This is a genomic window from Ruegeria sp. YTSC230 (assembly GCF_059609665.1).
Genome location: NZ_JBXWMC010000010.1, coordinates 1 through 57,194, shown reverse-complemented (window position 1 = coordinate 57,194; position 57,194 = coordinate 1). Strand labels below are relative to the sequence as shown.

Sequence of the window (57,194 nt, the reverse complement as noted above, 5' to 3'; positions counted from 1 at the left end):
GCGGTCAGTGAAAAACACGGTCGCGCCGGGCACATCGCGTTGATTGAAGCCGATGGCAGTGGCATCATAGCTTTTGCCGTCCAGATCGAACCGGATCGGATAACTCTCACCCTGTTTGATGTCGCCCCACGCCTTGTTGTAGACGGCGAAATACCCGCGATTGTCCAGCGCGTCATAGCCCAGCCGCACGACTGAGAGGTCCTGATAGATCGTCTGGATCAGGCATCCATTCCCCAGCGCGGGGTCCATCATGATGTTCCAACCTTCGACAAATCCCTTGTCGATGAGTTGTTGTGACCATGCGGCGGTCGCGGTGAAGGCGGCGAAGGTGAGGGCGAGAAGGCGGGTCATTTTGGTCTCCAAAAGCATGTGTCTTGTCCCGTAGTATTTATCAAAAAAGTGATGAGCCGGATAAACCCCGGACGCTGACTACAGACCATCTTGGAACCCTGTGCAGCCCTTCTCATATTTGAGGCCTGAGGCCATATTTGGGCCATAGTCTGGAGTTCCTATTTGTGCATTCGATTTGGAGTAATACACAGAATGCGCTCAAAAAACCAATTTGTGGCCGCCCTTTTCACTTTTCTGATTTGTACAAGCTATGGGGTTTCTGCAAGCAGTGACGGATCGGGGCTGAAAACAACGCCAACCGGGATACCATGGTACGTTTCCGACCGCACTTCGAACTATCCCGGCGCGGAAGCCGCAATGCGTATTGCTTCCTCAAAATGGAGAGAACCCTGGGCGATGAAAATCAAATCTGGCAAAGCCAGCGGTAAGTTCCGCTTGGTTTCAGTGAATGGGTCTACCTATGTGGTACTAGCAAAGATGAAAGGGCCATTTTCGCTAAGCGCAGAAACCGTCAAAACTGCAAGGGCTGAATTGCTGCGCGCTGCGGCTGGCAAAGCTAACTGTACAACACAAGGCGGAATTCTCGCTAAATACACACAGTATAATGATATCGAAAAGATGGCGGCAAAGGTTCAGTGCAGTTTTCTATAGGATGCATGCATTACCGTAAAATCCGGTTTGTTTTGCCAGTTTGATGAAAGGGTTTGGCAGTTTGAAGACGACCTTTACAGTTCTTTCCTTGACCGCAGCGCAGCGGTAATCGTCCCATCATCCAGATAGTCCAACTCGCCCCCAATCGGCACACCCTGCGCCAGTGAAGTCAGACGGACCTGTCCCTCCAATTGATCCGCGATGTAGTGGGCGGTGGTTTGCCCATCGACCGTGGCGTTCAGGGCCAGAATGACCTCAGAAATCCCTTCGGCCATTACCCGGTCCTTGAGGCGCGGAATGCGCAGCTCGTCCGGGCCGACGCCGTCCAAGGCGGACAGCGTGCCGCCCAGAACGTGATAGCGACCCTTGAAAACTGCAGCGCGTTCCATCGCCCAGAGGTCGGCGACGTCTTCGACCACGCACAATTCTCCGGTCGCGCGATCCTCGCTATCGCAGATGTCGCAGATATCGGTGGTGCCCACGTTGCCGCAATTCAGGCATTCGCGGGCGGTGGCGGCCACCTGCTGCATTACGTCCGACAGGGGCGTCAGCAGCAGGGTGCGTTTTCGGATCAGGTGCAGCACCGCGCGGCGAGCCGAACGGGGGCCGAGGCCCGGCAGTTTGGCCATCAGGTCGATCAGATTGTCGATATCGCTGTTCGAACTCACGGCGTGCGCTCCTGCAAAAGGGCCGGGCAGTTGTGCCCGGCCTTTGGGTCGTCAGGAGTGTCTATCAGAACGGCAGCTTGATGTCTGCGGGCAGACCCATGCTTTCGGTCAGCCTTGCCATCTCTGCCTGAGAGCGCTCGGCCGCTTTGGTTTGCGCGTCCTTGATAGCGGCCAGAATCAGATCTTCGACAACTTCCTTATCGTCGCCATTGAAAATCGACGGATCGATGTCCAGACCCTTCAGCTCGCCTTTTGCTGTGGCGGTGGCCTTCACTAGCCCTGCACCGGATTCGCCTACAACCATCAGGTTGTTCAGCTCTTCCTGCATGTCCGTCATCTTGGTCTGCAAATCCTGTGCGGATTTCATCATCTTGGCCATATCGCCCAGACCGCCGAGTCCTTTGAGCATTTCTTTTCTCCTGCAAATCGGTTTGCCGCCTAAATACGGATGCTGCCGGTAGGGTACAAGGGGAGAGCTTTTCCCGCCCGTCGTCAAGGTCTTTGGCAAGACCTTTCCTCCCGTTGGGCCCGGCAGCGCGGGAGTGTTTCCGCTTTGGTCGCTCGGATCAATCCTCCTCGAACGGATCCCATTCGTCTTCGACCTCCGGCAGGGCTTCGGTTTCGACCTTGGCGGCGCGTTCTTCCGGGGTTTCGATCCGCTTGATGCGCGCTTTTGGAAACTGCATCAGAACGGCTTGAACCAGTGGGTGTTGTTCGGCCTGTGCTTTCAACGCCAGATCAGCCGCGTCTCGTACCTCGGCGATTGTTGCTGCGTCCCCGTCGGCCACAATTGAGACGGCCCATCGGTTTCCGGTCCAGCGTTGCAAGGCCGAACCAAGCCTTTGCGCCAGATCGGTCGGCGCTTTGTCCGTCGGCGTGAACTCGATTCGTCCCGGGGAATACGAGACGAGACGCACGCCGTTTTCGACCTCAACCAACAGTTTTACATCCCGGTTCGTGCGGATCAGTTCGACCACGTATTCGAAGGTTGGATAGTGTGCCAGCGCGGTCTGGACGTCCTGGGCAAGCGCTGCAGTGGGCGCCCCTGCAGGCCCGCGTTGCGCCGAGAGATGCGCAGAGGACGTCGCCTGTGCAGGTGCATGAGTTGGCACAGCCACACCACCGCCAGGTCCCCCGCTTGGTGGGGGGGGAGGTGCATCCTGTAGTCGTTTGATAAGCTCTTCGGGGCTTGGCAAATCGGCCACATGGGTCAGACGAATGATTGCCATTTCGGCGGCCATCATCGCGTTGGGTGCTGCAGAGACCTCTTCCAGCGCCTTCAGCAACATTTGCCACATCCGCGTCAACACCCGCATCTGCAGCGCCTCGGCCATCTGTTGACCCCGCGCGCGTTCATCCGGTGAGACGGTGGGGTCATCGGCGGCATCGGGCGTGATTTTGACCACGGAAACCCAATGGGTGATCTCGGCCAGATCGCGCAGAACGGCCAGCGGATCGGCCCCTTCGGCATACTGGCCGCTCAACTCAGTCAATGCCCCAGCCGCATCACCGCGGAGTATCATGTCCATCAGATCCAGCACGCGCCCGCGATCTGCAAGGCCAAGCATTGCCCGAACCTGATCGGCGCTGGTTTCCCCTGCACCATGTGAAATCGCTTGATCCAACAGCGATGTTGCATCGCGGGCAGACCCTTCGGCCGCTCGTGTGATCAAAGCCAGCGCGTCTTCTGCGATCTGTGCGTTTTCCGCTGCGGCGATTTTGTTGAGCAGACCGATCATGTCCTCAGGTTCGATCCGGCGCAGGTCGAACCGCTGACAGCGGGACAGCACAGTCACCGGCACCTTGCGAATTTCGGTCGTCGCAAAGATGAACTTCACATGCTCAGGCGGTTCCTCGAGCGTTTTGAGCAGCGCATTGAAGGCGCTGGTCGACAGCATGTGAACTTCGTCGATGATGTAAATCTTATAACGCGCACTGGCGGCACGATATCGGACACTGTCGATAATCTCGCGAATGTCGTTCACACCGGTCCGGCTGGCGGCGTCCATCTCCATCACGTCGACATGGCGTCCTTCCATGATGGCCACACAATGTTCGCACTGGCCGCAAGGTTCGGTCGTTGGCTTGCCTTCGCCATCGGGGCCGATGCAGTTCATACCTTTGGCGATAATCCGGGCAGTGGTGGTTTTGCCGGTGCCGCGAATACCGGTCATGATAAAGGCCTGCGCGATCCGATCCGCTTCGAACGCGTTTTTCAGCGTGCGTACCATTGCGTCCTGTCCAACCAGATCAGCAAAGGTTTCGGGGCGGTACTTGCGGGCAAGAACCTGATAGGCGGGGCTGGGCGTTTCGGTCATGTCTGCTCTGTCAGATTCGTGTCAGAAATGCAGCGTAGAGACCCGGGCCGCCCACGTCCACAGCAGGCTTTGTGGAATTTCGGTTTGGACAGCGTCTGTAAGCGGGATAAACCAGCTGTCAAAATTTGGTGGGCCGGTGGCAGTAGGAGCATTAGCTTTGGCAAAATTTGCGATCTACGCGCTGCCTGTTGGCTCAGGCATCTTGGCGCTGTCCCCCTTGCCGGGCGGCGGCGGTGGGTATGTGGACGATCTGAGGGTGATACAGGACTGGAACCCTGATCTGGTGATTTCAATGACCACCGAGGCCGAGATGCGGCAGGTCGGCGCAGGCGGTTTTGGTCGAGACGTTCAAAGCAGGTCCGCGACATGGGTGCATCTTCCGGTCGAGGATTTTGGCACACCGCCCCTGCCAATCGAAACTCTTTGGCCCCAAGCCAGCGCAGCCGCCCGGCAGGTTCTGTCCGACGGTGGACGCGTGCTGGTGCATTGCCGGGGCGGTTGTGGGCGGTCGGGGATGGTCGCGCTGAGGCTCATGGTGGAAAGCGGCGAAGATCCAAACCACGCGCTAAACCGGCTGCGCTTGGCCCGACCATGCGCGGTGGAAACGGATGAGCAGATGGCTTGGGCCATGAAACCGGCCCAGAGCGATCAGTGAACTAGGATCAGGCCGTGGCTTGTTGAACAACCTGATGCGATGGACGCGGTGCAAGGGCCGATGCCTGAAGCATGGCGCAAGGCAAGGCCGCCAAAACACCAGCAGGCAGAGTGGAAAAGTCAGGGCCGAACATCATATCGGCGTATTCGTCCAACGTGTCGGCTGAGTCGCCTGTGTTTGCCCCGCAATAGACCCTGATCCGGGCCGGGCTGGCGCGAAACCGTGCGGTGCAACCCTCATCGCAATGGGTCAGTTCGCTGGAGCCGTCCACCTCAAATTCGCTGGTCGTCATTGGTTGTGCTGTTGCCATCGCCTCGGCCAATGCCCGAGCCATTTGGGCCAATGCGGGGCAGGTTTTCCCCGTTTTCTGGCACAGGGTGGCGGTGAATTCGTGGGTCGTTGTCTTCCAGATCATAATGCGCCCTCCGCGCGGTGAGCGGGGGACGTGGAACAGGGAACTCAGCGTACTGAAGACCTGCCCGGACACCCCGCCCGAGTTTCGGTTTTTACTTTGATGGCAGGTCTCCTGACTTGCGGGTCATTGCTTTGCCGACCTTCCCAGCCTTTCGGCCAGTGGTATTTCGGCATTGCTTACCGCTTACAGTTGCGGGGGCAGTCGCGGCCTTGGTCCGTTCCGGCATTGCCGGGCTGGACCGCACCGAGTTCCCTTTTCATCCCGCCCCAATATAAGGACGAGAACCATCACCTCATCGCTAGCGGTTGTAGGTGGCTTGAGTCAAGCGGGCTGTTTTCCATCGTTCAAGTGGACGCTTGGTCACTTTGAAAATCTGTTGACTCTAGTCGCGCAAAAGCGCCGATATGCCATTATGTGAACCGAATAGTTCAGATGCTTGCGAGGGCACCATGTTGGACAACACTCCGGTCGTTTTGACCGAAGATTTCACGTTTTCTGCCGGAGAGGCCGAACTGTCGGCACGGCTGTATATGCCTGCCTCGGCACCTGATGTGGCGGTTGTAGTCCATGCAGCCACAGGCGTACCGCGCGACTATTACCAGCATTTTGCGCGGTGGTTGGTGGAAGAACAGGGTATGGCCTGTCTGACCTATGACTATCGCGATTTTGGCCACTCTCTACGCGGGCGCCTGCGCGATTCGCAGGCCACGATGGCTGACTGGGCGTTGATCGACATGCCCGCTGCTCGCGCTGAAATGCGGCGCAGATTTCCCGCGGCCCAGCAGTGGAGCATTGGCCATTCGGTGGGTGGAATGCTGGGGCCAATTCAGCCCGATATTGAGCAGATCGACCGGATGATCTGTGTCTGTTCAGGTTTGGTGACGGTATCCGACCACCCCTGGCCGTATCGCGCACTGGCGACAATGTTCTGGTATGCCCACCCGCCATTGCTGGTTAAGGCATTGGGATACCTGCCGGGCAAGGCACTTGGGTTCGGCTCGGACCTTCCGGCACGTGTCTACTGGCAGTGGCGTAAATGGTGCACCGCTGCGCTGAGCTACGTGCCGGATATCGGCAAAAGCCTTCCAGACGCCCGTTGGTCCGCGTCGGAAACACCTGTTGATCTGTTCACAATGGACGATGATCAGGTGGTGCCCCCGAACGCGGTTTGGCGCCTGGCCGATCTTTACGGTCCCAAAGCCCGCCGGCATCAGTTGTCGCCGAAAGACTTTGGATTGGCCGAGGTCGGTCACATCGGCGCATTTGCGCGCCGAAATGCAAACATATGGCCCCGGTTGATCGCCTGAGTCGGTATTTACAGATTTTTGCGGGATTTCTTGTCCTGCATCACCGATCGTACCATCTTACCAAAGGCCTTGTCGCGCGCACGAGACTGCGCCACGGTTTCCGAGTTCCTTTCATCCTCGCGCCGCAGTTTTCGCCAACGCTCTAGCCGCTCTGTGTCAAGGGATCCGGTGGAAATCGCATCCTGCACAGCGCATCCCGGCTCGGCCTGATGCTGACAATCGGAAAAGCGGCAGGTTTGGGCCAATTCCAGAATGTCGGAAAAGACCTCATCGACGCCATCTTGTGCATCCAGCAACCGCAAAGCCCGCATGCCGGGTGTATCGACCAACCAGCCTCCGTTCTGCATCGGATGCAACGCGCGGGCAGTTGTCGTGTGCCGCCCGCGCGCGTCGTCCTCGCGAATGCTGGAGGTTGCCTCATCCAGACCAGTCATGGCATTGACCAATGTCGTTTTGCCGACACCGGATGAGCCAACCAATGCAGCGGTCTGCCCACTGGGACACCAAGACAGAACTTGCTGCACGTCCAGGGCATCCAATGCATTGATTGCCAGCACGGTCAGAAACGGTGCCAGCGACTCGGCTGCTTTGGAGAAATTACCAGGATCGGTACAGGTATCGGCCTTGGTTAGAACGATCACCGGATAGCACCCGGCCTGATGTGCCAAAGCCAAATACCGTTCCAGTCGGGCCAGATTGAAGTCGGCATTGCAGGAACTGACGATGAACAGCACATCCACATTGGCGGCGATCAACTGGGTTTCGGCCCCGGTTCCAGCGGCGCGGCGTTTCAAAAGGCTGCGGCGTTCCAGCAGGTGTTGAACCCGGTTTTGATCATCCGCCAATACCCAATCTCCGACGGCAAAGTCGCCCGTCGGCTGGTTCAGGGTGAGCAGAGGTGTTTCACCGTTGATGCTTGCGCCGATCAGGCGATCACGGTGAACGGCTGTGATGCGAAAGGGAACGCATTTTGGATTGGCCGCATGTTGTGCGGCAAAGTGTGAGGACCATCCCAGGTCCGAAAGTGTAAAGGACATTATTCTGCCTGTGTTCAGGTACAGCTATCCGTCTGGATGGCGGTCGCGCATCCAGCGGTAATTTGTTCAGGCAGGTGTGAGGGTCGGCCTCAGAAACGCTCTGCCCAAAGGGTTTTTGCTACAATCATAAAAGCCCTCCTGCGGCTAACGATTCAAGTAAGTGAGAGGTTGGACATCGACCCAAGCGGGGCTCGTTGTGGCTGCTTCCTTCCGGACCTGACCAGGTTGGCGAGGCGCTCGCCCGCGCCAACCTCTCGAAAATCGATATAGGGAAGACACGCAGAAATGACAACCCGTCACAGTGAGAGTTGAATGCGCAAAAACCCTTCGGCATCCGTTCCAGCCAGCGTTGGGCTGAACTCTGCGATGTCTGCGAGGTGACGTTGTGCCTGTTGGCCGGTCTTCAACAGGACAGAGGATCCCGGCATGGGCGCAAAACGGAATGGGCAGGGGCCCTGTTCCAGCGATTCAGCGGGCATTGCACCGGTCAGGTAATCCTTTAGCGCGTGTTGGATCGGCAAAGCCGGAACGTTGATGATTTCGGCGTCCCGTATGATCGGAAAATGCCCGCCGCCGCTGGCCCGATAATTGTTCAGTGCAACGACAAAGCGTTGTTCGGCCGTCACCGCGTGGCCTTGGAAACGAAGATCTGAGATGCGCTGGTATGCCGGATTTACCAGTCGCCCTTCCGCATCGAACCGAGGCGGAACGCTCAGGTCGATCACGTAGCTTAGCCCGAACAGAACATCGAAATTGTGTCCGGCTCGATCAGGATTGACCAATTCAGTTTGCACGCCGGGTTTCACCTGATTGAATACGCCCGCAGACATTTCAAGCCAATCTCTGATGTGCTCTCCTGTCACCGCGACCGAACGAAGTTCGTTTGGAAAGATGTTCAGATCAGCCACGTGCCGCATACGCATGACGCCCGCAGGAATGTCCGAGTAAAAGCGAGGCCCGGCGCGACCACCGAACTTCGAAGGTGCCACGGCAGACAGCAATGGTGTCGCTTTATGGGGTGTGCCCTTCAGGATCTGGCGCACGGCCGAAGCCTGTGCTGCGGCCACCATCGCAAGCCCGCGATCCTTGGCGCAAAAGCTGAAATAGCTGTGCAGGCTCTGATCCGTATGCCCAATCGGTTCCGCGGCCCGTTTTCGTGTTGCGGAATGCACATCTGAAAACATCGCTACCAACAGCGGGTCTTCGGCCGCCGGGTCAGCACCTGAGACCGGGCGCAGTTCAGTGCGATGAGCCGCGACCGACCAGCCCTTTTCCGTCGTGGCAGTCAGCGTCAGATCAATCACGCCAAGATGAGATCCGGCAGATCCCGGCATGACAACAGGTGTGCCATGCACCATACCGCCAGTGGCATCGACGTGTTCCAGCCCAGCGTGTGACTTCCCCGGCAGGGTCAGATGCGTGTGCCCGGCGATGATGGCGTCAATGCCCTCAATCGCGGCAAGGGGGATTATCGCGTTTTCAAGATCGGGCGCGGGGTCGACGGACCCCAGCCCCGTATGGGCAAGCGCGATGATCACGTCGCAGCCGTGGGATCGAAGCTCTGACACTTTAGTGCGCGCGCAGGTCAAAATGTCGTCTATTCGGACGTCATTACCCAGCCGATGAGATTCCCAATTCCGGGTCTGCGGCGGAACGACCGAGAAGACGCCGACGGTTAGCGAGGCTTGGTGCCCCGCGACCTCAACCCGGCGGGTTAGAACTGCCTGATCCTGCCAGACCTCGTTGGCACCCGGGCTATGAACATTGCTGCAAACCACTGGACAGGGGGCCTGCGAAAGGATGCTGTCCAGTATATCTTGACCGAACCCGAAATCATGATTTCCCAACCCGATCGCATCATACTCTAACGCGCCAAACGCCTGCATCAGCGTATGAGGCTTATCGGCCTGCTCGGCGGCCAGCTCCCCAACCGGAGTTCCCTGCAGCGAATCGCCGTTGTCAAAAAGCAGCACGGTTGAGCCATCCGCCTGCGCCTCAGTTCGGGCTTCACGGATCAGGCTGGCGGTTCGGGTCAGGCCGATTGTGGGTTCAGGGGTGTCAGAATAGTAATCAAAACTCCTCAAGTTCATATGAAGATCCGTGGTGGCCAGTATTCGGACCCGCACGGTCTGCGAATGCAGAGAAGGGGAAGGTTTCAAATTTCTACTTTTGGCAGTTTTGTCTTAGTCATTTTCAACAAAAAGATTAATCACAGTGAATTGCAAGGCTTAGCTGTGTTCATTCGATGGCGACCTGTGGTTTTGGGGGTGAAATACCGTTGCAACTGATTGGCCGACATGGCAGCCCTGTGCGGACAAGCCTAAGGATAACTTATGAAAAATGCGGAATATGTGACGTTTGGTAGCTCGGGGCTGGATCGTGCGGCGCATATTCGCGGGGATGCTGATGCGGTCGCGGGGGCGCGGGGGCATCCCAATGCAAAATGCCTGCTCTTGTGGCGCGGTAAGGTTTTGGTTCAGGGCGAGGCGCTGGATCAGTTGGGACTGATCGCCATGTCACATAAGCTGGTCGAAACCGGGCCGGGAGGTTCTGTCGAGCAGCCTGTGTTCTTGGGGCTGTCGGACGATGCGCCGGTGTTTGCCTTTGATATTTCGGACTGGACGGCTGATGGGTTGGACGTGTCCGGTGTCGGAGGCTTTATCGACAAGTCAGAGCAACAGCACCCGGACTTGCCCCACGGCCATGTCTTTGCCGAACTGCGCCGGATCATGACCCGTTTGTCGACGCGTGACGCCGAACTGGCGGCTTCGGCCAAGGCGGTGACCGCATGGCACGAAACGCATCGATTTTGCGCCCGGTGTGGCGCAGCCAGCGAACTTGCGCAGGCGGGGTGGCAGCGCAGTTGCCCGTCCTGCGGTGGGCAGCACTTTCCGCGTACTGATCCGGTCGTCATCATGTTGATTACGCAAGGTGATTCAGTGTTGATGGGACGTTCACCCGGCTGGCCAGAAGGGATGTATTCGCTGTTGGCAGGGTTTGTTGAACCGGGTGAAACGCTTGAGGCAGCGGTCCGGCGGGAAGTGATGGAAGAGGCCGGGGTGCCCGTAGGTGAGGTCCGTTACCTGTCCAGCCAACCCTGGCCGTTTCCGGCCTCGTTGATGTTCGGCTGCGCGGGTGAGGCGTTGTCGCGCGGCATCACCATCGACCCGGTCGAAATCGAAGATGCGATGTGGGTTACCAAATCCGAGATGATGCAAGCCTTTGCCGGCGAACACCCTGTTTTGCTGCCAGCCCGCAAGGGAGCGATTGCGCATTTTCTTTTGCAAAACTGGCTTGCGGATACATTGGACTGACAAAATACTGTTCTGAAAAGCGAGAGAACCCCGAACCACAATGCAGTTTACAGTGCGCGAAGATATCGAAGCTCCCATCAACTCGGTGTTTGAAATGGTGGCCGACTTCGACCGATTCGAACGGATCGCAATGCGGCGCGGGATCGACGTCCGGCGGATTTCGGGCGAATTGGGCGTTGTTCCGGGCACCAGTTGGGAGACAGAATTCAGGTTGCGCGGAAAGCCACGTCAGATTTCCGTGCAGATGGCCGAATGCGACCCGCCTTTGCTGATGCGGTTCGAAGCGGCAAGCAAGGGGATGAACGGGGTCACGACGGTGGAGCTTTTGGCCCTGTCGCAGCGCCGCACGCGTCTAAGCGTTGATATGTCCCTGTTAGCCAAATCCCTGCCTGCGCGGCTGCTGTTACAATCACTAAGGCTTGGGCAATCCCGGTTTCGCCGACAGTTTCAGTTGCGCCTGACCGAGTTCGCACGGGAAATGGAACAACGTCACATTCATGGCGGCTGATTTCCAAAGCTTTGGTGAGAACGAGATGGATAGTTTTATTGTTCGTGAGGCGGTTTTGACGGACGCCCAAGGTATCTCAGAGGTACTGTGGGACATCGCAGCGGCCGGAAAGCGTAACAAGCGCTGCGACGTTGATTTTGCCCGCGAGCATTACGTGGCCGATCCCGACCGGATCAGATGCTCTGTTGCTTTTCAGGAGGAGCAGGTCCTGGGATTTCAATCGTTGAAATGGGCGGTCGAAAACAACCCATATGGCGCTCCGGTCGGGTGGGGCGTCATTGGAACGCATATTCGCCCGTTTGCCGCAGGGCGCGGTGTCGGGCGTGCCTTGTTTCGTGCGACGCTCTTGGCGGCACGGGAAAGTGGCCTACCGGCCATTGATGCGACCATTTCGGCCACAAACGCCGAAGGATTGGCCTATTATTCGGCGATGGGCTTTGTGGATTATCGGGAGCACGAGAGTGCCCAGTGCAAAAGCTTTTCCGTGATTTGAGCCGAGGTGGCTTCAGCCGCGCGGTTGAGCCGCTGGGTAGACGCCCAAAATCTCGACATTCGTGGTGAAGTGTTCCAGTTCTTCCATCGCCAACTGTACGTTCCGGTCGTCCGGGTGGCCCACGATATCGGCATAAAACTGGGTCGCAGTGAACGACCCATCGACCATGTAGCTTTCCAGCTTGGTCATGTTGATGCCGTTGGTCGCAAACCCACCCATCGCCTTGTAAAGCGCAGCCGGAATGTTGCGCACCTGAAAAACAAAACTGGTGATCATGCCGTGTTCTCCGCGGCGTGACATGTCGGCCTGCTGTGACATCACCAGAAAGCGTGTGGTGTTGTTGTCGCGGTCTTCAATGTGCCGGGCAAGTACGTTCAACCCGTAGATTTCGCCGGCCAACTCGCTGGCCAATGCTGCTGAATGCACCTCGCCTTGTTCCGAGACCTCGCGGGCCGCACGCGCGTTGTCGGGACTGACGCGTCCTTTGATGTTGTGCTCTTTCAAAAAGCCGGCGCATTGCGGTAGCAGAACCAGGTGCGAGTGTGCCTCGGTGACATCCTCGATTTTGGCCCCTGGTACGGCAAGAAGGTTGATGTGAACGCGTACGAACGCTTCTTCGATGATGTGCAACCCGCTGTGGGGAAGCAAACGGTGGATATCGGCGACCCGGCCGTACGTGGTGTTTTCGACCGGCAGCATTGCCAATTCAGCCTCACCTGCGCGCACCGATTCGATCACATCTTCGAAAGTCCGGCAGGGCAGGGCCTCCATATCGGGGCGGGCATTACGGCAGGCCTCGTGGCTGTAGGCGCCGGGTTCTCCCTGAAATGCAATACGTTTGGTCATTTGGTCGATTCCGTGCAACAAGTTCGAAAATTGGGCGTTTAGTCGCGGTGTCTATACCTTGCCTCTTGTAAGGGGAAGCCTTAGACACCCCGCAGACAGCTGAAATGGACTCGCGATCAATGTTCGACACGATGACAGTTACCAAGGCCGCAGCAGGCCTGTTTGGCACCTTCCTGGTGCTGCTTTTGGCCAAATGGGGTGCCGAAGTGCTTTACCATGCGGATGGGCATGGTGAGACGGCCTCGTATATTATCGAAACCGAAAGCTCCGGTGAAAGCGCTGACGGCGAAGAAGTGGTGTTCGAAGACATGCTGGCCGCCGCAGACCCCGACAAGGGCGCGCGGGTTTTCCGCAAGTGTACTGCCTGCCACAAGCTGGAAGACGGCGCCAACGGCACTGGCCCCTACCTGTTTGCAATCGTGGATCGCCCGGTTGCTTCAGCCAAAGGTTTCACTGGCTACTCAGCTTCGATGCAAGCCCATGGCGGCAATTGGACACCCGAAGCGCTGGATGCGTTCCTGACCCGCCCCAGTGCCTATATCTCAGGTACATCGATGAGCTTTGCAGGTTTGAAAAAACCGCAGGAACGGGCCGACCTGATTGCCTATCTGCAGACCATCAACTGATCTTTCGCTCAGTTTTGACGCATTCAAAAGCCGCTGCCCCGTGCAGCGGCTTTATTTTTTATCTAAGTAAATCTTCACAAAGTGTTCACGCACTCTAAACTTGAAACTGGCAGTGCTGGTCTTTTAGCTGGCGCAAACAATATTAAAGACGTCAACGAGCAGGGGATGAGCCACATGAAATCCAATCGAGTTACCGCTTTAGCGCGAACAAAGGATTTCGGACGCTTAGTTCACATTCTGGCTTTGGGGGCATTGCTCTGTGCAGCCGCTGCAACTCAGCTTTTTGCTGAGGAAAAGATCATCAAATCACACGGGTTCTCGGAATTCGGTGATTTGAAGTATCCGGACGGCTTTGCGCATTTCGACTATGTGAACCCGGATGCGCCACGTGGTGGAGAACTCTCCTATGCGGCGCAAGGCACGTTCGACAGCTTTAATCCCTATACCAGGCAGGGCCGGGCTGGTGCGAGGTCGGCAGATCACTACGAAAGCCTGCTGGTTCCATCCTATGACGAACCGGCGGCCTATTATGGCCTGCTAGCCGAAAGCCTGGAGTACCCCGAAAGCTATGATTGGGTGATCTTCAACATCCGCCCCGAGGCGCGGTTTTCCGACGGCACACCGGTGACGGCCGAAGATGTGGTGTTTTCCCATAATCTGCTGCTGGACCAAGGGCTGAAATCTTATGCCGACGCAATTCGCCAGCGGATCCCCAAGGCCGAGGCGCTGGATACCCATCGTGTAAAGTTCTACTTCTCGCCAGATTTCCCCCGCCGAGGCCGGATTTCTCAAGTTGGGGCCACGTCGATTTTCTCTAAGAAATGGTTCGAGGAAGACCCTGAAAACCGCCGATTGGACAAGTCGCGGCTCGATCCGGGTATCGGCTCGGGGCCATATGTTCTGGATGATTATGATATCAACCGGCGCATCGTCTATAAGCGCAACCCCGATTATTGGGGCAACGATGTCAACGTCAACGTGGGCCGCAACAACTTTGACACCATCCGCGTCGAGTATTTCGCCGATTCCATTGCTGCGATGGAGGGGTTCAAGGCGGGCACGTTTACCCTTCGGCAGGAAAACAACTCGAAAAGCTGGGCAACGGCCTATGATTTCCCGGCAATTGCGAATGGTTCTGTCGTGCGGGCTGAACTGGCAGACGGAAATGTGCCGTCGGCGTCGGGCTTCATCATGAACCTTGATCGGCCAAAGTTTCAGGACCCCCGCGTTCGCGAAGCTATCCAGCTGGCATATAATTTCGAATGGACAAATGAGAGTCTGCAATATGGATTATTCCAGCAGCGCAGCTCTTTCTGGGAAGGAACGCATCTTGAGGCGACCGGCCTGCCCGAAGGGCGCGAGCTTGAGGTGTTGCAGGAATTGGGTGACGCGCTGGACCCGGCCATCCTGACCGAAGAACCGGTCTCGGCGCATGAATCCCGGGCCGCCCGCCAAAATGACCGTGGCAACTTGCGCAAGGCGATGAAACTGCTGGACGAAGCTGGCTGGCTTGTTGGGGATGACGGCATTCGTCGCAACGACAAGGGCGAAGTGCTGTCTGTTGCATTTCTGTCCGACCAGCCAACGCTGGACAGGCTTATTCAACCCTTCGTCGCCAATTTGCGGGCAATGGGGATTGATGCGAGCTACAACCGCGTGGACAACGCCCAGTTCACCTTGCGCCGCCGGGACCGTGATTTCGACATGATTGTTGGCGGGTACCCGAGGTCGTTGCAGCCGTCGACAGGGTTGTATCAGCAGTTCGGAACCGAAGCGGCCTCTTACTCGGTCTTCAACCCGTCGGGTGTGCATGGCCCGGATATCGAACCGCTGATCGATAACATTGCCTCTGCCGAAGACAGCGAAGAGCTGTTTGCAAATGTCCGCGCATTGGACCGCGTCCTGCGCGCCAAGCGGATCATGGTTCCCACGTGGTATCTGGGCAAGCACTGGGTTGCCTACTGGGACATGTACGAATACCCGGAAAATCTGCCGCCTTACGCATTGGGTGTTGAAGACCTCTGGTGGATCAACGAAGAGAAAGAAGCCGAGTTGAAATCCTCCGGCGCCTTGAGGTAATCCGCCCCCATGGGAGCATATATTCTTAGACGACTGTTGCTGGTCATCCCAACCCTGCTTGGGATCATGATCGTCAACTTCACGCTGGTTCAGTTCGTTCCTGGCGGTCCGATTGAACAGATCATCGCCCAGTTGGAAGGTGGCGGTGATGTGTTCGAAGGAATCGCCGGCGGCGGCAGTGACATCGAGCAACAGACCGGCGGCACGAATGACCGCTACATTGGTGCGCGTGGCCTTCCGCCCGAGTTTATCGAAGAGCTGGAAAAGGAATTCGGGTTCGACAAACCGCCGGTTGAGCGGTTCCTGAACATGATGGGCAATTACCTGACGCTGGATTTTGGCGAAAGCTATTTTCGGTCGATCAGCGTAACCGATCTGGTGCTGGAGAAGATGCCGGTGTCGATCTCGCTGGGTCTGTGGTCCACGTTGATCGCGTATCTGGTGTCGATCCCGCTTGGCATTCGCAAGGCGATTAAGGACGGGTCACAATTCGACACCTGGACCAGCGGCGCGATCATCGTAGCCTATGCCATTCCCGGGTTCCTGTTTGCGATCCTGCTGTTGGTTCTGTTTGCCGGGGGATCTTATTGGCAGATATTCCCGCTTCGGGGGCTGACCTCGGATAACTGGGACAGCCTCAGCCTGTTTGGCAAGATCGCCGACTACTTCTGGCACATTGCCCTGCCGATTATCGCGCTGACGATTTCGGCCTTTGCGACGCTGACTCTGCTGACCAAGAACTCATTCCTGGACGAGATCAAAAAACAATATGTCATGACCGCCCGCGCCAAGGGTCTGAGCGAAAGTCAGGTTCTGTACGGCCATGTTTTCCGCAACGCGATGCTGATCGTAATCGCCGGATTTCCTGCGGTTTTCATCGGTGTGTTCTTCGGGGGGTCGATCATCATCGAAACGATCTTCTCGCTCGACGGTCTTGGCCGTCTGGGGTTCGAGGCAGCCGTTGCGCGGGACTATCCGGTGATTTTCGGCACTCTGTTCATCTTTGGTCTGATGGGGTTGGTTGTCGGCATCATCAGTGACCTGATGTATGTGCTGGTCGACCCGCGCATCGATTTCGAAAAGCGGGAGGGGTAAATGGCGCTTTCTCCTCTCAACCAGCGCCGCTGGCGCAATTTTCGTCGTAACGGGCGTGCATTCTGGTCGCTGATGGTCTTTTCGGTGCTTTTTGGCCTGTCGCTGTTCGCCGAATTCATCGCTAACGATAAACCGATCCTCGTTAAGTACCGGGGCGAGTTCTACACGCCGATCTTCAACTTCTACCCCGAGACCGAGTTTGGCGGCGATTTTCAGACCGAAGCCATCTATCGCGACCCCGAGGTGCAGTGCCTGATCGACAGCGGTGGCATTGAAGACTGTTTCGACGATCCCGAGGGGATCATTGATGAGATCAAGGCCGGTACATTCCAGGCAGAAGGGTACGAGCGTGGCTGGGCCGTCTGGCCGTTGATCCCGTATTCCTTCAACACCAGTGTTGATCGCCCAGGTGCAGCGCCGCTGCCACCCAACGGGCAAAACCTGCTGGGCACGGATGACACCAAGCGCGACGTGTTGGCCCGTGTAATTTATGGCTTCCGACTGTCGATTTTGTTCACGCTTATGGTCACGGGTGTGGCCAGTCTTGTGGGAATTTTTGCCGGGGCTATTCAAGGCTTTTTTGGCGGCTGGCTGGACCTGATCTTCCAACGGATCATCGAAATCTGGTCAGCGACGCCTTCGCTTTACGTCATCATCATCATGTTCGCCATTCTGGGTCGAAGTTTCTGGCTGCTTGTCGCGCTGATGATCCTGTTCAGCTGGACCGGACTTGTGGGTGTTGTCCGGGCTGAGTTCCTGCGGGCGCGAAATCTGGAATATGTGCGCGCCGCACGGGCGCTGGGTGTGGGCAACATGACGATCATGTTCCGCCATATGCTGCCCAATGCGATGGTCGCCACGCTGACCTTCATGCCCTTTATCGTGACAGGCACCATCGGCGGCCTGGCCTCACTGGATTTTCTGGGCTTCGGCCTGCCGTCTTCCGCCCCGTCTTTGGGTGAGTTGACCTTGCAGGCTAAGCAGAACCTGCAGGCACCGTGGCTGGCCTTCACCGCCTTTTTCACCTTTGCCATTATGCTGTCGCTACTGGTCTTCATCTTCGAAGGCGTGCGCGATGCATTTGATCCCAGAAAGACCTTTTCATGAGCCTGCTGGATGTGAACAACCTTAAGGTCTCGTTCCGTCAGGACGGGCAGGTGAGCGCCGCAGTCAAGGGCGTGTCCTTTACTGTGGATCGGGGTGAAACGGTTGCGCTGGTGGGTGAATCCGGATCCGGCAAATCAGTCACTGCGCTGTCGACAGTGTCTTTGCTGGGTGACAGTGCGATTGTCGAAGGTTCGGTCACCTATGAAGGGCAGGAGATGATCGGCGCGTCTGACCAGCGCCTGATGGATGTGCGCGGCAACGATATCAGCTTCATCTTTCAGGAGCCGATGACCTCGCTCAACCCGCTGCACACGATCCAGAAACAAATGGCCGAGTCACTGGCCCTGCACCAGGGTCTGACAGGTGATGCAGCACGGGCCCGGATCGTCGAACTGCTGACCAAGGTTGGCATTCGCGATCCCGAGGAGCGCCTGGACAGCTATCCGCATCAATTGTCAGGTGGCCAACGCCAGCGCGTCATGATCGCCCTGGCACTTGCCAACAAGCCCGATATCCTGATCGCGGATGAGCCGACAACGGCCCTGGATGTGACCATTCAGGCGCAGATCCTCGAATTGCTGGCCGAGCTTCAGAAATCTGAGAATATGGGGATGCTTTTCATCACCCATGACCTTGGGATCGTGCGCCGTATCGCCGACCGGGTCTGTGTGATGAAGGATGGCGAGATTGTCGAAACTGGCGCGACCCAGGAGATCTTTGACAACCCCCAACACCCCTACACCCGCAAGCTGCTGGCGGCCGAACCATCTGGTCACCCCGATCCTGTGGCACCCGACGCCGAAGAAGTGGCGCGCACCGATCACCTTAAGGTCTGGTTCCCGATCCAGCGCGGGTTCCTGAAACGCACAGTTGGCCATGTGAAGGCGGTGAACGATGCAACGCTCAGCGTACGCGCCGGTGAAACCTTAGGGATTGTGGGCGAAAGCGGCTCGGGTAAGACAACGCTGGCGCTGGCGATCATGCGGTTGATTGCGTCCGAAGGGGCGATAACCTTCCGCGATCAGGATGTACGCCGCTGGTCGACGCGAGAGTTGCGGCGCTTGCGCAAGGATATGCAGATTGTGTTTCAGGACCCATTCGGAAGCCTCAGTCCCCGGATGACCTGCCAGCAGATCATTGCCGAGGGGCTGGCGATCCACAAGGTCGACCCGCACCGCTCGCCACGGGAGCTGGTGACCGAAGTGATGACCGAAGTGGGCTTGGACCCGGCTGCGATGGACCGCTATCCGCACGAATTCTCGGGCGGGCAGCGTCAGCGTATTGCCATTGCACGAGCCATGGTCCTCAGGCCCAAATTGCTGGTTCTGGATGAACCGACCAGCGCCCTGGATATGACTGTGCAGGTTCAGATCGTCGACCTGTTGCGCGATTTGCAGCGTAAGTACGGACTGGCCTACCTATTTATCAGCCACGATCTGAAAGTCGTGCGTGCGATGTCCCACAATGTGATTGTCATGCGAAACGGTGACGTGATCGAAATGGGGTCAGCCGAAGATCTGTTCGAAAACGCCCAGACAGACTATACCCGCGAACTGATTGCGGCGGCGGGCTGAAACCAGCCCGCCCGGGGCTTTCAGGCATTCGCTGTTTCGCGTGCCGCGGATTTTGGAACCGGGCCGCGAAGCTCTTCGTAATGGTCGAATTGCAGTTTTACCCACCCCGTGCCGCGTGTCGCGCTGGCGAGGGTGCGGTGTAACTCGTCTTCGGCCACAGCAGGCAGTTGGGCATTGAAAATCTCCCATCCAGACGCGTTGGGATTGCCTTCAAAGCCCAGAACCTGACCCTGCAGCGAACTGATCGTAGGCACCAGGTCGCCCACGAAATCCGAGGGCAAGTGGATTTCGGCGTTCAGGATGGGTTGCAGGACCACCGGTTTCGCCTGCGGCAAAGCCTCTCGCACCGCGTTCTTGCCCGCAGTGCGGAACGCATAGTCGGAACTGTCGACGTTGTGATGCTTGCCATCGCTGAGCGTGACTTTGACATCCACAACCGGGAACCCTTCAGGCCCTTGAACCAGCGCATCCTTGGCACCGTGTTCGACCGATGGGATATAGTTTCTGGGCACAGCGCCCCCTTTGACGATCTCTTCGAATTCGAACCCGGCCCCACGTGGGGTCGGTGCGATCGAGATCACCACATCGGCAAATTGTCCTGCGCCGCCGGATTGTTTGCGGTGGCGATGACGATGTTCGATCGGTGCGCGGATGGTCTCGCGATAGGCCGTCTCAACCGTCTGGGTCTCAATCTCGATACCGAAGTCTTCAGCCAGCTTGGCGCTGACCCGGCGCATATGCTGAGGCCCTTGCGATCCCAGAACGGCATGACCGCTCAGTTCATCGTGCTGCAGGTGCAGTCCGGGGTCAATCTCGACCAGTCGGGATAACGCGTTGGACAGGCGTACATCGTCACGCTCATGTGCCGGCGACACAATTTGCCGGTGGGCGGCCGGATGGGCCTCGGCCCACTCCGGTAACGGTGTGGTTCCGGTGCTGTCGTACAGGTTGCCGGGGTTGAGGTGGTCGGATTTCACGGCCAGCCCGATCTGACCAGCTTCCAATTCCGAAATTTGGGTTTTGGCATCCAGTGTCGTCAGGTTGCCAACCGTTTCGCCGCCCAGAGCTTCATGCGCTTTGACGCCCTTGCCCAGACCGCGCAGCACGATGATTTTTCCGATGTGCTTTTTGACATCCGCGAACCCGGCAATTGCGCGCGCGTCTTCGGCTGCTTCGTCCCGCCCGGCGGCGATATTGAATTCAGGGGCTTCGTGACGAAGCGCTTTCATCAAACGGGTCAACCCGTTGCCGTGGCTGGCAGACCCCAGGCAGGCCGGGATCAACTGATGGCTTTGCAGAACCTGCGCGGCCAGATCATAGATTTCTGCGCTGGGCGGCTGTTTGTCCTCGATCAGTTGTTCCAGCAGATGATCATCGAAATCTGAAAGCGTCTCCAACAATTCGGTTCGGGCTTCCTGTTCCCGGTCTTCGACGGACTGCGGAAGTTCGATCAGGGCCGAGGGTTGCCCTTCCTGATATTTCCATGCCCGTTCCGAGATCAGGTCGACCGCGCCGATGATCGCCTCGCCATCGCGGATTGGAACCTGCCGCAATGCGATGTGGTGTGTGCAGTAGGTTTGCAGAGCGGCGATGATATCGCGGATACGTCCGTTTGGGGTGTCCATGCGATTGATGAACAGAAAGCAAGGAATACCCGCCTCTTCGACCAGCCGCAGATAAGGGGCGCAAAGCACGGCGGCGTCCGGGTCGGGCGGTACGACGACGACAGCAGCATCCGAGATCGCCATGGCAGGGCCGACATAAGCCATGGTATCGCTGCCGCCATTCACGTCAATGGCACACCAGGGTTCGTCCAAGTAAGAAAAACCGTGCAAATGCACGGTTCCGGAAACGTCGAATGTGGTTGGCCGGCCATCAAGGCGGCTGATGGCCTCGACCAGTGTTGTTTTGCCCGAGTGGCTGGGGCCGAGGACAGAAAAAACGCGCATGAATGCAGTCCCTCTTTCAAGTTGCAGAACGGCTGCACGAAAAAGGCGGTCGAGCGCGAACGCGTCGGCACATACTGTCTGGTACTCTGCCTGCCTCAGGCACGGGGCGGATTTCCACCCGCCCTACAAGTGTGGGGAAAACCCACCCTCCGCGTCAAGTCCTGTCCTGCGTTGGTATCAGATCGCCGAGCTGTGTCCCGCCTTGCTCAGATCATAGGCATCAAAGGTGCGGGCGACCATTCGGGTCAGCGCGCGCGCCTCGGGCGGGATGAACAGGCCGTCTTCAGAGATGCTTAGCAACCCGTCGAAGGTTGCGTTTGCAGTCTGATACATCTCCTGCAATTCCGCGACGGTGATTTTGTGGTCGCGCAGTATCTCGGCGTTATCTATCCGGAAATCGCACATCAACGCTTCAATCAATCGGGCGCGCAAGATGTCTTGGCCTTTGAACAAATGCCCACGGGATATTGAGAACCCGCCCTCGCGGATCGCTTTGGTATGTGCTGACGTCGCGGGTGCGTTCTGGGCGTATCCTTGCGGGAATCGTGAGATTGAGCTTGCACCAATCCCGATCAAAATGTCGGACTGATCGTCGGTGTAGCCCTGAAAGTTGCGCTTTAGCCTTCCCGTGTTCAGTGCGTGCGTCAGCCCGTCATCCTGCGTGGCAAAGTGGTCAATGCCGATTTCGGCATACTTGTCCCACAGGAACAGGCGCCGGGCCGTATCGAACAGATCCAGGCGGTCTTCGGGCGTTGGCAGGGCATCCGTTGGGATCAGCTGCTGCCGCTTTGCCATCCACGGCACATGCGCATACCCGTACAACGCCACCCGGTCCGGGCTGAGCGACAGCAATTTCTGCACGCTTTCAGTCATCCGCGCCTTGGTCTGGTGCGGCAGACCATACAGAATATCGGCATTCAGGCTGGCGATGCCGCGCGCGCGGATCATTTCTATGGCCTTGCGGGTGGTGTCGTAACTCTGGATGCGCCCGATGGTTTTCTGGATTTCGTCGTCGAAATCCTGCACTCCGATAGACGCACGGTTCATGCCGGCTTCGGCCAATGCATCGAGCCGACCCTCGTCAATCTCGTTCGGGTCGATTTCGACCGAGAACTCTGCATCCGGCCCCAACGGGACAATCTCAAGAATCCGGGCGGCCAGATCGCGCATCAGATCGGGGTTCAGCAGGGTGGGTGTACCACCGCCCCAATGCAGGCGCGAAAGGGTTACCCCCGCAGGAAGGTGGGCGGCCAGTAGGTCCAGCTCGGCCTTGAGGACATCCACATAGGCGATCACCGGGTTGTCGGTCTGAGTGCCTTGCGTCCGGCAGGCGCAGAACCAGCACAGCCTGCGGCAGAACGGGACGTGGACGTATAGCGACACAGAACTGCCGGGCTTGATCCCGGAAATCCAGTCGCCAAAAAGACTTGGCCCGACATCGTTGCTGAAATGTGGGGCGGTGGGATAGCTTGTGTAACGCGGGACTTTCGCGTCAAATAGTCCAAGCTGTGCCAATTGCGGTTTCACTATCATACCGATACCGTTAAGCCACGGCCGTCTATGAAACCTTGACTGAGATCAAGTGGAACCGCGAACGATGTTAAAAGCGCAATTTGACCATACCAACTGTTCGGACTGCCCCATTCGGCACCGAGCCGTCTGTGCACATTGTGATGTCGATGAATTGGAAGAGCTTGAAGGCATCAAGTATTACCGGACCTTTGAGGCGGGCCAAACGGTTATCTGGTCGGGAGATCAGATGAATTTTGTGGGCTCTGTCGTGTCGGGCATCGCCTCGTTGACCCAGACGATGGAAGATGGTCGGACGCAAATGGTCGGCCTGCTATTGCCCAGCGATTTTGTTGGACGACCCGGTCGGGAAACAGCGCCCTACGACGTGTTGGCCACAACTGATTTGGTCATGTGCTGTTTTCGCAAGAAACCGTTCGAAGTCTTGATGAGCAGCACGCCACATATCGCGCATCGTCTTCTGCAGATGACACTGGACGAGCTGGACGCGGCGCGTGAATGGATGTTGGTTCTGGGGCGCAAGACCGCGCGCGAAAAGATTGCAAGCCTGTTGTCAATCATTGCCCGGCGGGATGCTTCAATTGCGCCCAAGCAGAAACCTGGCCCGATTGTCTTTGACCTGCCGCTGACGCGTGAAGCTATGGCAGATTATCTGGGATTGACCCTTGAAACCGTAAGCCGCCAGATATCGGCCCTGAAGAAAGAGGGGGTTATCGAGTTGGAAGGCAAACGCCACGTGACAATCCCCGACATGCGGCGCCTGATGGACGAGGCCGGCGACGACTCAGATGGCGGTTTTCTGGTTTAAGCCTGTTCTGCTGCATGCAGTCGTGATTTACTGAACCTGTGAATGAACCACGCAGGAGCAAGGCATGGAATTCAGTAGCATTTTGGCAATGCTTGTCATCGGCGCGATCGCCGGATGGCTGTCGGGCAAAATCATGGAAGGTCGTGGATTCGGCCTAATCGGAAATATCATAGTCGGAATCGTGGGTGCCTTTCTTGCAGGCTTGATTTTCCCGGCGCTGGGTTTTTCGGTCGGTGGTGGTGTGTTTTCGGCGATACTCTTCGCAACCATCGGCGCGGTCATTCTGTTGTTTGTGATTGGCCTCATAAAACGCGTTTAGGCCATCCGTTCGAACGGATGGCCCCCCCGAATCGGAAACACTTACAGTCAGTGTGCCAGAAACACTGGTACCAAAGCTTGTTCCAACATGTTTCGGGTTGCACCACCCAGAATGGCTTCGCGGAACCTTGAATGGCCATATGCACCCATAACGATCATGTCCGCCTCACTATCTTCGGCGTGCCTGTTCAGGATGTCTGACACACGGGTCATGGTCTTGCTGAGCACATCAATCTCACATTTGACCCCGTGACGGGCCAGCATCTGAGACAGCAGTCCACCGGGGTCAGAACGGTCGGGGCCGTGTCGCGGCGGGTCGATGACGACAATCCGGACCAGATCGGCTTGCGTCAGGAAAGGCAGGGCGCATCGGATGGCGCGCATGGCTTCGACGCTTTCATTCCACCCTATCAGCACAGTACCGGGGCGCTCAAAGGGCGCTGCATTGTCTGGTGTGACCAGAATTGGCGCGTGACCCTCGAACATGGCGGCTTCGACAATTGGTTCGGCCTCGGCGCTGCGGTCTTTGCCATAAGGTTTAGGCAGGACAACCAGATCCGAGAACCGAGCACGATGCGCCACGTGGCGACCAATATCGGCGATCTGAGCGACCCCGCTTTCTGCAGACCAGCGAATACCGGATTTGCCCATGTAATCCTGAGTTTGCGTCAGAAGTTCGTCGGCGTCTGCGTTGGCCCGGCTCAGCGTTTCTTGCAGGACCAGAGCATTTGCACCTGCGTAATAATAGCCCGCTTGGCTGCGATCGACGCCAAGGCATAGCGCTTCAGCATGCGCATCCTGTGCATTTGCCAGCGCAACCATTTGCGCCAACGCCGATTGTGATTGTTCCGAGTCGGTTACGACTGTGAGAAGAGATTTGTACGCCATTTTGACCTCTTGTCTTCAGGGCTAAGTGGCATGCGGCCATGCAACTCAGTCTAAGGCTTAGGATTGTCACAGATTTCGGGCTATTGTCTTGATACAGATCAAAGCGAGATTGGCCGCTGTCCGACAAAACAACGGCCAGTCAAAAGGGTTCCGCGACAAATAAGAATCGCGCGGAGCATGGCAAAGGGACGCAATATGTCAAATTACATCAAGCTGATCGTGCTTGGTCTGATCGCGATATTCGCGGCGATCGGAACCAATTACGCACGCGATTTGGCGTATCAGGTGCATGCAATTCTGGTGATGCTGATCGCCGGTGGTTTGTTCATCTGGACGCTGAGAAATACGGATGAGCCAGATATCCTCGTCGACCGTTCGGCCGAGTACATGGATGACGTGATCCGCTATGGCGTGATCGCAACTGCCTTCTGGGGGGTGGTCGGGTTCCTTGCGGGGACCTTTATCGCCTTTCAGCTCGCCTTTCCGGTGCTGAACTTCGAGTGGGCGCAAGGTTATTTGAACTTTGGCCGTTTGCGCCCGCTGCACACCTCGGCGGTGATTTTTGCCTTTGGCGGCAACGCGCTAATCGCGACATCGTTTTATGTCGTACAGCGCACAAGCGCCGCGCGCCTATGGGGCGGAAATCTGGCATGGTTTGTATTTTGGGGCTATCAGCTGTTCATCGTGCTCGCCGCCACCGGCTATGTGCTGGGTGGGACCCAATCTAAGGAATACGCTGAACCCGAATGGTACGTCGACCTGTGGCTGACTATCGTCTGGGTGGCCTATCTGGCCGTCTATCTGGGGACGATCGTCAAACGGAAAGAACCTCACATCTACGTGGCAAACTGGTTCTATCTGGCTTTCATCGTCACAGTCGCCATGCTGCACCTGGTAAATAACATGACCGTCCCCGTCAGTATCTGGGGTTCTAAATCGGTCATCGTCTGGTCGGGCGTACAGGACGCCATGATCCAGTGGTGGTATGGCCACAACGCAGTGGGCTTCTTCCTGACCGCTGGTTTCCTGGGCATGATGTATTACTTCATCCCAAAACAGGCCGAGCGTCCGGTATTCTCATACAAGCTGTCGATCATCCACTTCTGGGCTCTGATTTTCCTGTATATTTGGGCCGGTCCGCACCACCTGCATTATACCGCGCTGCCGGATTGGGCGTCGACGCTGGGCATGGTGTTCTCGATCATCCTGTGGATGCCGTCCTGGGGTGGCATGATCAACGGCCTGATGACCCTGTCGGGCGCATGGGACAAGCTGCGTACCGACCCGGTGATCCGCATGATGGTGATCTCGGTCGGCTTCTACGGCATGTCCACGTTCGAAGGGCCGATGATGTCGATCCGTGCCGTGAACTCGCTGTCGCACTATACCGACTGGACCATTGGTCACGTACACTCGGGCGCGCTGGGCTGGAATGGCATGATCACCTTTGGTGCGCTGTACTTCCTGGTGCCTGTGCTGTGGAAGCGTGAGCGTCTGTATTCGCTGCAGATGGTCAGCTGGCACTTCTGGCTCGCCACCATCGGTATCGTTCTGTACGCCGCGTCGATGTGGGTCACCGGTATCATGGAAGGCCTGATGTGGCGTGAAGTGGATGCAAACGGCTTCCTGGTAAACTCGTTCGCTGACACCGTGGCTGCTAAGTTCCCGATGTATGTGGTGCGTGCTTTGGGTGGCGTGATGTTCGTCGCTGGTGCGTTGATCATGTGCTACAACCTGTGGATGACTGTGCGGAAAGCGCCGGCCAAAGAGGCCAGCCTGACCGTCGCGGTCCCGGCTGAATAGGAGGGCCGGAGCAATGGCAATTCTCGACAAACATAAGATCCTCGAGACCAACGCGACCCTCCTGCTGATCTTCAGCTTTTTGGTCGTGACCATCGGTGGCATCGTGCAGATCACCCCGCTGTTCTATCTTGAGAACACCATCGAGAAGGTGGAGGGCATGCGCCCTTACACCCCTCTCGAAATGGCGGGGCGTGACATCTACATCCGCGAAGGCTGCTATACCTGCCACAGCCAGATGATCCGCCCGATGCGGGACGAGGTCGAACGCTATGGCCACTACTCGCTGGCGGCCGAGTCGATGTACGACCACCCGTTCCAATGGGGGTCCAAGCGTACTGGACCTGATCTGGCCCGCGTTGGTGGCCGCTATTCTGACCAGTGGCACGTGGATCACTTGCGTGATCCGCAGTCTGTGGTGCCGGAATCGGTGATGCCAAAATATGGCTTCCTCGAGCATCGCAAGATCGACGGCAAGTATATCGGTGACGTCATGGCGGCGAATGCTGTTGTGGGCACGCCCTATACCGAAGAGATGCTGGCAAACGCGCAGGCGGACTTCCGTGCGCAGGCCGACCCGGACAGCGACTATGACGGTCTGCTGGAACGGTACGGTGACAAGGTCAGCATTCGTAACTTCGACGGTCAGCCGGAACTGACCGAGGCCGATGCGTTGGTTGCTTATCTGCAGATGCTGGGAACGTTGGTCGATTTCTCGACCTTCACCCCAGACCCGAACCGCTAAAGGAGGGTGTGATGGAAGAATACACAATCCTGAGGCAATTCGCGGATAGCTGGATGCTGTTGGTACTGTTTGTCTTCTTTGTTGGCATCGTGATCTGGGTTTTCCGTCCCGGAGCCAGCAAAGAATACAAGGACACCGCCAACATCCCGTTCCGGCACGAAGATGCCCCTGCGCCCCTCAAGGGTGACGAAACAGCTGCGCCCCGTGGGGGCGACAAACCCGCCACATCCAAGGAGGCGCGGCAATGAGCAAGATACCTGAAAAACAGCCGGGCGATCCGAATACCACAGGCCACAGCTGGGACGGCATCGAGGAATTCGACAATCCGATGCCACGTTGGTGGCTGTGGACCTTCTACGTCACGATCATCTGGGGTGTGATCTACACGATCATGTATCCGGCCTGGCCGCTTGTTCAATCCGCAACTGCTGGTGTCCTTGGCTGGTCTTCACGAGAATTGGTGCAGGAAGAGATCGTTTCTTTCGAAGAGGCCAATGCGCCGTGGAACGCCAAACTGGTTGAAACCTCGCTTGAGGATGTCTCGAAAGATCCCGAGCTGCAGCAATATGCGGTCAACGCGGGCGGCGCGGTATTCCGGACATGGTGCGCACAGTGCCACGGCTCAGGAGCGCAGGGCGCGCCGGGTTTCCCGAACCTGCTGGATGACGCATGGCTCTGGGGTGGTTCGCTGAAAGATATCGAGACCACCATTGCCTATGGTATTCGGAATGAAGAAAGCGACGACGCGCGCTATTCCGAGATGCCAGCCTTCGGTGAAATCCTCGAAAAAGAAGAAGTCACCCAAGTCGTGCAATACGTCATGTCGCTGACCAATGCGCAGACCGACGACGCGGCAGCGCAGGCAGGCAAGGTTGTCTTTGAGGACAACTGCTCGGTATGCCATGGCGAAGACGGCAAGGGTGACGTCACTCAAGGTGCACCGAACCTTACGGATGCGATCTGGCTTTATGGTGGCAGCGAGGAGGCTCTGACCGAAACGGTACAGTATAGCCGCTTTGGCGTGATGCCCCCGTGGGAAAATCGCCTGAGCGACGCGCAAATCCGCGCTGTCACCGCCTATGTTCACCAGTTGGGTGGCGGTCAGTAACCGCAAAAGAATACCTTCGGACGGTTCGCCGTCCGAAGGTTTAGGCACCGGCTGTTCCATCTGTTCGCGCGTTTCCTGAACAGCCGGTGCTGCCTCTCTACCTTACAAATCAACACCGAGGCGGTCCAGACGCGGGCTTCGGTTTGCTAGTCGCATTGCGAAAAACTGGCGCGTTTGTGCTGCCTCCACCAATGACTTTCCGGCAACCAGCGTTGCTTTTGTCTGTCAGATCGATCCGATGATTTTGGTTCATCCAACTCATGTGTCTGGGTGGCGATCATGAATGACTTTGCAAGAATTGAGAGCATCTGACATCTCCTGAGTTTTGTTTCTTCTGTCATCAGGATTGATTTTCGGAATGCAAAATGCGACTCAATTAGCATTTCTATATGTAATCAGGGCTTACATATGAACTGGATGGAAATGCCGCCGCTCGCATCGCTCAGAGCTTTTTCCGCTTTTGCCGCGACACGGAATGTGGTGGAAGCGGGCAACTCACTGAATGTCAGCCACGCTGCCATCAGCCAGCAATTGCGAGCGCTTGAGAAGCACCTCGAAATTGCGCTGTTGGACCGCACCGGCAAATCCATGACCTTGACGCCAGAAGGTGAAAGGTTGGCGCGCGCACTGCATCTTGGGTTCGGTGCGATTGGCGATGCCTTGGTCGAACTGACCCAATCCAAACAGGATCGCCCGGTCCACGTATCTTTGACGTCGTCTTTTGCCGCGTCATGGCTGATGCCCCGCCTGCCTGCATTTCAGGCCGAACACCCGGATATCCAATTGGCGCTTGATCCGTCACCTGCACTGGTCAGCCTGGATCCCGGCGGTGTCGATGTGGCCATCCGCTATGGCGCAGGCACATGGCCCGGTGTCCGTACGGAAATGTTGCTGCAAAGCCCTATGGTGATCGTCGCGGCCCGCAATCTGGTGGGGGAAAAAACGTCGTGGACGCCCGACGAGCTCAGCGAACTGCCCTGGCTTGAAGAGTTCGGCACCACCGAGGCAACCAACTGGCTGGCCCGACGTGGTGTCGGGCACGGGCCAAATGCAGGGCGAATCTCATTGCCCGGAAATCTGCTTTTGGAAGGGTTGCGCGCGGGGCAGGGCGTAACCGTCACGGCGCGGCATTTTGTCGAAGCAGAAATCACGTCGGGCCAAATCATCGAACTGTTTCGCGAGCCCGAAAACAGCGGATATCACCTTGTTACTGGCGATTTCCCTCTGCGTCCGGCGGCAAAAACTTTTATTGCATGGCTCAGGCGGCAAGCTGGTAAGATGTGACAAAAGGTGTCTGCACGATGCGCTTTTGACCCATGTCAAAGTGGCTACCTTTGTGTTCTGGAACAAGACACCGTGATATAGCCACATCTGGAGCCAGCCCGTGAGCGATTCCGACCCCGCACCCAGCCTTTACGCCGCACGAGAACCCATATTTCCGCGTCGCGTGTCCGGGCCGTTTCGCAATCTGAAATGGATCATTCTCGCGGTCACATTGGGGATCTATTACATCACCCCGTGGATCAGATGGGACCGGGGGCCCAGCCTACCGGATCAGGCGGTGTTGCTGGATTTGGCCAACCGCAGGTTCTATTTCTTCTGGATCGAGATCTGGCCGCATGAGTTCTACTTTGTTGCCGGTCTGTTGATCATGGCCGGGTTGGGATTGTTTCTTTTCACCTCGGCGCTGGGGCGCGTGTGGTGCGGATATGCCTGTCCGCAGACGGTTTGGACTGACTTGTTCATCCTTGTCGAACGCTGGATTGAAGGGGATCGCAACGCGCGGTTGCGTCTGCATCGTCAGGAAAAGTTAGACTTTCGTAAAGCGCGGTTGCGGCTGACGAAATGGGGTGCCTGGCTTTTGATCGGTCTGGCGACCGGTGGTGCCTGGGTGTTCTATTTCGCCGATGCGCCGACGCTTCTGCGGGACCTTGTGACCGGGAACGCCCATCCGGTTGCCTATACGACAATACTGATTTTGACGGGCACGACCTTCCTGTTCGGTGGCTTCGCGCGTGAACAGATTTGTATCTATGCCTGCCCATGGCCGCGGATCCAAGCGGCGATGATGGACGAGGATACGCTCGTCGTCGGGTACCGCGAATGGCGTGGTGAGCCGCGCGGCAAGGGCAAACGAACTGCGGATTCCGAGCTGGGGGACTGCATCGACTGTATGGCCTGCGTCAATGTCTGCCCGGTTGGGATCGACATTCGCGACGGACAGCAATTGGAGTGCATCACCTGTGCGTTGTGTATCGACGCCTGTGACGACATGATGGCCAAGATCGGCAAACCGCGTGGTCTGATCGACTATATGGCTCTGAGCGACGAAGCCAACGAGCGGGCAGGTAAGCCTCCCAAAAATGTCTGGAAACATATCCTGCGGCCCCGGACCATCCTGTACACGGCCCTTTGGTCACTTGTCGGCATTGGGCTGCTGTTTGCGCTGTTCATCCGGTCCGACATCGAAGTTACCGTGGCCCCGGTTCGCAACCCGACCTTTGTCACCCTGTCCGACGGCACGATCCGCAATACCTATGACGTGCGGGTGCGGAACAAACATGGCGAGGAACGGCTGTTCAAGCTGTCTCTGTCCGGTGATCCGGCGATGCGGATCGTGATCGAAGGCACGCCACTTGATACCGTGAATGTCACGGCGGATACTGCGCAATTGCAGCGGGTCTATATTATCGCCTCGAAAGACACGGATCCGGCAGCGGCGGACGCGACACCGGTTCGGATCTGGATCGAGGATATTGAAAGCGGTGAGCGCGCTTACAAGGACACGACGTTCAATGGACGAGGAAACTGAGATGGCCGAGCGTCAATTTACTGGAAAGCACTTTCTAGCGATCTTTGTCGCTGCTTTCGGGGTGATCATTTCCGTGAATCTCGTGCTGGCCTACAAAGCTGTCAAAACCTTTCCCGGGCTCGAGGTCAAAAACTCTTACGTCGCCAGTCAGGAGTTCAACGAGCGCCTAAAGGTGCAACAGGCCTTGGGTTGGGAAATCCGAGCTGAGACCAATGGCGGTCTTTTGATCCTGCACATCACCGACCAAACCGGCGCGCCGGTTCAGGTGGCAGAGTTGCAGGCAGTTGTTGGCCGGGCGACACATGTGAAAGAAGATTTCACCCCGGATTTCACTTTTGACGGGACCGCCTATTCCACGCCCGCAGCGCTGGGCAAGGGAAACTGGAACATCCGTCTGGTGGCCATAGACAACAGCGGTGCCGAATTTGCGCAGCGGGTTCCGTTGTATGTGAAAGGGTAGGGGATGACCGCTCAGCTCAGCTCAGGTACGGCGGCATGCCCCGGTTGCATCGCAGCACCGGCGGAACCAGCGCGCCCCGTTCCTGAAGATGTGCAGATTGCCCTATCCCTGCCCGGCATTCACTGCTCGGCCTGTATTGCGAACGTTGAACGCGCGCTGAACGCCCATCCGGGTGTCGAGGACGCGCGGGTCAATCTGACGCTCAAGCGTGCAATGGTCAAAGCAGCCGCTGAGACACACGCTGCTGACCTGATCCCCGTTTTGGAGCGCGCCGGGTACGAGGCGCATGAGCTGGACCCGGGCGCTTTGTCGGCAACCCAATCCGACAAGGCCGGGCGTGATCTGCTGATGCGATTGGCGGTGGCTGGTTTCGCGTCGATGAACGTGATGCTGTTGTCTGTGTCGGTCTGGTCAGGGGCTACGGATGCGACGCGGGACCTGTTTCACTGGATTTCAGCGGCCATTGCTCTGCCAGCGATTGCCTTTTCCGCGCAGCCCTTCTTTGCCAACGCCTGGAGTGCGCTGCGCGTCAAACGATTGAACATGGATGTGCCGATTGTGCTGGCCATTCTGTTGGCGCTCATGACGTCGCTGTGGGAAACCGCGCTCAGCGGAGAGCATGCGTATTTCGACGCCGCACTGACGCTGACTTTCTTCCTGCTCGCGGGCCGATATCTGGACTACCGCACCCGCGCCGCAGCGCGATCAGCAGCCGAAGAACTGACGGCCCTGGAAGTGCCGCGTGCCATTCGCTTAGTTTATGGGGCCGAAGAAGAGGTGTCCGTCGCAAGCCTCGCGGTTGGTGATCTGATTCTAGTTCGGCCCGGCGGGCGTATGCCTGTCGATGGTGAGATTGTATCGGGCAAGTCGGAGCTCGACCGGTCATTGTTGACGGGCGAGACCCTCCCGGTCTTTGCCGAAGCTGGTCTTGCCGTCAGCGCGGGTGAGGTTAACCTGACCGGCCCGCTGACGATCCGGACCACAGCGGTCGGTGAGGATACTTCACTGCACCGTATGGCGGATCTGGTGGCAATCGCAGAATCCGGTCGATCGCGCTATACGTCGCTGGCTGACAAGGCGGCCAAGCTATACGCGCCGGGGGTGCATATTCTGTCCGCGCTTAGTTTTTTGGGTTGGTACATCTATTCCGGCGATATCCGAACCGCGCTGAACATCGCTGCGGCGGTTCTGATCATCACCTGCCCCTGTGCGCTGGGGCTTGCCGTGCCTGCGGTGACGACGGCGGCCTCGGGGCGACTGTTCCGCAAGGGGATGCTGATCAAACACTCTACTGCGCTGGAACGTCTGGCCGAGGTTGATACGGTCGTTTTTGATAAAACCGGCACACTTACATCCGGCACTCCGGAATTGACCAATCTTGAGGATCATTCCCGCGCGGATCTTGAGATTGCACTGGCACTGGCCGAGGCCTCTTCGCATCCGTTGTCGGTGTCGCTTGCCAAGTCCGCCAGAGATGCCGGGATCAAGCCTGCCAGACTTGAGGATGTGGTCGAGGTTCCGGGGTATGGCACCGAAGGAACCTACCGCGGTCAGCCCGTGCGCCTTGGACGCGCCGTTTGGACCGGCGCAGCTGAGGGTGATCAGACGGCTGCCTGGTTGGCGGTCGCGGGTCAGTCACCGGTTGCGTTCCTGTTCACGGATTCACTGCGTCCGGGCGCGGCTGAGGCCGTGCAGGCGTTCCGTGACGGCGGAAAGAGCGTCGTTCTCATCTCGGGTGATACACGAGGCGCGGTTCAAACGCTGGCAGACAAGCTTGGGATTGAAACATGGATTGCCGAGGCGCTGCCTCAGGATAAGGCTGCCCATGTGCAGGACCTGAGCGATCGGGGCCACCATGTGCTGATGGTTGGTGACGGGCTGAACGATACCGCGGCGCTTGCAGCGGCGCGTGTATCGATCTCGCCCGCCTCAGCGCTGGACGCGGCGCGGGTGGCGTCGGATATCGTATTGCTGGGCAACGATTTGTCCCCGATTGCAGATGCCTGTGACACGGCAGTCAAAGCGACGAAAAGGATTCGCGAGAACTTTCGGATTGCCACGGTTTACAATATCATCGCGGTACCCTTGGCCGTGGCCGGGTTCGCCACGCCACTGATCGCGGCATTGGCGATGTCGACCTCGTCCATTACCGTGTCCCTGAATGCCCTGCGCCTGAGGTAGTTGATATGGAAGTTCTGGCCTATCTCATACCGATTTCCCTGTTTTTGGGCGGGGTTGGCCTTGTGGCGTTTATCTACACGGTCCGGTCGAACCAATATGATGATCCTGAAGGTGACGCGCGGCGTATCCTCAGCGATGAATGGGATGACAAGCCCAAGTCCTGACCACTCTTGAAATTGCCGCAATGCCCGGTTATGTCCGGCCCATCCGCTAGCAGAGAGAACCAAGCCAAATGGCAACAATGAATCCGATCCAGTTCATTCAGCAAGTCCGCGCCGAAGTCGCAAAGGTCGTCTGGCCCACGCGTCGTGAGGTTCTGCTGACCACGGTCATGGTGTTCATCATGGCGGCACTGACCGCAGTGTTCTTTGCGCTGGTCGATCTGGGTATTCGCGGCGGTCTGCAACTGATCCTGGGCGCATTCGGTTAAACCGGATTGGGCCGGGTGGAAACGCCACAGCCCCCTTGCACAGCGCGGGATGTCAGAGTAGTTGACACAGTACTATTCGGAATGGGCGTGCGGCGATTCGGGCTGTGCGCCGCTTTTTATTCCGGGTGACGTGACAGAATTTCAATGACGGTGCTTGCGGCATTCCGAACGCACCGAAGGCAAACAAGGACGACAGGTTCATGGCGAAACGGTGGTACTCGGTCAGCGTTCTTTCGAACTTCGAAAAGAAGATCGCAGAGCAGATCCGCACGTCCGTGGCTGAGCAAGGCCTTGAGGACGATATCGACGAAGTACTGGTGCCCACCGAAGAGGTGATCGAAGTGCGCCGGGGAAAGAAGGTCACGACCGAACGCCGCTTTATGCCCGGCTACGTGTTGGTGCATATGGAAATGTCGGATCAGGGCTATCACTTGGTCAACTCGATCAACCGGGTCACCGGCTTCCTGGGGCCGCAGGGCCGCCCGATGCCGATGCGCGACGCCGAGGTGAACCAGATCCTCAACCGTGTTCAGGAGGGTGAAGACGCGCCGAAACTGATGATCTCGTTCGAAGTGGGCGAGAAGGTCAAGGTCAACGACGGTCCGTTCGAAGATTTCGACGGTATGGTCGAAGGTGTGGACGACGAAGCCCAGAAACTGAAAGTCTCGGTTTCGATCTTTGGTCGCGAAACCCCGGTCGAGCTGGACTTTACGCAGGTTACGAAGCAGGGTTAAAACCCACTTCAGCGAATTTTGGAGCGCCGCGATGCTTGGAGCAACGCGGCGTTTTTGCTTTTGTGGCATCAGCTATTTAGGTTCGCGGACGAAAGGCAGAAGATACCGACCGGAATGAAAGAGCTTTGCAGCTAGGGCGGACCGGGAATTAGTTCTTGTTGTTGTAGAACTGTTAGGATGTCCAGAATTGTCGACGGGCTGACATCCACCGAGCCGTCCAAGAATACACCAAGTCCCCCCTCTCCGATCTCTCGCGGGCCGCCAGTGTCATAAACCGGATCAAGAGACGCGAGCTCTGCCGGCAGGACCGGACACAAAGGGGTTTCGTTCAAAACAAGGTCTACGGCGGCCAGCATCAGCTTCTTGACGGACTCGAGAGTATCGTCCTCAAGGAGTTTTTCGCGCTGCGCTTCGGGAGCCGTGAGTACGAGGTCGATAAGTTCAAAATAGGCACAGTTGTCCCGCAATTTTACGGTCGCTTCAGTGGACATGTTTGCGTGGACAGCATTTTTTTGTTCACCCCGCTGAAAGTCGCGCTCACTGGTTCGGCTGCATTCAAAGATCGTGATGGTCACTTGCCCATCCAGATCTATCGCGTCGTCTTGGGCTTTAAAGCTGAATTCATCCAGTCGGACTTGCAGGCCGCAATTGTCGACTATCGCGTTTTCAGCCAGTCGATCAGGTACAGTTTTCTGTACTTCGCGCAGATCAAGAAGAGCACCCACCCCGATCCGGGTAGGGGCAACAGCGGAGAGGTTCAGGTCAAGCGTATATGGCAATTCCGTATCACGAACTGGCAGCGTTGCGTCGATGACAAAATCTACCTGTTGCGCGTTGGGTGCTCGGGCTCCCAGAACAACTGCCATTAAGACTGGAAAAATTAACCAAAGTCTCATTCAGCAAACTCCAATACGCCAAGCTCCTTAAGTCCTCCAAGGACTTCGACAATTGTCTCAGCGCTGACATCGGCAGATCCGACAATGGCAGCACCCATCCCGCCAGGCGCAATTTCCCGAGTGCCTCCGGACTCGTAAATCGGGTCGAGTAGTGTGAACTCAGGGGGCAATGGCGGGCAGACCGGGTGCGCAGCCAAAAATTCCCCGCCTTTTTCGAGGACGGCTTCGTTGATGCGGTTGGTCAGTCCGAAAAGATTGGAGACAGCGCCAATAAAACCGCGCGGGTTTAGATCGACGCCTTCGATACTGAAAGCCAGGCATTGGCCCTTCACCTCGGCCTTGGCGACCGCGACCGCGTCTACCGTGGCCCCAAAATACCGAAAGCCCGGTTCTTCATGGCGGTTACATCTCGTAAACTGTGCACGGGCTGAACCCTCGATCTTTATGGTGTCGTCTATGGCGGTGACGTCGCGAACCTCAAGATAGATCTGGCGTTTGCAGCTTTCTTCCAAAGGACCGGTCAGTATTTGAGGCGCTTTTTCCTGCAATCCGCGCAAATCCATGAATGCGCGCAGTTGCAAACGGGTTGGGCTGGCTTCTTCGAGGCCACCATAGACAGTGAACGGAACCGGAATTTCACGCAGCGGGACTTCTTTAGTCAATTTGATCTGAAACTGACCGGCATAGGTGGCGGGATCAATTCCCGCCGAAGAGTATGAAGAAGAACTGTTGGACCCGTCGGTTTGGGTGACCGCCTTCGGCTCTGTACCCTGATCCTGCGCTTTGCTACCGCAGCCCGGCAGCATAGCAGAAAGAATGCAGACCAATAGCCCCTTGTTCAGTCGAGATGATGCCATCCCTGACCACCTCTTCTGTGTCCAAGCCGTACCAAGATACCCGCCTGCGTTTCTTAAGCAACTTATGTATTCAATTTATTTATTTTGTTTTGCTGTTTTCAACTGTCATAGGGGCTCGTCCAGGACACAAACGCGCCTTTTGGAAATAAGGCGCGAGCTACTTGCCAACCCCACCATTCCCCTATAAATGCCGCCTCTATCGTCTTCGGGCGAGATTCTCTCGTGGGAGGTTGCTGGGATCGCGATCCCGGATCGGACCACGCAACATAAACCGGGTGGGACGCGTCTTGCCTACGTTGAAAGGAAAACCAAATGGCCAAGAAGCTTGCTGGTACAATGAAACTGCAGGTTCCTGCAGGTCAGGCGAACCCGTCGCCGCCAGTTGGTCCGGCGCTGGGTCAGCGCGGCATCAACATCATGGAATTCTGCAAGGCGTTCAACGCCAAGACCGCAGACATGGAGCAAGGCGCTCCTTGCCCGACCGTGATTACCTATTATCAGGACAAGTCCTTCACCATGGACATCAAGACGCCGCCCGCGTCTTACTACCTGAAAAAAGCGGCTGGTCTGAAGCCGGTTGGCAAGCGTAACCGTCCCCGTGGCGCGGAAAACCCAGGTCGTGAGACCGTGGCAACCGTGACCTCGAAGCAGGTTCGCGAAATCGCCGAAGCCAAAATGAAAGATCTGAACGCCAACGACGTCGAAGGCGCAATGCAGATCATCCTGGGCTCGGCCCGCTCTATGGGCATCGAGGTGAAGTAAGATGGCAAAACTCGGTAAACGTACGCGCGCCGCGCGCGAAGCTGTCGCTGGCAAGGAAAACCTGTCGGTTGACGAAGCAGTTGCCCTGGTCAAAGCCAATGCAACCTCGAAATTCGACGAAACCATCGAGATCGCGCTGAACCTGGGTGTTGACACCCGTCACGCGGACCAGATGGTTCGTGGTGTTGTCGGCCTGCCAAATGGCACCGGTAAAACCATGCGCGTTGCTGTGTTCGCTCGTGGCCCCAAGGCTGACGAAGCGAAAGAAGCAGGTGCGGATATCATTGGCGCAGAGGACCTGATGGAAACCATTCAGGGCGGCACCATCGAATTCGATCGCTGCATTGCCACCCCGGACATGATGCCGATCGTCGGTCGTCTGGGCAAAGTTCTGGGCCCCCGCAACCTGATGCCGAACCCCAAAGTTGGCACCGTGACCATGGACGTGAAAGCGGCCGTGGAAGCAGCCAAGGGTGGTGAAGTTCAGTTCAAGGCAGAAAAAGGCGGCGTTGTGCACGCCGGTGTTGGCAAAGCGTCCTTCGACGAAGCCAAGCTGGTCGAAAACGTCCGCGCCTTTATCTCGGCCGTGGCCAAGGCCAAACCGACAGGTGCCAAAGGCACCTACATGAAGAAAATCGCGCTGAGCTCGACAATGGGCCCTGGCGTGACTTTGGATGTGGCCGCCGCTTCGGGCGAATAAGCCTAAACGTTCTGCGAGAAGATTTGGTCCCGGGCGGTGCGAACCTCCCGGGATTTTTTTGTCAATGGTCTTGATATGAGAAGCCATGTGCTCCAAATATGTGCGCACAATGTGCGCACATATTTGGAGCAAAATACGATGAAATTCGATTACCGGTATTTCAATGCCCAAGCTACACACTGCGAAACAGGTGTGGTTATAGGCATTAATTATGAGGCGCAAGGCACTGGTGTATCATTTGAGATTGCGGACGGAGCCGAGAAAAATCTTGATGAGCAGCGGATTAACGGGATTTTTGATGACCTCCGGCAGACGATTGACGAAGAAAGAAACCGTTCGGAGATGCAGCGGCTTGTAAATGGTACATTCGCCGGAAACTGTTCGTTTGTGGAGCTTGTTTTGGAGGGCGAAACTTCTCGCAAGGTGACGAACAGGACGTTGCAATCGTGGTTGGCAGACCCACAGCGCGCCAGCAGCAGGAAATGCCCATCATGGGCCGTCAACGCGCTGAAGGACTACATCGAGAAGGAAGGGGGGCAGGAGGCCGTTCGTTCGAGACAGCAGAATGTCATGGAGCTAATGCGTGAACGCCCAGGAGGGCATCTTCGCGTCATGGCGCGACAAGACGGTAATCGGCGAGCTGAAGAGAAAATTGCGCGCGAGGATTGGCAACGCGGCAAACTGGTGAATGCATCTTTGATTGAACTTCCGGAAATCGTGCACAAGCGTTTTGCCGATGTGGAGCGTGCGAGCGAACATGACGGTGGAGTGGTCAGTATTTTTTTACAAGCCCTGCGGCAACTCGATGACGACAGCACGATTCAGGATTTCAAAAAATATGTGCTGGAGCACTTGGATGCCAAGTTTGAATTGGATCACACAGTAAGAACAACTGCGGAAGAGTTGAGAGGAGAGGAATCGTAGATCGATAGAGGTACACCCCCCCTATTCCAGTTGTTTCGTTTGTTATGTGGGGTAATCTAGATTGCATCTGACCCGGCGAGGTCGGGTCAGATGTATGCACGCAATACACCCGCCTCACGAGCGCTAATTGTTGGGACTGCGGTGTGTCGAAACGCATCGCTAACATCCTCGGCCGAAGGGAACAGCGCCAGAATTTCCGACCGTTGCGGGGACGACAGCGCGTATTTTGCATTTTCGCCGAAATAGTAGCTTTCTGTCAGCGCGCCGTTGGACCGGACAATGTGGTGTCGGTCGAACATGAAGTGGGTGTAGGTAATGCGATCCGTCGGGCGGATCGAAACCCCCGGCAGGCCACACAGGTGCTTGGCGGCCACGAACACTTCGGATGATCCAAAAAGCATGTCAGTGGCAGGTGAGCCGATCAGAATTCGATGCTGTTGCGAAACCACCAGCTCTTTCGTGTTCCCGATAGCGCCGGCCTCGATCACCACCGGAGCAAATGACCCATGACCATGAACCCCGGTCGTTCCGATCCAGAGGATCGGTTGAAATCCGCTGTCCCGTGTCCAGACGCGTTGACCTTTTGTGAGGTCTTGAACGTCAACGATACCGTCGGCAGTTTCGATAAGGGTTCCCGGCCCAAAGCAGGTAACATAGTCAGCATAAGCCGACGACCCGGCATTTGAACCACCGGTTTTGACATACGACGTTCCGGTATCTAGCGGGGCAGATGTAGCATAGCCCCAAACGTCCTGCGTCACGCCGCCTTGGGAAAACACATAGATGGTGATTTCTGGCCCGGTCGGGTTGAGATCGTCATCCAGGGCTCGCACCGTGATAATTGACTCAGATTCTACCTGCATGCCGTTTGTCACTATGCCGCCACCATTCGTGATGACGTGGCCAGCTGGCAGGTCATCGTCGAAAACGTCAGGGCTGCCAGCAGTGTCATCCAGTGTCATGGTGGTGCCGGTGCCGCCCGAGTAGGTAAAGATGGTGCCATCCGGTGTGTCCGAATTGTTGATGATCGAGCCTCCGACCACGATATCGTTCGCGTCAGCTGTATCCGGGACAAAAGTAGCGACCAGGCTGGAGCTGTCCTGAGCAAAAAAACTGCGGAGAACCATGTAAGCGACTTACCTTCTGTGTGGCGGATTTTGTCGGCCTAAACTGACAAACGCCGCGTGGGTTATGGTTTGGGATAACGTTTCTTGGGATAGTTCGGTCAACTAAGATTTGCGCGATGTCGCTCACAATCTCGTCATTTACGCTGACCATCCATCCAGCTCAACGGTGCTGGAACGCGACCTGTAGGCGATCGCCCAGTCTTTGCCGCTTGTCTCTTTCGAATTCGCTGCATTCGTGGTCGTTTCGCCACAAGGCCAACCAGTCTTTCAATAGCCGTCCGCGGAGACAATAATCCAGGATTTCAACATTGACAGGATGTCGGTAAAGGCGAAAGAACATGTCTTTGTTTCTTTTAAGGATACCGCTTCGGTCGACACCGAATGCGCCGCCATTCCGAAAAATATCCGCTTTTAGAAAATCGACGATATCGTAGACCGCTAGCTTGTCTCGGGCTTCGGTGAAATCCAGACCAATCGTTTTCCCCTGTCCCACTATCAGGTTCTGCCCGTGATAATCGCCATGTGAAAACACGCGCAGGTCCTCGGTGCCCTTCAGGCGGGTCCCTTCGGACAGCATCAGGTTCACCATCGTCCGGCTTTGGTTCGCAATTTTGTTGGGAACGGCCGTCATCAGCTCTTTCAGGCTGTCTGTCATCCACCTGGGGCGAAAGGCGTAACGAACAGGCGGGTTGCGACTGTGAAGATCGTTCAGCCACGACCCGGCGCGGCGGTACACCTGGGCGACCTGATCATCGTCTTTGCTGTTATAGATCAGATCAACGGCAGTTGGCCGATTGATGTATTCGGTGACCAGAAAAGCACCACCTGGCGAGAGGTAAACGGGCCGGACAACGCGCGACGTCTCATTGCCCTCAAAAAATCGGTACAGTTCGACGAGCAGGTCATATTCGTTCCGCAATCGCCCGGTGTCTGGCGATTGCGTATCGATCTTAAGGGCGAAAGCCTGCGCTGCGGTATGCAGTATCACGACGGATCGCGTGTCGTCGAACGCATGCGATCGGTAGATGCATTCATAGCGGCGGATGGGTTCTTTCAGGAACTGGTTTGAAAACTCGTCGATATACCAGGCGACGCGGGCATCTTCTTCGTCTGAAAGGGGCAGCGTTCCAGCCAACGAGCCAAGTCCTGAGTGTTATTGTCCAGTCCCCGGACAGGATAACAGTGCGATGTCCGTGTCAACGGAAAGTCGATGCTTGGACCTGCTTGATTTGGCGTTTGCGCGTTGAATTCCGCAAATCCGCGCCCATGTGTAGGCTAGGCCCCGAGCGGGGTGGAGATCGTTTTCGACAGATGCTGTTGCGAACCTGCGGAAACCGCAATTTACCCCTTGGAAACCGGCCCCATCTGCCCTAAGTAGGGCTACGAAGTAAAGCGTGCGATTCGTCGTGCGCTTTATTTTGTTTCGTCCAAGACGGTGGGTGGTGCCATATGGCCCCTTAATTCCCTGCCTGAGACGGGTAAGACCAAAGAATTCTGGGGGGTCCAACCCTCGGGCGCATTTTGGCCAATCCCGTAACAACGGACCTGAACGCCGAAGCGAAAGCTGCGGCTAATATGAGCCGGGGTGAGATATCGCCCCAAACTTGGAGAGAACTGTGGATAGAGCCCAGAAAGAGAAAGTGGTCGAGGAACTCGGCCAAATCTTCGAAAGCTCTGGCGTCGTAGTGGTTTCGCACTACGCCGGTCTGACAGTTGCCGAGATGCAGGACCTTCGCGCACGTGCTCGTGACGCGGGTGGCTCCGTGCGTGTTGCCAAGAACAGGCTCGCCAAAATCGCCCTCGACGGAAAGCCATGTGAAAGCATTGCCGACCTGCTGACGGGTATGACCGTTCTGACCTATTCCGAGGACCCTGTGGCAGCAGCCAAAGTGGCCCAGGACTACGCCAAAGAGAACCAAAAGTTCGAAATTCTTGGCGGTGCAATGGGTGAGAACGCTCTGGATCGTGCCGGCGTCGAAGCCGTGTCGAAAATGCCTTCGCGCGAGGAGCTTATTGCTACTATCGCGGGCATGCTTGGCGCACCTGCTTCGAACATCGCTGGCGCAATTGGCGCACCTGCAAGCAACATCGCAAGCATCCTTTCCACCATCGAAGAGAAGGCGGAAGCTGCGTAAGCGGTTGGCACTGAATGATCTGCGTAGGGTAACTACCCTGACGTTGGAACACACACTGTAAACGGAAAGAGCTGATAAAATGGCTGATCTGAAAGCACTCGCAGAAAGCATCGTGGGTCTGACCCTGCTGGAAGCACAAGAACTGAAAACCATCCTCAAAGACGAATATGGCATCGAGCCCGCAGCAGGCGGCGCAGTTGTCATGGCAGCCGGTGGCGACGCCGGTGGCGCAGCTGAGGAAGAAAAAACCGAATTCGACGTCGTTCTGAAAAACGCCGGCGCTTCGAAAATCAACGTGATCAAAGAAGTTCGCGGCATCACCGGTCTGGGCCTGAAAGAAGCCAAAGAACTGGTCGAAGCTGGCGGCAAGATCAAAGAAGGCGTGTCGAAAGACGAAGCCGAAGAAGTCAAAGGCAAGCTGGAAGCAGCTGGCGCCGAAGTCGAGCTGGCCTAAGCCATTCGACAGGTGCATCGCTGATGCACCGGAAAATTTGGCTGGATCCGGAAAATTCCGGGTCCAGCCGAACCTGTCTTAGAAAGGGCCTCTGATAAATGGGGCGTTTTCTAAGACGCGGTTCGCGGATCGGGAGGCTGCCATTCGGGACGGTGGCCACGAATTGATCCGGACGTGTCGTCTCTAATGTGCAAGGCACCGGGGCCCGACGGTGTCTTTGTCCGCTGAGAACATCGAAAGGTGACATCTGACATGGCTCAAACGTTCCTTGGCCAGAAACGTCTTCGTAAATATTACGGCAAAATCCGCGAAGTGCTGGAGATGCCGAACCTCATTGAGGTCCAGAAATCCTCTTATGATCTATTCCTGCGCTCCGGCGATGCAGATGTGCCCACAGACGGCGAAGGCATCAAAGGCGTGTTCCAATCGGTCTTCCCGATCAAGGATTTCAACGAAACCTCCGTTCTGGAGTTCGTGAAATACGATCTGGAAAAACCTAAATATGACGTCGAAGAGTGCATGCAGCGCGACATGACCTACAGCGCGCCGCTGAAGGTCACTCTGCGTCTGATCGTGTTCGATGTCGATGAGGACACCGGCGCCAAATCCGTCAAAGACATTAAAGAACAGGACGTATTCATGGGCGACATGCCCCTGATGACGCCCAATGGTACGTTCATCGTGAACGGCACCGAGCGTGTGATCGTGTCCCAGATGCACCGTTCGCCCGGCGTGTTCTTTGACCACGACAAGGGCAAGACCCACTCTTCGGGTAAACTGCTCTTTGCTTGCCGCATCATCCCGTATCGCGGCAGCTGGCTGGACTTTGAGTTCGACGCCAAGGACATCGTGTTCGCCCGTATCGACCGTCGCCGCAAACTGCCTGTGACGACCCTGCTTTATGCGCTGGGTCTGGATCAGGAAGCGATCATGGACGCGTACTACAACACCGTGTCCTACAAGCTGGACAAGAAGAAGGGTTGGATCGCTCCGTTCTTCCCGGAACGTGTGCGCGGTACCCGTCCGACTTATGATCTGATTGATGCGAAATCGGGTGAAGTGATTGCTGAAGCAGGCAAAAAGGTCACACCGCGCGCTGTCAAGAAACTGATCGACGAAGGCACTGTCACCAACCTGCTTGTTCCATTCGATCATATCGTTGGCAAATTCGTCGCCAAAGACGTCATCAATGAAGAAACCGGTGCGATCTACGTCGAAGCCGGTGATGAGCTGACGCTTGAATATGACAAGGACGGCGATCTGATCGGCGGCACTGTCAAAGAGCTGATCGATGCCGGCGTCACCGAGATTCCGGTTCTGGACATCGACAACATCAACGTCGGTCCGTACATGCGCAACACCATGGCAGCAGATAAAAACATGGGCCGGGACACCGCGCTGATGGATATCTACCGTGTTATGCGTCCAGGTGAACCGCCCACCGTCGAAGCGGCCTCGGCACTGTTCGACACGCTGTTCTTCGACAGCGAACGTTATGACCTGTCCGCCGTTGGCCGCGTGAAGATGAACATGCGTCTGGCTCTGGATGCGCCGGATACACTGCGCACCCTGCGCCGCGAAGACATCGTGGCCTGCATCAAGGCGTTGGTGGAGCTGCGCGACGGCAAAGGTGACATCGACGATATCGACCACCTTGGTAACCGTCGTGTCCGTTCGGTCGGCGAACTGATGGAAAACCAGTACCGCGTTGGCCTGCTGCGCATGGAGCGCGCGATCAAAGAGCGTATGTCGTCGGTCGAGATCGACACCGTCATGCCGCAGGACCTGATCAATGCGAAACCGGCAGCTGCTGCTGTTCGTGAATTCTTCGGCTCGTCGCAGCTGTCGCAGTTCATGGACCAGACCAACCCGCTGTCGGAAGTCACTCACAAACGCCGTCTCTCGGCGCTTGGCCCCGGTGGTCTGACACGTGAGCGTGCGGGCTTTGAGGTGCGCGACGTTCACCCGACCCACTATGGCCGGATGTGCCCGATTGAGACGCCGGAAGGTCCGAACATCGGTCTGATCAACTCGCTGGCCACCTTCGCCCGCGTGAACAAGTATGGCTTCATCGAAACACCGTACCGCGTCGTCAAAGACGCCGAGGTGACCGATGAGGTTCACTACATGTCCGCGACTGAGGAAATGCGTCACACAGTGGCGCAGGCGAACGCGACGCTGGATGCGGATGGCAAGTTCATCAACGATCTGGTGTCGACCCGTCAGTCGGGCGACTACACTCTGGCCCCGCGCGAGAATGTGGACCTGATCGACGTCAGCCCGAAACAGTTGGTATCGGTCGCCGCGTCGCTGATTCCATTCCTTGAAAATGACGACGCCAACCGGGCCTTGATGGGTTCGAACATGCAACGTCAGGCGGTTCCGCTGCTGCGGGCCGAGGCGCCGCTGGTCGGCACCGGTATCGAGGAAAAGGTTGCGATCGACTCGGGTGCTGCGATTCAGGCGAAACGTGCCGGTATCATCGACCAGGTCGATGCCCAGCGTATCGTTATTCGTGCTACCGAAGATCTGGAACTGGGCGACGCGGGTGTGGACATCTACCGTCTGCGCAAATTCCAACGTTCGAACCAGAACACCTGCATCAACCAGCGTCCGCTGGTGAAAGTGGGTGACACTGTCACGAAAGGCGAGGTTGTCGCTGATGGTCCGTCCACCGATATCGGTGAACTGGCACTGGGTAAGAACGTGGTCGTCGCGTTCATGCCTTGGAATGGCTACAACTACGAAGACTCGATCCTGATCAGCGAACGTATCGCGCGTGATGACGTCTTTACCTCGGTCCATATCGAGGAATTCGAAGTCGCCGCCCGTGACACGAAGCTGGGTCCGGAAGAGATCACCCGCGACATCCCGAACGTCGGTGAAGAAGCGCTGCGCAACCTCGACGAGGCTGGCATCGTTTACATCGGCGCGGATGTTGAGCCGGGCGATATTCTGGTCGGCAAGATCACTCCGAAGGGCGAAAGCCCGATGACCCCGGAAGAAAAGCTGCTGCGCGCCATCTTTGGTGAAAAAGCATCTGACGTGCGCGATACCTCGTTGCGCGTGAAGCCGGGTGATTACGGTACGGTCGTGGAAGTCCGCGTCTTCAACCGTCACGGTGTGGAAAAAGACGAGCGTGCGCTGCAGATCGAGCGTGAGGAAGTCGAACGTCTGGCCCGTGACCGGGACGACGAGTTGGCGATCCTTGACCGCAACATTTATGCGCGTCTGCAAGGTCTGATCCTGGGTAAGACCGCTGTCAAAGGCCCGAAAGGTGTCAAGGCAGGATCGGTGATCACCGAGGAACTGCTGGACATGTTGACCCGTGGTCAGTGGTGGCAGCTGGCGTTGGAAGACGAGAAGGACGCCCAGATCGTAGAGGCTCTGAACGAGCAATACGAAGTGCTCAAGCGCGCTCTGGATGCCCGTTTCGAAGACAAGGTCGAGAAAGTCCGTCGTGGTGACGACCTGCCGCCGGGTGTGATGAAGATGGTTAAAGTCTTCATCGCCGTGAAGCGTAAGCTGCAGCCGGGCGACAAGATGGCCGGTCGTCACGGAAACAAAGGTGTGATCTCCAAGGTTGTTCCGATGGAAGACATGCCGTTCCTGGCTGATGGTACTCCGGTTGACTTCTGTCTGAACCCACTGGGCGTGCCTTCGCGTATGAACGTTGGACAGATCCTTGAAACCCACATGGGTTGGGCCGCACGCGGTCTGGGTCTGAACATCGACGAAGCACTGGGTGAATACCGCCGTTCTGGCGACCTGACCCCGGTTCGCGAAGCGATGAAGCTGGCCTATGGCGAGAATGTCTATGAAGAAGGCATTGCCGGCATGGACGAAGGTCATCTGATCGAGGCGGCGGGCAACGTGACCCGCGGTGTTCCGATCGCGACCCCCGTCTTTGACGGAGCCAAAGAGGCTGACGTCAACGACGCGCTGGTGCGTGCGGGCTTCTCGGAAAGCGGTCAGTCGGTTCTGTTCGACGGTCGTACGGGTGAGCAATTTGCGCGTCCTGTGACCGTTGGCATCAAGTACCTGCTGAAACTGCACCACCTTGTGGATGACAAAATCCACGCGCGTTCAACCGGGCCGTACAGCCTGGTTACCCAGCAGCCGCTGGGTGGTAAGGCGCAGTTTGGTGGTCAGCGCTTTGGTGAGATGGAAGTCTGGGCTCTGGAAGCTTACGGCGCCGCCTACACCCTGCAGGAGATGCTCACCGTGAAATCGGATGACGTCGCCGGCCGGACCAAGGTCTATGAGTCGATCGTCAAGGGCGAGGATAACTTTGAAGCGGGCGTGCCGGAATCGTTCAACGTTCTGGTTAAAGAAGTCCGTGGCCTCGGCCTGAATATGGAACTCCTGGATGCGGAGGAAGAGTAGGGGCGGCAACGCCCCAAACTCATCCCATCCCAATTTGTAAGGACGCAAAATGAACCAGGAAATCACCAATAACCCGTTCAACCCGCTGACGCCGCCGAAAGTCTTTGACGAGATCAAAGTCTCCCTGGCGTCGCCCGAGCGGATTCTGTCTTGGTCCTATGGCGAGATCAAGAAACCCGAAACCATCAACTACCGGACGTTCAAGCCCGAGCGTGACGGTCTGTTCTGCGCACGTATCTTTGGCCCGATCAAAGATTACGAATGTCTTTGCGGCAAATACAAGCGGATGAAGTATCGCGGCGTTGTCTGCGAGAAATGCGGTGTGGAAGTCACCCTGCAGAAAGTCCGCCGCGAGCGTATGGGCCACATCGAACTGGCAGCACCCGTTGCGCATATCTGGTTCCTGAAATCGCTGCCGTCCCGCATCGGTCTGATGCTGGACATGACGCTGCGCGATCTGGAACGTGTTCTGTACTTTGAAAACTATGTCGTTATCGAGCCCGGTCTGACCGACCTGTCTTATGGCCAGATGCTGACCGAAGAAGAGTACATGGACGCGCAGGATGCCTATGGCATGGACGCGTTCACCGCGAACATCGGTGCCGAAGCTATCCGTGAGATGTTGGCCCAGATCGATCTGGAAGCCGAAGCCGAGCAGCTGCGCGCTGATCTGGCCGAAGCAACCGGTGAACTGAAGCCCAAGAAGATCATCAAACGCCTGAAGGTTGTTGAATCCTTCCTCGAGTCGGGCAACCGGCCTGAGTGGATGGTGATGACCGTGATCCCGGTCATTCCGCCGGAACTGCGTCCGCTGGTTCCGCTGGATGGTGGCCGTTTCGCGACTTCGGATCTGAACGATCTGTATCGCCGCGTCATCAACCGGAACAACCGTCTGAAGCGTCTGATCGAACTGCGCGCACCTGACATCATCGTCCGCAACGAAAAGCGGATGTTGCAGGAATCCGTGGACGCTCTGTTCGACAACGGCCGTCGTGGCCGCGTGATCACCGGCGCCAACAAGCGTCCGCTGAAATCGCTGTCGGACATGCTGAAGGGTAAGCAGGGTCGCTTCCGTCAGAACCTTCTGGGTAAGCGCGTCGACTTTTCGGGCCGTTCGGTCATCGTGACCGGTCCGGAACTCAAGCTGCACCAGTGTGGTCTGCCTAAGAAGATGGCGCTGGAGCTGTTCAAGCCGTTCATCTACTCGCGCCTTGAAGCCAAGGGTCTGTCTTCGACCGTGAAGCAGGCGAAGAAACTGGTCGAGAAAGAGCGTCCCGAAGTGTGGGATATCCTCGACGAGGTGATCCGCGAACACCCTGTCATGCTGAACCGTGCGCCGACACTGCACCGTTTGGGCATTCAGGCGTTTGAGCCGGTTCTGATCGAAGGTAAGGCGATTCAGCTGCACCCGCTGGTCTGCTCGGCCTTCAACGCTGACTTCGACGGTGACCAGATGGCGGTTCACGTGCCCCTCAGCCTTGAGGCGCAACTGGAAGCCCGTGTTCTGATGATGTCGACGAACAACGTTCTGTCGCCTGCAAACGGCGCGCCGATCATCGTTCCGTCGCAGGATATGATCCTGGGTCTGTACTATGTGACGCTGGAACGCGAAGGCATGCCGGGCGAAGGCAAGGTCTTTGGTTCGATCGACGAAGTTCAGCACGCACTGGATTCCGGCGAAGTGCACCTGCACACCAAGATCACCGCGCGGATCACGCAGATCGACGACGAAGGCAACGAAGTTCAGAAGCGTTTCGAGACAACTCCGGGCCGTCTGCGCCTGGGTGCCTTGCTGCCGATGAACAACAAGGCCCCGTTCGAGCTGGTTAACCGTCTGCTGCGGAAGAAAGAAGTGCAGCAGGTGATCGACACCGTCTACCGCTACTGCGGTCAGAAAGAGTCAGTCATTTTCTGTGACCAGATCATGTCGATGGGCTTCAAAGAAGCGTTTAAGGCGGGCATCTCGTTCGGTAAGGACGACATGGTCATCCCTGATGACAAGTGGGGCATCGTTGATGAGACCCGCAGTCAGGTAAAAGACTTTGAACAGCAGTACATGGACGGTCTGATCACACAGGGCGAAAAGTACAACAAAGTTGTCGATGCCTGGTCGAAGTGTAACGACCGCGTCACCGATGCTATGATGGGCACGATCTCGTCTTCGGATCGGGCAGAGGATGGTTCCGAACAAGAACCAAACTCGGTCTACATGATGGCCCACTCGGGTGCGCGTGGCTCGGTTACTCAGATGAAACAGCTGGGCGGTATGCGTGGTCTGATGGCCAAGCCGAACGGTGACATCATCGAGACGCCGATCATCTCGAACTTTAAAGAAGGTCTGACCGTTCTCGAGTACTTCAACTCGACCCACGGTGCCCGTAAGGGTCTGTCGGATACCGCTCTGAAGACGGCGAACTCGGGTTACCTGACCCGTCGTCTGGTGGACGTGGCGCAGGACTGCATCGTTCGTGAGATCGACTGTGGTACTGAACGTGCGATCACCGCCGAAGCTGCGGTCAACGATGGTGAGGTTGTTGCATCGCTGGCCGAACGTGTGCTGGGTCGTGTTTCTGCCGATGACGTTCTGCGTCCGGGTACGGAAGAGGTTCTGGTCGCTGCGGGTCAGCTGATCGATGAACGCATGGCCGACACCATTGACGAGGCCGGTGTTGCTTCGATGCGCATCCGCTCGCCTCTGACTTGTGAGTCCGAGGAAGGTGTATGTGCCACCTGCTATGGTCGTGACCTTGCACGTGGTACGCGGGTCAACACGGGTGAGGCTGTCGGCATCATCGCCGCCCAGTCCATCGGTGAACCTGGTACACAGCTGACGATGCGGACCTTCCACATCGGCGGTGTTGCCCAAGGTGGTCAGCAGTCATTCCAAGAAGCCAGCCAAGACGGTGTGGTTTCGTTCGAGAACCCGCAGGTTCTGGCCAATTCCGCAGGCGAAATCCTGGTCATGGGCCGGAACATGAAGCTGGTGATCAAGGACGAACACGGTGAAGAACGTGCCAGCCACAAGCTGGGCTATGGCTCTAAGCTGTTCGTCAAGGATGGCGCCAAGGTGGCTCGTGGCGACAAGCTGTACGAGTGGGATCCCTACACCCTGCCGATCATCGCCGAGAAAGCCGGTACCGCGAAGTATGTCGACCTTGTTTCGGGCATTGCTGTCCGCGATGAGACCGACGATGCAACCGGCATGACCCAGAAGATCGTGATCGACTGGCGCGCCGCCCCCAAAGGTAGCGACCTGAAGCCCGAGATCATTCTGGTTGGTGACGATGGCGAGCCGGTCCGCAATGATGCGGGCAACCCGGTTCACTATCCGATGTCGGTGGATGCGATCCTGTCGATCGAAGACGGTGAAAAAATCGAGGCTGGTGAAGTCGTTGCGCGTATCCCGCGTGAAGGCGCTAAGACCAAGGACATCACCGGTGGTCTGCCACGTGTGGCCGAACTGTTCGAAGCCCGTCGTCCGAAAGATCACGCGATCATCGCAGAAGCCGATGGTTACGTGCGCTTTGGCCGCGACTACAAGAACAAGCGCCGCATCAGCATCGAGCCGGCTGACGAGTCCATGGAGACCATCGAGTACATGGTACCCAAGGGCAAGCACATCCCGGTCGCCGAAGGGGACTTCATCCAGAAGGGTGAATACCTGATGGACGGTAACCCTGCTCCGCATGACATCCTGTCCATCATGGGTGTCGAAGCGCTGGCGGATTACATGATCGACGAGGTGCAGGATGTTTATCGTCTGCAAGGCGTGAAAATCAACGACAAGCACATCGAAGTCATCGTGCGTCAGATGCTGCAGAAGTGGGAGATCCTGGACTCAGGCGACACCACCCTGCTGAAAGGCGAACATGTCGACAAGCAGGAGTTTGACGCAGCCAATGAGAAGACGTTGGCCCGCGGCGGACGTCCGGCTCAGGGCGAACCGATCCTTCTGGGGATCACCAAAGCCTCGTTGCAGACACGTTCGTTCATCTCGGCGGCGTCGTTCCAGGAAACCACCCGCGTGCTGACCGAAGCTTCGGTTCAGGGCAAGAAGGACAAACTGGTTGGCCTGAAAGAGAACGTCATCGTTGGTCGCCTGATCCCAGCCGGTACCGGTGGGGCCACTCAGGCCGTGCGCCAGGTTGCGCAAGGCCGCGACAACGTCGTGATCGAAGCTCGCCGGGAAGAGGCCGAAGCGGCCGCTGCCTTGGCTGCGCCGGTCATGGATGACGACATGGTCGGTGACGAGCTGGACGTTCTGGTGGAAACACCGGAAAGCCGCGAGTAACTTTCTCATCATAGAAATACGGAAAGGCCCTGCGATTTCGCGGGGCCTTTTCTTTTGCCCTTGGTGTGCTTTTGCCCAATCGTGATACAACTGAATAGTCTCGAAGACAGCGACCCACTGACCAAGGGATGCGTGATGCCTACAATCAAGGGTGATTTGATACAGCTTGCACTGAATGGTGAGTTTGATGTCATCATTCACGGTTGCAATTGCTTCCATGCGATGGGGGCCGGGATAGCACGGGCGATTGCGGCGGAATTCCCTGATGCGCTTGAGGCCGACAAGCAGACGGAACTTGGGTCCCGTTCAAAACTCGGAACGATTTCTTCGGTTCAGATCACGCGGGGCACGACCGAATTTGTAGTGGTTAATGCCTATACCCAGTTTCACTGGGAGGGGCCGGTGCCGCTTGTGGAATATGACGCGATCTCGGGTTGTTTTTCGAAGATTGCACGCGCGTTTCCCGCATCGCGGATCGGCTATCCGATGATTGGTGCAGGTTTGGCTGGGGGCGATTGGGTTGAGATTGCGCAGCGCATAGACGCGGCCCTTGCCGGAATAGACCACACTCTGGTGATCTTGCCCGACTGACCGACGGGTCCGTGGTTGCATATTGACATCTCACAAGGACTTACGGCCAATGATCCGTGTTTCTTTTGAGTATTGGATTCTGCGACTATGACCCCGAATGTGAAGGGCGCTATGCTGATGATGGGCAGCATGGCCGCCTTTACCGTGAATGACGCATTGATCAAAGTTGCGGGGGCAGACTTGCCGCTGTTTCAGATGGTTGCGATGCGTGGATTCTTGGCGACGTTATTGGTGTTTCTGATGGCGCGTCATCTTGGGGCACTGCACCTGAACTTTCCGCGCCACGACAAGTGGCTTGTCGCTGCACGCTGCCTGGCCGAGTTGTCGGCCACATTCTTCTTTCTGACAGCGCTTTTGCATATGCCGCTTGCAAATGTAACGGCCGTTCTTCAGGCGTTGCCACTTACGGTGACATTGGGGGCTGTTTTGTTCTTTGGTGAACATATCGGCTGGCGCCGCATTCTAGCGATCGGGATGGGATTTGCTGGAATGTTGCTGATCGTACGGCCGGGGCCTGATGGGTTCAGTATTTACGCGATCTACGCTCTGATTGCCGTGGCATCCGTCACCGCGCGCGACCTGATTACAAGGCGTATGTCCACCCATGTTCCGTCCTTGACGGTTACATTGGCGACGTCGGTTTCCATTACAGTGGCCGCAGGGGTCGCAACTGCAGTCACAGGGTGGGAGCCGGTAGCGCCGGGCGCAGGCATAATGGTGGCGTCAGCTGCGGTCTTTGTTCTAACCGGATATCTTTGCAGCGTCATGGTCATGCGCGAAGGCGACGTCGGTTTTATCGCGCCGTTCCGGTATTCCAGCCTGATCTGGGCTTTGGGGCTGGGTTGGGTAATTTTTGGCGATTGGCCCGATACGATCACGATGTTGGGCGCTGTTCTGGTCGTGGGTGCGGGGCTTTTCACGCTGTTCCGGGAACGTCAGTCTCAACCTGCCGAGTGAGCCCGCCGCACCCTGTCCTGTTCAATGGCAAATCGCGCAATGAACTCGCCTTCTTGTTCCGGTGTCAGTGGGGACAGCTCGGTCTTGCTGGCGCGGGCATGGGGGGAGTCGTTGAAGGTGTTCAGCGTACGTACCCACATGGGCGCGTCGGGATAGCTGATCACGGGCATGAAACGACCGATCTTATGGTGCGTGAAACTCATGATCGTGTGTTTGCAGCCGCCGGCAATATACATCCCCAGCCCAACGCCCAAAAGGGATCGGAACACCGGGAGGGCTTGAGTGCCATCCGGTCCAAACCGCGCCAGAAACCCGCTGTTGAAATCCAGCCCGACCGTCCGGCTATTCCGGGTCAGTCCTTTGGCGTCAATCGCCGCAAGGCGCAGACGTTCGACAAAGTCTACCGAGACGGCATCATCGTCATCATGCCGGAACTGGAGACATGGCTGATCCGGGTCGGTGCGGGCGCTGTGCAGAACCTCTTTGACGACAGGGCGATGCCGGGCTGGTGTGCGCTTGACGATGCGGATCTGCCTGATGCCCGAGGTGAGATCATACAGCCGGTCCATGGACTTTTTGGGAAGGCATTCACCGATCAGCACCACCAGCTCAAAGTCCTCGTCTGTCTGTTCCCGAAAACCGGGTAGGGTGGTGGTTTCGAACAGTCGAAACCGTTCTTCCAGCCGCTCTGGGTCATACAGGTATTGACGACGCTCTTCGACAGTTTCGTGTTCCACCTGATAACCGCCGATCGCGGGGTAGGAAAAGCGGCACAGGCCAATGACTTGCATGTTTCGTCCATCGAAAAGTTTCGCGGCCACTATGCAGAAATCCGCAATTGCCGGCAACGGGCGAGTAGCACTGGAAGCTGCAGCTAAGTCTTGGTAAAACGCCGTCAATCGGCTTGTCGGGTATGTGCTGTTGACACTCGGGCCGACTCCCCATATACGCGCGTCATCTCGGTGCCGGGGGCCGCCCCACAACCGATTCCAGTAATGAACTGGTCAAGGCCCGGACACTTTTATCGTTCGCGCCCTCTGATAACAAACCGCGACGTTCACCTCGGAATGGGAACGCTCGCGGGTTTTGCGCTTGTGGACGCACGAACGCAGCAAGTTTAGCCGCACGCAATGCGCGTGCATGTCATGTGTGTTGCAAAACGGGGAAGAAACCGGAATGCCAACTATTCAACAGCTGATCCGCAAGCCGCGTCAGCCCAAAGTAAAACGCTCGAAGTCCATGCACCTGGAGCAGTGCCCGCAGAAACGCGGCGTCTGTACTCGTGTGTATACGACCACACCGAAAAAGCCGAACTCGGCTATGCGTAAGGTTGCCAAAGTGCGCCTGACCAACGGGTTCGAGGTCATCTCGTACATCCCCGGTGAAAGCCACAACCTGCAGGAACACTCGGTTGTTCTGATCCGTGGCGGCCGTGTAAAAGACCTTCCCGGTGTCCGTTACCACATCCTGCGTGGTGTTCTGGATACCCAGGGCGTCAAAGACCGTAAGCAACGTCGTTCGAAATACGGCGCGAAGCGTCCCAAGTAAGAAGGAGAGGCTGATATGTCACGTCGTCACGCCGCCGAAAAACGCGAAGTCCTGCCTGACGCCAAATTTGGCGACAAGGTACTGACCAAATTCATGAACAACCTGATGATCGACGGCAAAAAGTCGGTCGCAGAGCGCATCGTTTACAACGCTTTTGACCGCGTTGAAGGCAAGATCAAGCGCGCTCCTGTCGAAGTGTTCCACGAAGCGCTCGACAATATCAAACCGTCGGTCGAGGTTCGCTCGCGCCGGGTTGGTGGTGCAACCTATCAGGTTCCGGTCGAAGTGCGCCCTGAGCGCCGCGAAGCACTGGCCATCCGCTGGCTGATCACTGCTGCGCGTGGCCGTAACGAAAACACCATGGAAGAGCGCCTTGCGGGCGAACTGCTGGACGCCGTACAGTCCCGCGGTACTGCCGTGAAAAAGCGCGAAGACACCCACAAGATGGCCGAGGCGAACAAAGCCTTCAGCCACTACCGTTGGTAATTCCAGAGGCTTATCAAAATGGCACGCGAATATACACTCAACCATTACCGTAACTTCGGTATTATGGCGCATATCGATGCAGGTAAAACGACCTGTTCGGAACGCATCCTGTATTACACCGGCAAATCCCACAACATCGGTGAGGTGCACGATGGTGCAGCCACCATGGACTGGATGGAGCAGGAGCAGGAGCGCGGTATTACCATTACTTCGGCTGCGACCACCACGTTTTGGGAACGCACCGAAGACGGTGAAACTGCTGACTCGCCCAAGCACCGCCTGAACATCATCGACACCCCCGGCCACGTTGACTTCACCATTGAAGTTGAGCGTTCGCTGGCGGTTCTCGACGGTGCCGTTTGCGTTCTGGACGCAAACGCCGGTGTTGAGCCCCAGACCGAAACCGTGTGGCGTCAGGCTGACCGCTACAAGGTTCCGCGTATGGTGTTCGTCAACAAGATGGATAAGATCGGCGCGGACTTCTTCAACTGCGTTGCAATGATCGAAGACCGTACCGGCGCACGTGCTGTTCCGGTTGGTATTCCGATCGGCGCAGAAACCGAGCTGGAAGGCCTGATCGACCTGGTCACCATGGAAGAATGGCTGTGGCAGGGCGAAGACCTGGGCGCAAGCTGGGTCAAAGCACCGATCCGTGACAGCCTGAAAGACATGGCTGACGAATGGCGCGGTAAAATGGTCGAAGCGGCCGTCGAAATGGACGACGACGCGATGATGGAATACCTGGAAGGCAATGAGCCCGACGTTCCGACCCTGCGCGCCCTGCTGCGCAAAGGTACCCTGGAAATCGCGTTTGTTCCGGTTCTGGGTGGTTCGGCGTTCAAGAACAAAGGCGTTCAGCCGCTGTTGAATGCTGTGATCGACTATCTGCCCAGCCCGCTGGACGTTGTCGATTACATGGGCTTCAAACCCGGTGACGAAGAAGAAACCCGTAACATTGCCCGCCGTGCGGATGATGACATGGCGTTCTCAGGCCTGGCGTTCAAAATCATGAACGACCCCTTTGTTGGCTCGCTGACCTTTACCCGCATCTACTCGGGTACTCTGGCCAAAGGCGACACGCTTCTGAACTCGACCAAGGGTAAGAAAGAGCGCATCGGCCGGATGATGATGATGCACTCGAATGATCGTGAGGAAATCACGGAAGCATTCGCAGGTGACATTATCGCACTGGCAGGTCTGAAAGACACCACCACGGGCGACACTCTGTGTGCGACCGGTGATCCGGTGGTTCTGGAAACCATGACCTTTCCCGATCCGGTGATCGAGATCGCGGTTGAGCCGAAAACCAAGGCTGACCAGGAAAAAATGAGCCAGGGTCTGGGCCGTTTGGCCGCAGAAGACCCGTCCTTCCGTGTGGAAACTGACCTGGAATCTGGTCAGACCATCATGAAGGGCATGGGCGAACTTCACCTGGACATCCTGATTGACCGTCTCAAGCGTGAATTCAAGGTTGAAGCGAACATTGGTGCGCCGCAGGTGGCCTATCGCGAAACCATCGGTCACGAAGCCGAGATCGTTTACACCCACAAGAAACAGTCGGGTGGTTCGGGTCAGTTCGCTGAGGTGAAGATGATCATCTCGCCGACAGAGCCGGGCGAAGGCTATTCGTTCGAATCCCGCGTTGTTGGTGGTTCGGTACCCAAGGAATATATCCCGGGTGTCGAAAAAGGCATCAGATCCGTCATGGATAGCGGCCCGCTGGCTGGCTTCCCCGTGATCGACTTCAAAGTTGCCCTGATCGAAGGTAAATACCACGACGTGGACTCCTCGGTTCTGGCGTTTGAAATCGCGGCTCGTATGGGTATGCGTGAAGGCATGCGCAAAGCCGGTGCGAAACTGCTTGAGCCGATCATGAAGGTCGAAGTGATCACCCCGGAAGAATACACCGGCGGCATCATCGGCGACCTGACATCACGTCGGGGTCAGGTTTCCGGTCAGGAAAACCGTGGCAACGCCATCGCGATCGACGCGTTCGTTCCGCTGGCCAACATGTTCGGTTACATCAACACTCTGCGTTCGATGTCGTCGGGCCGTGCCCAGTTCACCATGCAGTTCGATCACTACGATCCGGTTCCGCAGAACATCTCGGACGAGATCCAGGCGAAATACGCATAAGCGAAGATTTGAGGGAGCTCTGTTCAGGGGCTCCCTTCATTACCGAAAAAGGAGGCCATCATGGCAAAGGAAAAGTTTGAGCGTAATAAGCCGCACGTCAACATCGGCACGATTGGCCACGTTGACCACGGCAAGAC

Annotated in this window: 52 protein-coding genes, 1 other RNA gene and 1 riboswitch (1 of these 54 running past the window's edge); of the genes, 36 read left to right on the top strand and 17 right to left on the bottom strand. The window is 57.1% G+C overall.

Going from position 1 to position 57,194, the window contains the following annotated elements; translation table 11 throughout:
- On the bottom strand, positions 1 to 351 hold the 5' portion of the coding sequence (locus AC2FD9_RS18565; RefSeq protein WP_496838301.1) for a hypothetical protein. 138 nt of this gene lie to the left of the window's left edge; only the first 351 of its 489 coding nucleotides appear in the window; the start codon lies at positions 349 to 351; the stop codon falls past the left edge of the window.
- 192 nt (positions 352 to 543) lie between these two features.
- Here AC2FD9_RS18565 and AC2FD9_RS18560 point away from each other — a divergent pair, with 192 nt between their 5' ends.
- Positions 544 to 1,002, top strand: a complete 459-nt coding sequence (locus tag AC2FD9_RS18560; protein ID WP_496838299.1) for a hypothetical protein — start codon at positions 544 to 546, stop codon at positions 1,000 to 1,002.
- 74 nt (positions 1,003 to 1,076) lie between these two features.
- On the opposite strand, the gene recR is transcribed toward AC2FD9_RS18560, so the two are convergent.
- The 3 genes from recR to AC2FD9_RS18545 all read right to left on the bottom strand — a co-directional run bounded on the left by recR (position 1,077) and on the right by AC2FD9_RS18545 (position 3,988).
- On the bottom strand, positions 1,077 to 1,670 hold the full coding sequence (recR, locus tag AC2FD9_RS18555) for a recombination mediator RecR (protein WP_496838298.1): 594 nt from the start codon (positions 1,668 to 1,670) through the stop codon (positions 1,077 to 1,079).
- 64 nt (positions 1,671 to 1,734) lie between these two features.
- Positions 1,735 to 2,079, bottom strand: a complete 345-nt coding sequence (locus AC2FD9_RS18550; RefSeq protein ID WP_108861168.1) for a YbaB/EbfC family nucleoid-associated protein — start codon at positions 2,077 to 2,079, stop codon at positions 1,735 to 1,737.
- 157 nt (positions 2,080 to 2,236) lie between these two features.
- The gene (locus AC2FD9_RS18545; protein WP_282120276.1) at positions 2,237 to 3,988 is read right to left on the bottom strand and encodes a DNA polymerase III subunit gamma/tau; all 1,752 of its coding nucleotides are present in this window, start codon (positions 3,986 to 3,988) and stop codon (positions 2,237 to 2,239) included.
- Positions 3,989 to 4,145: 157 nt separating this feature from the next.
- Here AC2FD9_RS18545 and AC2FD9_RS18540 point away from each other — a divergent pair, with 157 nt between their 5' ends.
- Positions 4,146 to 4,643: a protein-tyrosine phosphatase family protein gene (locus tag AC2FD9_RS18540; RefSeq protein ID WP_496838296.1), complete on the top strand. Its 498-nt coding sequence runs from the start codon at positions 4,146 to 4,148 to the stop codon at positions 4,641 to 4,643.
- A 7-nt stretch (positions 4,644 to 4,650) separates the two neighbouring features.
- Here the strand turns inward: AC2FD9_RS18540 and AC2FD9_RS18535 are convergent, their stop codons facing one another.
- On the bottom strand, positions 4,651 to 5,058 hold the full coding sequence (locus AC2FD9_RS18535) for a hypothetical protein (RefSeq protein ID WP_058272511.1): 408 nt from the start codon (positions 5,056 to 5,058) through the stop codon (positions 4,651 to 4,653).
- A gap of 84 nt (positions 5,059 to 5,142) precedes the next feature.
- A riboswitch (cobalamin riboswitch) is annotated at positions 5,143 to 5,362 on the bottom strand.
- A 145-nt stretch (positions 5,363 to 5,507) separates the two neighbouring features.
- Between AC2FD9_RS18535 and AC2FD9_RS18530 the strand changes: the two genes are divergently transcribed.
- On the top strand, positions 5,508 to 6,365 hold the full coding sequence (locus AC2FD9_RS18530) for an alpha/beta hydrolase family protein (protein WP_496838294.1): 858 nt from the start codon (positions 5,508 to 5,510) through the stop codon (positions 6,363 to 6,365).
- A gap of 8 nt (positions 6,366 to 6,373) precedes the next feature.
- Here the strand turns inward: AC2FD9_RS18530 and rsgA are convergent, their stop codons facing one another.
- The 3 genes from rsgA to AC2FD9_RS18515 all read right to left on the bottom strand — a co-directional run bounded on the left by rsgA (position 6,374) and on the right by AC2FD9_RS18515 (position 9,561).
- The gene (gene rsgA / locus AC2FD9_RS18525) at positions 6,374 to 7,402 is read right to left on the bottom strand and encodes a ribosome small subunit-dependent GTPase A (RefSeq protein ID WP_496838292.1); all 1,029 of its coding nucleotides are present in this window, start codon (positions 7,400 to 7,402) and stop codon (positions 6,374 to 6,376) included.
- A gap of 158 nt (positions 7,403 to 7,560) precedes the next feature.
- Positions 7,561 to 7,659: signal recognition particle sRNA small type (ffs, locus tag AC2FD9_RS18520), an RNA gene on the bottom strand.
- 39 nt (positions 7,660 to 7,698) lie between these two features.
- Positions 7,699 to 9,561, bottom strand: a complete 1,863-nt coding sequence (locus AC2FD9_RS18515) for a bifunctional 2',3'-cyclic-nucleotide 2'-phosphodiesterase/3'-nucleotidase (RefSeq protein WP_496838289.1) — start codon at positions 9,559 to 9,561, stop codon at positions 7,699 to 7,701.
- A gap of 174 nt (positions 9,562 to 9,735) precedes the next feature.
- Between AC2FD9_RS18515 and nudC the strand changes: the two genes are divergently transcribed.
- The 3 genes from nudC to AC2FD9_RS18500 are packed head-to-tail and all read left to right on the top strand — an operon-like array spanning position 9,736 to position 11,717.
- Positions 9,736 to 10,716 (top strand): NAD(+) diphosphatase, encoded by a 981-nt coding sequence (gene nudC / locus AC2FD9_RS18510; RefSeq protein WP_496706354.1) that lies wholly within the window; start codon positions 9,736 to 9,738, stop codon positions 10,714 to 10,716.
- Between the two features lie 40 nt (positions 10,717 to 10,756).
- On the top strand, positions 10,757 to 11,224 hold the full coding sequence (locus AC2FD9_RS18505; protein ID WP_496838287.1) for an SRPBCC family protein: 468 nt from the start codon (positions 10,757 to 10,759) through the stop codon (positions 11,222 to 11,224).
- The gene (locus AC2FD9_RS18500) at positions 11,214 to 11,717 is read left to right on the top strand and encodes a GNAT family N-acetyltransferase (RefSeq protein ID WP_496838285.1); all 504 of its coding nucleotides are present in this window, start codon (positions 11,214 to 11,216) and stop codon (positions 11,715 to 11,717) included. The genes AC2FD9_RS18505 and AC2FD9_RS18500 overlap by 11 nt, the downstream gene beginning before the upstream one ends.
- Positions 11,718 to 11,729: 12 nt before the next feature.
- Here AC2FD9_RS18500 and AC2FD9_RS18495 read toward each other — a convergent pair whose 3' ends face one another.
- The gene (locus tag AC2FD9_RS18495; RefSeq protein WP_058279807.1) at positions 11,730 to 12,563 is read right to left on the bottom strand and encodes a prephenate dehydratase; all 834 of its coding nucleotides are present in this window, start codon (positions 12,561 to 12,563) and stop codon (positions 11,730 to 11,732) included.
- Positions 12,564 to 12,682: 119 nt separating this feature from the next.
- Here AC2FD9_RS18495 and AC2FD9_RS18490 point away from each other — a divergent pair, with 119 nt between their 5' ends.
- From AC2FD9_RS18490 to AC2FD9_RS18470, 5 genes are all read left to right on the top strand, one after another.
- Positions 12,683 to 13,189: a c-type cytochrome gene (locus AC2FD9_RS18490; RefSeq protein WP_058272647.1), complete on the top strand. Its 507-nt coding sequence runs from the start codon at positions 12,683 to 12,685 to the stop codon at positions 13,187 to 13,189.
- A 174-nt stretch (positions 13,190 to 13,363) separates the two neighbouring features.
- Positions 13,364 to 15,268, top strand: coding sequence for an extracellular solute-binding protein (locus AC2FD9_RS18485; protein WP_496838283.1), 1,905 nt, complete (start codon positions 13,364 to 13,366; stop codon positions 15,266 to 15,268).
- A 9-nt stretch (positions 15,269 to 15,277) separates the two neighbouring features.
- Positions 15,278 to 16,363 (top strand): microcin C ABC transporter permease YejB, encoded by a 1,086-nt coding sequence (locus AC2FD9_RS18480; RefSeq protein ID WP_496838281.1) that lies wholly within the window; start codon positions 15,278 to 15,280, stop codon positions 16,361 to 16,363.
- Positions 16,364 to 17,470 carry an ABC transporter permease gene (locus AC2FD9_RS18475; RefSeq protein WP_496838279.1) on the top strand — a complete coding sequence of 369 codons (1,107 nt, stop codon included), beginning with the start codon at positions 16,364 to 16,366 and terminating at the stop codon, positions 17,468 to 17,470.
- Positions 17,467 to 19,044: an ABC transporter ATP-binding protein gene (locus tag AC2FD9_RS18470; protein WP_282170449.1), complete on the top strand. Its 1,578-nt coding sequence runs from the start codon at positions 17,467 to 17,469 to the stop codon at positions 19,042 to 19,044. Before AC2FD9_RS18475 ends, AC2FD9_RS18470 begins: the two co-directional genes overlap by 4 nt.
- Positions 19,045 to 19,064: 20 nt before the next feature.
- Here AC2FD9_RS18470 and AC2FD9_RS18465 read toward each other — a convergent pair whose 3' ends face one another.
- Positions 19,065 to 20,993 (bottom strand): elongation factor G, encoded by a 1,929-nt coding sequence (locus AC2FD9_RS18465; protein ID WP_282120266.1) that lies wholly within the window; start codon positions 20,991 to 20,993, stop codon positions 19,065 to 19,067.
- A 177-nt stretch (positions 20,994 to 21,170) separates the two neighbouring features.
- Complete coding sequence (gene hemN, locus AC2FD9_RS18460; RefSeq protein WP_496838278.1) at positions 21,171 to 22,526, bottom strand: oxygen-independent coproporphyrinogen III oxidase; 1,356 nt, start codon at positions 22,524 to 22,526, stop codon at positions 21,171 to 21,173.
- A gap of 64 nt (positions 22,527 to 22,590) precedes the next feature.
- Here hemN and fnrL point away from each other — a divergent pair, with 64 nt between their 5' ends.
- Both fnrL and AC2FD9_RS18450 read left to right on the top strand, forming a co-directional pair.
- A complete protein-coding gene (gene fnrL, locus AC2FD9_RS18455) occupies positions 22,591 to 23,331 on the top strand; it encodes a transcriptional regulator FnrL (RefSeq protein WP_496838276.1) in 741 nt (246 codons plus the stop codon).
- Between the two features lie 64 nt (positions 23,332 to 23,395).
- Positions 23,396 to 23,650, top strand: coding sequence for a GlsB/YeaQ/YmgE family stress response membrane protein (locus tag AC2FD9_RS18450; protein ID WP_058272498.1), 255 nt, complete (start codon positions 23,396 to 23,398; stop codon positions 23,648 to 23,650).
- Positions 23,651 to 23,697: 47 nt separating this feature from the next.
- On the opposite strand, the gene AC2FD9_RS18445 is transcribed toward AC2FD9_RS18450, so the two are convergent.
- A complete protein-coding gene (locus AC2FD9_RS18445; protein WP_496838274.1) occupies positions 23,698 to 24,537 on the bottom strand; it encodes a universal stress protein in 840 nt (279 codons plus the stop codon).
- A gap of 195 nt (positions 24,538 to 24,732) precedes the next feature.
- Here AC2FD9_RS18445 and ccoN point away from each other — a divergent pair, with 195 nt between their 5' ends.
- The 11 genes from ccoN to nusG all read left to right on the top strand — a co-directional run bounded on the left by ccoN (position 24,733) and on the right by nusG (position 34,807).
- The gene (ccoN, locus tag AC2FD9_RS18440; protein WP_108861216.1) at positions 24,733 to 26,340 is read left to right on the top strand and encodes a cytochrome-c oxidase, cbb3-type subunit I; all 1,608 of its coding nucleotides are present in this window, start codon (positions 24,733 to 24,735) and stop codon (positions 26,338 to 26,340) included.
- A gap of 13 nt (positions 26,341 to 26,353) precedes the next feature.
- A complete protein-coding gene (ccoO, locus tag AC2FD9_RS18435; RefSeq protein WP_282120261.1) occupies positions 26,354 to 27,082 on the top strand; it encodes a cytochrome-c oxidase, cbb3-type subunit II in 729 nt (242 codons plus the stop codon).
- A gap of 11 nt (positions 27,083 to 27,093) precedes the next feature.
- Positions 27,094 to 27,330, top strand: coding sequence for a cbb3-type cytochrome oxidase subunit 3 (locus AC2FD9_RS18430; RefSeq protein WP_472724514.1), 237 nt, complete (start codon positions 27,094 to 27,096; stop codon positions 27,328 to 27,330).
- The gene (gene ccoP, locus AC2FD9_RS18425) at positions 27,327 to 28,190 is read left to right on the top strand and encodes a cytochrome-c oxidase, cbb3-type subunit III (protein ID WP_496838272.1); all 864 of its coding nucleotides are present in this window, start codon (positions 27,327 to 27,329) and stop codon (positions 28,188 to 28,190) included. Before AC2FD9_RS18430 ends, ccoP begins: the two co-directional genes overlap by 4 nt.
- 408 nt (positions 28,191 to 28,598) lie before the next feature.
- Positions 28,599 to 29,474: a LysR family transcriptional regulator gene (locus tag AC2FD9_RS18420; RefSeq protein WP_496735715.1), complete on the top strand. Its 876-nt coding sequence runs from the start codon at positions 28,599 to 28,601 to the stop codon at positions 29,472 to 29,474.
- A gap of 100 nt (positions 29,475 to 29,574) precedes the next feature.
- A complete protein-coding gene (gene ccoG / locus AC2FD9_RS18415; protein ID WP_109310727.1) occupies positions 29,575 to 31,002 on the top strand; it encodes a cytochrome c oxidase accessory protein CcoG in 1,428 nt (475 codons plus the stop codon).
- A gap of 1 nt (position 31,003) precedes the next feature.
- Positions 31,004 to 31,462 (top strand): FixH family protein, encoded by a 459-nt coding sequence (locus tag AC2FD9_RS18410; protein WP_496757220.1) that lies wholly within the window; start codon positions 31,004 to 31,006, stop codon positions 31,460 to 31,462.
- 3 nt (positions 31,463 to 31,465) lie between these two features.
- The gene (locus AC2FD9_RS18405) at positions 31,466 to 33,643 is read left to right on the top strand and encodes a heavy metal translocating P-type ATPase (protein WP_496838270.1); all 2,178 of its coding nucleotides are present in this window, start codon (positions 31,466 to 31,468) and stop codon (positions 33,641 to 33,643) included.
- A gap of 5 nt (positions 33,644 to 33,648) precedes the next feature.
- Entirely contained in the window at positions 33,649 to 33,807 is a 159-nt protein-coding gene (gene ccoS / locus AC2FD9_RS18400) for a cbb3-type cytochrome oxidase assembly protein CcoS (protein WP_058272490.1), read from the top strand.
- A 68-nt stretch (positions 33,808 to 33,875) separates the two neighbouring features.
- A complete protein-coding gene (secE, locus tag AC2FD9_RS18395; RefSeq protein WP_058272489.1) occupies positions 33,876 to 34,073 on the top strand; it encodes a preprotein translocase subunit SecE in 198 nt (65 codons plus the stop codon).
- A 200-nt stretch (positions 34,074 to 34,273) separates the two neighbouring features.
- Positions 34,274 to 34,807, top strand: coding sequence for a transcription termination/antitermination protein NusG (gene nusG, locus AC2FD9_RS18390; protein WP_058272488.1), 534 nt, complete (start codon positions 34,274 to 34,276; stop codon positions 34,805 to 34,807).
- 131 nt (positions 34,808 to 34,938) lie between these two features.
- Here the strand turns inward: nusG and AC2FD9_RS18385 are convergent, their stop codons facing one another.
- On the bottom strand, positions 34,939 to 35,673 hold the full coding sequence (locus AC2FD9_RS18385) for a hypothetical protein (RefSeq protein WP_496699296.1): 735 nt from the start codon (positions 35,671 to 35,673) through the stop codon (positions 34,939 to 34,941).
- A gap of 26 nt (positions 35,674 to 35,699) precedes the next feature.
- Positions 35,700 to 36,560 carry a hypothetical protein gene (locus AC2FD9_RS18380; protein ID WP_160116424.1) on the bottom strand — a complete coding sequence of 287 codons (861 nt, stop codon included), beginning with the start codon at positions 36,558 to 36,560 and terminating at the stop codon, positions 35,700 to 35,702.
- A gap of 312 nt (positions 36,561 to 36,872) precedes the next feature.
- On the opposite strand from AC2FD9_RS18380, the gene rplK reads away from it, so the two are divergent.
- From rplK to AC2FD9_RS18365, 3 genes are all read left to right on the top strand, one after another.
- Positions 36,873 to 37,322 carry a 50S ribosomal protein L11 gene (gene rplK / locus AC2FD9_RS18375; RefSeq protein WP_037314971.1) on the top strand — a complete coding sequence of 150 codons (450 nt, stop codon included), beginning with the start codon at positions 36,873 to 36,875 and terminating at the stop codon, positions 37,320 to 37,322.
- Between the two features lies 1 nt (position 37,323).
- Positions 37,324 to 38,022 (top strand): 50S ribosomal protein L1, encoded by a 699-nt coding sequence (gene rplA, locus AC2FD9_RS18370; RefSeq protein ID WP_058272485.1) that lies wholly within the window; start codon positions 37,324 to 37,326, stop codon positions 38,020 to 38,022.
- Positions 38,023 to 38,160: 138 nt separating this feature from the next.
- Entirely contained in the window at positions 38,161 to 38,946 is a 786-nt protein-coding gene (locus AC2FD9_RS18365) for a hypothetical protein (RefSeq protein WP_496838267.1), read from the top strand.
- 86 nt (positions 38,947 to 39,032) lie between these two features.
- Here the strand turns inward: AC2FD9_RS18365 and AC2FD9_RS18360 are convergent, their stop codons facing one another.
- Both AC2FD9_RS18360 and AC2FD9_RS18355 read right to left on the bottom strand, forming a co-directional pair.
- Positions 39,033 to 40,073, bottom strand: coding sequence for a Hint domain-containing protein (locus tag AC2FD9_RS18360; RefSeq protein WP_496838266.1), 1,041 nt, complete (start codon positions 40,071 to 40,073; stop codon positions 39,033 to 39,035).
- 160 nt (positions 40,074 to 40,233) lie between these two features.
- On the bottom strand, positions 40,234 to 41,208 hold the full coding sequence (locus AC2FD9_RS18355; protein WP_496838264.1) for a phosphotransferase: 975 nt from the start codon (positions 41,206 to 41,208) through the stop codon (positions 40,234 to 40,236).
- 481 nt (positions 41,209 to 41,689) lie between these two features.
- Here AC2FD9_RS18355 and rplJ point away from each other — a divergent pair, with 481 nt between their 5' ends.
- The 6 genes from rplJ (at position 41,690) to AC2FD9_RS18325 (ending at position 52,887) form a co-directional block, all read left to right on the top strand.
- Positions 41,690 to 42,208, top strand: coding sequence for a 50S ribosomal protein L10 (rplJ, locus tag AC2FD9_RS18350; RefSeq protein ID WP_058272482.1), 519 nt, complete (start codon positions 41,690 to 41,692; stop codon positions 42,206 to 42,208).
- Between the two features lie 79 nt (positions 42,209 to 42,287).
- Positions 42,288 to 42,662, top strand: coding sequence for a 50S ribosomal protein L7/L12 (gene rplL, locus AC2FD9_RS18345; RefSeq protein ID WP_037314964.1), 375 nt, complete (start codon positions 42,288 to 42,290; stop codon positions 42,660 to 42,662).
- A 252-nt stretch (positions 42,663 to 42,914) separates the two neighbouring features.
- Positions 42,915 to 47,048, top strand: coding sequence for a DNA-directed RNA polymerase subunit beta (rpoB, locus tag AC2FD9_RS18340; RefSeq protein WP_496735725.1), 4,134 nt, complete (start codon positions 42,915 to 42,917; stop codon positions 47,046 to 47,048).
- Between the two features lie 49 nt (positions 47,049 to 47,097).
- Positions 47,098 to 51,339, top strand: coding sequence for a DNA-directed RNA polymerase subunit beta' (gene rpoC, locus AC2FD9_RS18335; RefSeq protein ID WP_282170437.1), 4,242 nt, complete (start codon positions 47,098 to 47,100; stop codon positions 51,337 to 51,339).
- A gap of 81 nt (positions 51,340 to 51,420) precedes the next feature.
- Positions 51,421 to 51,930 carry a macro domain-containing protein gene (locus tag AC2FD9_RS18330; RefSeq protein WP_496838261.1) on the top strand — a complete coding sequence of 170 codons (510 nt, stop codon included), beginning with the start codon at positions 51,421 to 51,423 and terminating at the stop codon, positions 51,928 to 51,930.
- 87 nt (positions 51,931 to 52,017) lie between these two features.
- On the top strand, positions 52,018 to 52,887 hold the full coding sequence (locus tag AC2FD9_RS18325) for a DMT family transporter (RefSeq protein WP_496735731.1): 870 nt from the start codon (positions 52,018 to 52,020) through the stop codon (positions 52,885 to 52,887).
- On the opposite strand, the gene AC2FD9_RS18320 is transcribed toward AC2FD9_RS18325, so the two are convergent.
- The gene (locus AC2FD9_RS18320; RefSeq protein WP_496838434.1) at positions 52,872 to 53,678 is read right to left on the bottom strand and encodes a putative rhamnosyl transferase; all 807 of its coding nucleotides are present in this window, start codon (positions 53,676 to 53,678) and stop codon (positions 52,872 to 52,874) included. The two genes, AC2FD9_RS18325 and AC2FD9_RS18320, sit on opposite strands and share 16 nt — an antisense overlap.
- 385 nt (positions 53,679 to 54,063) lie before the next feature.
- Between AC2FD9_RS18320 and rpsL the strand changes: the two genes are divergently transcribed.
- Genes rpsL through fusA form a run of 3 tightly spaced genes read left to right on the top strand, consistent with a single transcriptional unit; the run spans position 54,064 to position 57,057 of the window.
- Entirely contained in the window at positions 54,064 to 54,435 is a 372-nt protein-coding gene (gene rpsL / locus AC2FD9_RS18315) for a 30S ribosomal protein S12 (RefSeq protein ID WP_005621086.1), read from the top strand.
- Positions 54,436 to 54,450: 15 nt separating this feature from the next.
- A complete protein-coding gene (gene rpsG, locus AC2FD9_RS18310; protein WP_008756926.1) occupies positions 54,451 to 54,921 on the top strand; it encodes a 30S ribosomal protein S7 in 471 nt (156 codons plus the stop codon).
- Between the two features lie 18 nt (positions 54,922 to 54,939).
- Complete coding sequence (gene fusA, locus AC2FD9_RS18305; RefSeq protein WP_058272477.1) at positions 54,940 to 57,057, top strand: elongation factor G; 2,118 nt, start codon at positions 54,940 to 54,942, stop codon at positions 57,055 to 57,057.
- Positions 57,058 to 57,194 lie beyond the last annotated feature (137 nt).

Coding starts and splice junctions, on each gene's coding strand:
- AC2FD9_RS18320 (WP_496838434.1), bottom strand. CDS start 53,678: ATGCAAGTCATTGGCCTGTGCCGCTTTTCCTACCCCGCGATCGGCGGT.
- rpoC (WP_282170437.1), top strand. CDS start 47,098: ATGAACCAGGAAATCACCAATAACCCGTTCAACCCGCTGACGCCGCCG.
- ccoS (WP_058272490.1), top strand. CDS start 33,649: ATGGAAGTTCTGGCCTATCTCATACCGATTTCCCTGTTTTTGGGCGGG.
- rpsL (WP_005621086.1), top strand. CDS start 54,064: ATGCCAACTATTCAACAGCTGATCCGCAAGCCGCGTCAGCCCAAAGTA.
- AC2FD9_RS18410 (WP_496757220.1), top strand. CDS start 31,004: ATGGCCGAGCGTCAATTTACTGGAAAGCACTTTCTAGCGATCTTTGTC.
- AC2FD9_RS18535 (WP_058272511.1), bottom strand. CDS start 5,058: ATGATCTGGAAGACAACGACCCACGAATTCACCGCCACCCTGTGCCAG.
- AC2FD9_RS18465 (WP_282120266.1), bottom strand. CDS start 20,993: ATGCGCGTTTTTTCTGTCCTCGGCCCCAGCCACTCGGGCAAAACAACA.
- ccoN (WP_108861216.1), top strand. CDS start 24,733: ATGTCAAATTACATCAAGCTGATCGTGCTTGGTCTGATCGCGATATTC.
- AC2FD9_RS18500 (WP_496838285.1), top strand. CDS start 11,214: ATGGCGGCTGATTTCCAAAGCTTTGGTGAGAACGAGATGGATAGTTTT.
- ccoO (WP_282120261.1), top strand. CDS start 26,354: ATGGCAATTCTCGACAAACATAAGATCCTCGAGACCAACGCGACCCTC.
- AC2FD9_RS18470 (WP_282170449.1), top strand. CDS start 17,467: ATGAGCCTGCTGGATGTGAACAACCTTAAGGTCTCGTTCCGTCAGGAC.
- rpoB (WP_496735725.1), top strand. CDS start 42,915: ATGGCTCAAACGTTCCTTGGCCAGAAACGTCTTCGTAAATATTACGGC.
- hemN (WP_496838278.1), bottom strand. CDS start 22,526: ATGATAGTGAAACCGCAATTGGCACAGCTTGGACTATTTGACGCGAAA.
- secE (WP_058272489.1), top strand. CDS start 33,876: ATGGCAACAATGAATCCGATCCAGTTCATTCAGCAAGTCCGCGCCGAA.
- rplK (WP_037314971.1), top strand. CDS start 36,873: ATGGCCAAGAAGCTTGCTGGTACAATGAAACTGCAGGTTCCTGCAGGT.
- AC2FD9_RS18385 (WP_496699296.1), bottom strand. CDS start 35,673: ATGGCAGTTGTTCTGGGAGCCCGAGCACCCAACGCGCAACAGGTAGAT.
- AC2FD9_RS18530 (WP_496838294.1), top strand. CDS start 5,508: ATGTTGGACAACACTCCGGTCGTTTTGACCGAAGATTTCACGTTTTCT.
- AC2FD9_RS18560 (WP_496838299.1), top strand. CDS start 544: ATGCGCTCAAAAAACCAATTTGTGGCCGCCCTTTTCACTTTTCTGATT.
- rplL (WP_037314964.1), top strand. CDS start 42,288: ATGGCTGATCTGAAAGCACTCGCAGAAAGCATCGTGGGTCTGACCCTG.
- AC2FD9_RS18550 (WP_108861168.1), bottom strand. CDS start 2,079: ATGCTCAAAGGACTCGGCGGTCTGGGCGATATGGCCAAGATGATGAAA.
- AC2FD9_RS18365 (WP_496838267.1), top strand. CDS start 38,161: ATGAAATTCGATTACCGGTATTTCAATGCCCAAGCTACACACTGCGAA.
- AC2FD9_RS18545 (WP_282120276.1), bottom strand. CDS start 3,988: ATGACCGAAACGCCCAGCCCCGCCTATCAGGTTCTTGCCCGCAAGTAC.
- nusG (WP_058272488.1), top strand. CDS start 34,274: ATGGCGAAACGGTGGTACTCGGTCAGCGTTCTTTCGAACTTCGAAAAG.
- AC2FD9_RS18405 (WP_496838270.1), top strand. CDS start 31,466: ATGACCGCTCAGCTCAGCTCAGGTACGGCGGCATGCCCCGGTTGCATC.
- nudC (WP_496706354.1), top strand. CDS start 9,736: ATGAAAAATGCGGAATATGTGACGTTTGGTAGCTCGGGGCTGGATCGT.
- AC2FD9_RS18430 (WP_472724514.1), top strand. CDS start 27,094: ATGGAAGAATACACAATCCTGAGGCAATTCGCGGATAGCTGGATGCTG.
- AC2FD9_RS18360 (WP_496838266.1), bottom strand. CDS start 40,073: ATGGTTCTCCGCAGTTTTTTTGCTCAGGACAGCTCCAGCCTGGTCGCT.
- rpsG (WP_008756926.1), top strand. CDS start 54,451: ATGTCACGTCGTCACGCCGCCGAAAAACGCGAAGTCCTGCCTGACGCC.
- AC2FD9_RS18450 (WP_058272498.1), top strand. CDS start 23,396: ATGGAATTCAGTAGCATTTTGGCAATGCTTGTCATCGGCGCGATCGCC.
- AC2FD9_RS18480 (WP_496838281.1), top strand. CDS start 15,278: ATGGGAGCATATATTCTTAGACGACTGTTGCTGGTCATCCCAACCCTG.
- AC2FD9_RS18380 (WP_160116424.1), bottom strand. CDS start 36,560: ATGGCATCATCTCGACTGAACAAGGGGCTATTGGTCTGCATTCTTTCT.
- rsgA (WP_496838292.1), bottom strand. CDS start 7,402: ATGTCCTTTACACTTTCGGACCTGGGATGGTCCTCACACTTTGCCGCA.
- rplA (WP_058272485.1), top strand. CDS start 37,324: ATGGCAAAACTCGGTAAACGTACGCGCGCCGCGCGCGAAGCTGTCGCT.
- AC2FD9_RS18475 (WP_496838279.1), top strand. CDS start 16,364: ATGGCGCTTTCTCCTCTCAACCAGCGCCGCTGGCGCAATTTTCGTCGT.
- ccoP (WP_496838272.1), top strand. CDS start 27,327: ATGAGCAAGATACCTGAAAAACAGCCGGGCGATCCGAATACCACAGGC.
- AC2FD9_RS18420 (WP_496735715.1), top strand. CDS start 28,599: ATGAACTGGATGGAAATGCCGCCGCTCGCATCGCTCAGAGCTTTTTCC.
- AC2FD9_RS18325 (WP_496735731.1), top strand. CDS start 52,018: ATGACCCCGAATGTGAAGGGCGCTATGCTGATGATGGGCAGCATGGCC.
- AC2FD9_RS18485 (WP_496838283.1), top strand. CDS start 13,364: ATGAAATCCAATCGAGTTACCGCTTTAGCGCGAACAAAGGATTTCGGA.
- AC2FD9_RS18495 (WP_058279807.1), bottom strand. CDS start 12,563: ATGACCAAACGTATTGCATTTCAGGGAGAACCCGGCGCCTACAGCCAC.
- AC2FD9_RS18445 (WP_496838274.1), bottom strand. CDS start 24,537: ATGGCGTACAAATCTCTTCTCACAGTCGTAACCGACTCGGAACAATCA.
- AC2FD9_RS18505 (WP_496838287.1), top strand. CDS start 10,757: ATGCAGTTTACAGTGCGCGAAGATATCGAAGCTCCCATCAACTCGGTG.
- fusA (WP_058272477.1), top strand. CDS start 54,940: ATGGCACGCGAATATACACTCAACCATTACCGTAACTTCGGTATTATG.
- AC2FD9_RS18490 (WP_058272647.1), top strand. CDS start 12,683: ATGTTCGACACGATGACAGTTACCAAGGCCGCAGCAGGCCTGTTTGGC.
- fnrL (WP_496838276.1), top strand. CDS start 22,591: ATGTTAAAAGCGCAATTTGACCATACCAACTGTTCGGACTGCCCCATT.